Raw genomic sequence first — 54,899 nt, 5'->3', positions numbered from 1 at the left:
CGCACCGAACCGGCCGGGCGTGCGCACCGACAGCATGACGGTGGCCAGCGTCGACACCGCGACTGGCGCGGCGACGCTGTTCGGCCTGCCGCGCAATCTGGAGAACGTCCCGCTGCCGCCCGGCCCGGCCCGCGAACGTTTCCCGAGCGGCTTCTCCGGTGAGGGCGAGTACACGCCGAACCTGCTCAACGAGGTCTTCCAGTACGCCGAGGACTACCCGGAGATGGTGCCGGGCGTGGCCAAGGGCAAGCGCGGCCCGACCCTGCTGAAGTCGACCGTCAGCGGCATTCTCGGCATCCCGGTCGAGTACTACGCGATGGTCGACATGAAGGGCTTCGCCGAGATCATCGACGCGATGGGCGGCGTCAGGGTCACCATCAAGGAGCCGATCACCTACGGCAGGTACAACGAGGGCTACCTGGCCGCCGGCACCCGCAAGCTGTCGGGCCAGGAGGCCCTCTGGTACGGCAGGAGCCGCACGAACAGCGATGACTACGTGCGTATGGGCCGCCAGAAGTGCCTGCTCAACGCGGTGGCCAAGCAGGCCGACCCGATCACCGTGCTCAACAGCTTCGAGAAGCTCGCCGGCGCCGCCAAGCGTGCCATCGCGACGGACGTGCCGCAGAGCCTGCTGCCGGCGCTGATCGACCTGTCGATGAAGGTCAAGGGCACGCAGATCAAGAGCCTGCAGTTCGTGCCACCGCTGATCAGCACCGTCTACCCGGACTGGACGCTGATCAAGCAGAGGGTCAGGGTCGCTCTGGCGGACAAGCCCGCCACCAAGACGGCCACCACCCGGCAGACCTCCTCGATGCACGGCACCTCGCCCGACAAGCCGGTCTCCCTCGACAGCACCTGCGGCTAGCCCGGCCGGCGAGTCACACCGCGTGCCGACCACGCACATCGGCACGCGGACACCCCCTCTCGCTGATTCCTACTTGACGTAAAGGAAATATGGGACTTGGATGTCCACATAGCCGACTTATTAAGTAGGAATTAGGGAGTAGCCATGAAGATCCGCACCGTGGTCGCCGCGCTGGCACTGATGACCGCGGCCGCCTGCGGAAGCGCCACGGAGAGCCCTGGAGGCTCCGCAGGCAGCACCGCCAAGGAGGTGCGCCTCGGCTACTTCCCGAACATCACGCACTCCACCGCCCTGGTCGGCACCGAGAAGGGCCTGTACGCCAAGCACCTGGGCGTCCCCGTCAAGACCAGCACCTTCAACGCCGGTCCCGCCGCCATCGAGGCGATCTTCTCGGGCGCGATCGACGCGACGTACATCGGCCCGAACCCGGCCATCAACGCCTGGGCCAAGTCCAAGGGCGAGGCCATCAAGATCGTCGCAGGCTCGGCGTCGGGCGGCGTCTACCTGGTCACCAAGCCCGAGATCAACGGCGTCGCCGACCTCAAGGGCAAGAAGATCGCCACCCCCCAGCTCGGCAACACCCAGGACGTGGCGCTGCGCTACTGGCTCAAGCAGAACGGCCTGAACACCGACACCAAGGGCGGCGGCGACGTGCACATCGTCCCGCAGGAGAACGCCCAGACCCTGCAGACCTTCGCCACCGGCGACATCGACGGCGCCTGGGTGCCCGAGCCCTTCGCCAGCCGCCTGGTCCTGGAGAGCAAGGGCAAGATCCTGCTCGACGAGCGTGAACTGTGGCCCGGCAAGCAGTTCGTGATCACCCACCTGATCGTCCGCCAGGCCTGGGCCAAGGAGAACCCCGACCTGCTCAAGAAGCTCATCGAGGCCCACGTCGAGGCGACCAAGTTCATCAACGACGACCCGGCCGCCGCCGCGACCACGGTCAACGCCGCGATCGAGAAGCTCACCCAGAAGCCGCTGAAGCAGGAAGTGCTCGACAGCGCGTTCAAGAACATCACCTTCACCAACGACCCGATCGCCTCCTCCCTGACCGGCAGCGCCGAGCACGCCATCGAGGTCGGGCTGCTGGAGCCGGTCGACCTGAACGGCATCTACGACCTGAAGATCCTCAACGAGGTCCTGGCAGCCCAGGGCCAGCAGTCGATCAAGGACAAGTGACGATGACCGCTCCTCTCACGGAGCACGCCGACAGCCGGACCGACGCCTACGCGGTCCGGCTGGAGGCCGTCTCCAAGATGTACGGCAAGGACCTGCTCGCACTCGACCGCGTCTCGCTCGCCGTACGGCCCGGCGAGTTCGTCTGCCTGCTCGGCGCCTCTGGCTGCGGCAAGAGCACCCTGCTCAACCTGGTCGCCGGGCTCGACGACGTCTCGGGCGGCGAGATCAGCTCCGGGTCGAAGATCGCGATGATGTTCCAGGAACCCGCCCTGTTCCCCTGGCTCACCGTCAACGCCAACGTCGAGATGGCCATGCGCGCCGAGAAGGTCGGCAAGGACGAGCGCCGGGCGCGGGCCCAGGAGCTGCTCGACCTGGTCCACCTGGGGGCGTTCGGCAAGAAGCGCCCGCACGAGCTGTCGGGCGGCATGCGCCAGCGCGTCGCCCTGGCCAGGGCGCTGGCCCAGGAGGCGGACGTGCTGCTCATGGACGAGCCGTTCGGCGCGCTCGACGCCATGACGCGCGACATCCTCCACGACGAGCTGGAGCGCATCTGGCGCGAGCGCCGGCCGGCCGTGCTGTTCGTCACCCACAACGTCCGCGAGGCCGTACGGCTCGGCGACCGCGTCGTGCTGCTGAGCAGCCGCCCCGGCCGGGTGGTCGAGGACTTCCCGATCGAGCTGCCGCGCCCGCGCCGCACCGACTCCGCCGAGGTCGCCACCCTCGCCGCCACGATCACCGACCGGCTCCGTGAGGAGGTGGGCCGCCATGGCCGTTGACCGCCTGCCCCCCGCCGCCGACACCCACGAGCGGCAGCTCACCGGGCTCGACGCGCTGGAGCTGATCCCCGCCAAGCGCACCTCGTTCGGGCTGAGGGTCTGGCGGCACGCCTGGCCCATGCTCACCGCCGTCGTGATCGTCCTGGCGATCTGGCAGGCGGTGGTGCTCGCCGGCTTCTGGCCTGAGTACGTGTTCGCCGGGCCGATCACGACCTTCGGCGATCTGGCGAACAAGGTCACCGACCCCGAGTTCTACCAGGCGCTGGCCACCACGATGCGCAGGGCCGTCGTCGGCTTCGCGCTGGCGGTGCTCATCGGGCTGGTCATCGGCGCCGCGGTCTCCCGCGTCCGCATCCTGCGCGCCGCCTTCGGCTCGCTGATCACGGGCCTGCAGACCATGCCGTCGATCGCCTGGTTCCCCTTCGCGATCCTGCTGTTCGGCCTGACCGAGTCGGCCATCCAGTTCGTGGTCGTCCTGGGGGCCGCGCCCTCGATCGCCAACGGCCTGATCGCCGGCGTCGACTACACCCCGCCGCTGCTCCTTCGGGCGGGCAAGGTGCTGGGCTTCGGCAGGCTGCAGATGTACCGGCACGTGATCCTGCCCGCCTCGCTGCCGTCGTTCCTGGCCGGGCTCAAGCAGGGCTGGGCGTTCGCCTGGCGCTCACTGATGGCCGGTGAGCTGATGGTGATCATCGCCTACCAGGCCTCGCTGGGCGAGCAGCTGGCCATCTCGCGCGAGCTGTCGGATTCGCCTGGCCTGATCGGCACGATGATCGTCATCCTGGTCATCGGCATCGTGATCGACATGCTCTTCGAGGCGGCCAACACCGCCCTTCGCCGCCGCTGGGGTCTCCGCCAGGAACAATGAGGATCTCTGCGAGAACTCAGTACGCGTTGCGGGCGGTCACCGAGCTGGCCGCCGCACCGCCTGGTCCGGTGCCCGCCGAGAAGATCGCCGTGGCCCAGCAGATCCCGCGGCGATTTCTCGACAACATCCTCCTCCAGCTGCGCAAGGCCGGGATCGTGCACAGCCTGCGCGGCCCCGACGGCGGCTACTGGCTGGCCCGCCCGGCCTCGGAGATCACCCTGGCGGACGTCATCGACCTGGTCGAGGGACGCCCGGAGTATCAAGGTGACTATCCGGGCGTCGCCCAGCCGCTGGCCGACGTGTGGAGCGCGCTGCGCGAGCACGAGACCAAGCTGCTCACCGAGGTGACGTTCGCTCAGATCGTCTCGTCGAGGTTCTCCGCGTAGTAGGCGGCGGCCCGCTCGTAGCCACCGAGCTGCTCCTTGTCGACCAGCACCCGCAGCAGCTCCGCCACCGCCTCGCGCGACCGGTCGAGGTTGTACAGCGCCATCGCCCGGAAGGCCCGCATCGCGGGATCGCCGGGGAACTCCTCCAGCCCCTTGTCGAAGGCCTTCACCGCGTCCTCGAAACGGCCGATCACCCGCAACGTGCTGCCGTAGCCCGTCCACGTGCCCCGCCGGTCCGAGGCGCCCAGCTCCAGGGTCTTCTCGTAGTACGGCACGGCCTCGTGCTCCAGTCCGAGCCCGTCATGCGTGTAGGCGATCTGCCGGTACAGCTCGGGATCGTCAGGATTGTCGGCAAGCTGGCCAAGCAACTTTTCCAGTTTGATTCTCAGCTCTTCATCACTCATGGCAGGACCCTATGCCATCATCAATGGAAACGGTTTTCATTCCATAGAGGGAGCCTCAGGTGAGAGTCGCCTTTGTCGGCAAGGGCGGGAGCGGGAAGACCACGATCTCCGCCCTGTTCGCCCGTTACGCAGCAAGCCAGGGCGCGCCGGTCGTCGCGATCGACGCCGACATCAACCAGCACCTCGCCCTCGTCCTCGGCCTGGATGAGCAGCCCGAGCCGCTCGGCGCCCACCTGGAGGAGATCAAGGAGCTCCTGCGCGGCTCCAACCCGCTGATCTCCTCCGCCGCCGCGATGACCAAGACGACCCCTCCAGGACGCGGCTCCCGGCTGCTCTCGCTCGACGCTTTGCCCTACACCGTCGCCACCCCGCACGGCCTGCGCCTCATGGCGACCGGGCCGTTCGCCGAGGAGGACCTCGGGGTCTCCTGCTACCACTCCAAGGTCGGCGCCGCCGAGCTGCTGCTCAACCACCTCGTCGACGAGCAGGGCGAGTACGTCGTGATCGACATGACCGCCGGGGCCGATTCCTTCGCCTCAGGGCTGTTCACCCGCTTCGACCTGACCGTCCTGGTCGCCGAGCCCACCCGCCAGGGCGTGAGCGTCTACCAGCAGTACCGCGACTACGCCTCCGCCTACGATGTCAGCCTCGCCGTCGTCGGCAACAAGATCCACTCCCCGGACGACGTCGACTTCCTGCGCAGCCACGTCGGCGACTCCCTGCTGACCTGGTTCGAGCACTCCTCGGCCGTCCGCGCGCTGGAGCAGGGCCGCCCCTTCGACCTGATCGACCTCGAACCGGCCAACACCGAGGCGCTGTCCCGCGTGCTCAAGCAGGTCGACGCCCAGGAGAAGGACTGGGAGAGGTACGGCAGGCAGACCGCCGAGTTCCACGTACGCAACGCCGAGGCCTGGGGAAACTCCAGGGCCGGCACCGATCTTTCCCTGCAGATAGACCCCGGCTTCGTCTATGGACGGCTCGGCTAGCCCGATTTAGCGTCGAAAACGACCATCGAACAGAGGAGACAGCATGTCGCTGACCGTTCCCAACGATCTGCTCGACCAAGCGCGCGCCGGAGACGTGGACGACGCGGCCTTCGTGGCCTGCGTCCGCGACTCCCTGCCGTACGCCTGGTCGGTGATCAGCGGCCTGGTCCAGCAGCGCTCGGAGACCGGCGCCGAGTTCGCCGACAACCTCGTCCCCCCGCCCTCTGAGGAGGCTCGCGGCCAGTTGCTGCGGTGCCTGGCCAGCGACTCCATGCGCGGGGCGCTCGAACGGCACTTCGGTGTCCGGCTGGCGTTCCAGAACTGCCACCGGGTCGCGGTCTTCTCCCCTGGCGCGGCCGACGCGCTCCGGGAGTTCACCAGCCCGCGCGCCCAGATCCTCAACCAGAAGCCCGAGCTCGTCGACTGCTGACAACCGGCACGCGCCGGCGCCCTCTGCCGTCAGCAGAGGGTGCCGGCGTTCGCCGTCCTGCAGACCTTGTCGCGCTTCTTGAAGCCGAAGGAGACGTGCTTCCCGCGTTTGCCCGCCCCCGCCTGGACGTAGGCGCCGCGGCGCGGGTTGTACCTGTAGACGACGGCGCAGCCCTTGCCCTTGCCGTCGTCGCAGTTCAGCCGGGCGCCCTCGCTGATGACGACGTTGCGGATGACGCGGTTGCCCGAGCTCTGCCTGTGCACGCGGACCGAGAAGGTGACGCGGTGGGTGGCTCCGGGCTCGACGACGCCGTCCCAGCCCAGCTTGGCCGCGGCGTAGGTGACCTTGCCCGAGTCCGCCTTCGCGTCGCCGAGATAGGTCGCGTCGTCGATCACGTCGGTCAGGTCGTCGACGTACTCCGCGTCCTCCTCGGGAGCGGTGCCCTTGTTGGTGACCGTCACGGTATAGGTGATCACTCCACCCGGCGCGACGACCTTGGGGCTGGCCGACTTCTCGATCTGGATATCGGACCTGCCCTTGTCGACCCACTTCGAGGCGATCCAGAGCTGGGCGACCGGGATGCCCTGCTTGACGGAGAACGTCAGCGTGAGCTTGACGATCGGGACGGTCGGCATGAACCAGCCCGCCGCGCCCTGCGTGTCAGGGCCGTTGCCCTGGAGCGTGCTGATGGCGCCGTCCCAGGTGGGCTGGTCGGTGAAGGGTCCGGAGGTGCACGCCGACGGCCTGGGACCGACCGAGCAGTAGTTGAAGGCGCCCTTCCAGCCGAGCTGCGCGGCGGTCAGCTTGGTGCCGTCCTTGGCGAACGCCTCGACCATGACGCCGTCGGCGTCGACGTCGCCGAGCGTGAAGCCCCATCGTCCGGCGGGGGTCGGAGCGTCGAACTCGACCTCCGTCGTCGACGGCTGCGTGCTCTTCGCGCCGAAGTACAGGTAGTTCTCCCCCCTGGAACCGCCGAACTCCTTCCCGAACGGAGTGTTCTCGTTCAGGAAGGTCGAGGTCCCGGAAGGTGTCCTGACGGTGCTGGCGTCGCTGCTCCAGGTGCCCGCCGGGAAGCCGACGCCGGGCACCTCCTCAGTGCCGGACTTCCCGTCCAGCGTCCACTGCGCGTAGGCCGCGTCCCCGCCGGCCGCGATGACGGCCTGGGGCGGGATGAGACAGGCCAGAGCCACCACGCCGATGATCCGGATTCTCCACACAATGTGGATCTTGCTCAGCATGCGCGCAAATCGCCCTGACGCGCGCCGCCGCATGAACCAAAGATCAACCGACTTTGACCAGCGGAAGGACCTCTTCACCCAGACGCCTGACGGTGCCGACGGGGTCGCCCGTGCCCTCGACCATCAGCAGCAGGTGCCGCAGCCCCGTCACCTCGGCGGTGCGCCGCATCACCGCCGCGCAGTGCCCGGCCGATCCCACCGGGTGCACGCGAGTAAGGAAGTCGATGTACCCCTCCACGTCGCGCGGCGAGCGGGCACGCGCGTCGACGGGCACGTATCCGGCCAGCCCGGGGGCCAGCCAGGCGGGCATGCGCGCCTTCATCTCGGCCACCGCCTCGGCCGTGGTGTCGGCGACGTGGGCCGCCACCGCGGCGAGATGCCCGTCACCGCCGTGGGCGCGGATGAGCTCCAGCTTCCCCTCGTCGTCGATGTGCATCCCCAGCAGCATCGGCAGCCCGCGCGAGGCGGCCAGGCGCACGGTGTCGAGCGAGGTGCAGGCCACCACGGGACGCAGCCGGGCGTGAGGCACCAGGGAGACCTCGCGGAAGGAGAAGAACTCGCCGGACGCCGACACCTTCGGCTGGTCGAGGCAGGCGCGGAGCAGGTCGAGCGACTCCGCGAAGCCGTACTCGAAGCGGGGCAGGCCGGTGCCGAAGACCTCCAGGTCCACCCACGGTCCGCCGCGCCCGACCCCGAGCGTGAAGCGGCCGCCCGACAGGTGGTGGATCATGGCCGCCTGCTCGGCCAGGGCGACGGGATGCGCCGTCGAGAGCACCGAGACCGCGGTGCCCAGGCCGATGCGCCGGGTGCGGCCCGCGGCCACGGCGGCCATGGTCATGGGCGAGGGGCAGACGCCGTACGACATGAAGTGGTGCTCGGCGATCCAGACGTCGTCGAATCCGGCCTCCTCGGCCGCGACGATCGTGTCGAGCGTGGTCCGGAGCGTGTGCTCGGGCGGGACGCCGGGGAACCCCGCGGCTACGAGGAAGATCCCTAACCGAAGAGCGATAGCTGCCCCTCTCCCACCAGCGGGTCGCGGTGCTTCTTCAGGTGCTTCCACCGCGGCAGGTCGTCCATGTAGCTCCACGACAGCCGGTGGTGCGCCGTCGGCCCCGACTCGGCGAGCGCCGCCTGGTGCACCGGCGAGGGGTAGCCGGCATTCTCGTCGAAGCCGAATCCGGGGCAGTCGAGCGAGGCCATGTAGGTGTCGCGCCTGACCTTGGCCAGCACCGATGCGGCGGCCACCGACACGGAGGCGGAGTCGCCGCGCACCTCGAGCCGCACCGGCCAGGGCGAGCCGATGTAGTCGTGCGACCCGTCGAGGATCACGAAGTCGGGCCGGACGGGCAGCGCGGACAGGGCGCGATGAGCGGCACGCCGCAGCGCCTCCGTCATGCCCAGCGTGTCGATCTCCTCGTGGGAGGCCTCGCCGTAGCCGACTCCGGCGGCCCACGAGGTCACGGACTCGAAGAGCGCGTCGCGCCGCCCCGGGGACAGCTGCTTGGAGTCGGTCAGCCCGGCGGGCGGCTCCGAGAGGTCGGTGACGACGGCGCACACCAGCACAGGACCGGCCCAGGCGCCGCGCCCGACCTCGTCGACCCCCGCCACCAGGGCGCCGGGACGTGAGGAGATCAGCAGCTCTTCGATCGCGTAGGACGGCACGGCCCTCAGGCTAGCCGCACCGGCTCCAGATCCGTCGCGAGATAGCGGGCCGCCACGTGGATGGCCCGCAGGGTGACCGAGACCGAGGGCCGGTGGATGGACGAGCCGCGGGCCACGGCGTGCACGTCGCGCCCGACCGGGTTGCCGGGGAACTCGCGGACGGCGATGCCGCGCACCCCCGCCGCCAGTGCGAGGGCGGGCACGGCCGCGATGCCGATGCCCTTGGCGACCAGCGACAGGATCGTGCCAAGCCCCTCGAACTCCCACGGCGTGGGGCGGGTGCCGCCCACGTCGACGAAAAGCCGGTCGACGGCCAGGCGCGAGGGCTCGCCGTCGGGGGTGGCCATCCAGGGCTCGTCACGCAGCTCGCGCAGGTCGAGCGGGACCTCCGGGTCGGCCAGGCGGTGCTTGCGCGGGACCACCAGGACGAGCGGGTCGTGGAGCAGGGGGAAGACCCGCAGGCCCGCCGAGTCCTGCGCCCTGCCGTACCAGTCGTCGATGAGGGCGATGTCGACCTCGCCCGACTGCACCTCGCGCATTCCGCGTCCCGACCTGGACTGTCCCAGGCGCAAGGTCAGCTCGGTGTAGCGCCGGAGCGAACGGGCCAGAGCCGGGGCGAATGCGACGGCCGCTGTGGGGAATGCGGTCAGGACGACACGACCGGAAGGAGTGGCCGTATGTGCCGAGAGATCGGACTCGGCTTCCTCGACCATCGACAGGATGCGCTCGGCGTGCTCGACCAGCCTGCGTCCGGCATCGGTCAACTCGGCGCTTCGCGCCGTCCTGTCGAGCAGGACGGCGCCCGCCTCCCGCTCCAGGGCGGCCAGCTGTTGTGAGACGGCGGACGGGCTGTAACCCAAGCTCGCGGCCGTCGCGGCGATGCTGCCGCGACGGGCGAACTCTCGTATCAAGGCCAAACGGCGCAAATCAAGCATCGGACTTCCTTATGCCTACCCACCAAAAGCCTCGCTTGTGCTGATGCCTTCATCCAACCATCTTGGGAACGTGACAAACATGACCGTTACCCTCTCCGCCACGCTGGCGACGAACGAGGACATCGAACGAAGACGACGCGCCGGGGAACGAGTGCTGCACCTCGCCTTCGGCGAGGCTGGCCTGCCCGTCCACCCGGCGCTGCGCGACAGGCTCATCGACGCATCGGGACGCAACGGCTACGGCCCCGTCGCGGGCGCGGCCGGCTTGCGCGAAGCGGCGGCGGGCTACTGGACCCGGCGTGGTCTGGCCACCGATCCGGAGCAGGTCATCGCGGGCCCGGGCAGCAAGTCGCTGCTGTACGGCCTGCTGCTGGTGCTGGGTGGAGACATCGCGCTCCCCAAGCCGAGCTGGGTGAGCTACGCGGCGCAGGCCGACCTGGTCGGCTCCCGCGCGATCCTGGTGCCCGCCACGGAAGGCGGAGTGCCCGACCCCGACCTCCTGGCGCAGGTCGGTCCCAACGTCAAGGCCGTCCTGGTGACGCTCCCGGACAACCCCACCGGGCGTCTGGCGACTCCCGAGACCATCCTCAGGCTCGTCGAGGTCGCCCGCGCCAAGGACCTGCTCATCATCTCCGACGAGATCTACCGCGACCTGGTGCACGACCCCGCCCTGCCGTACCTCTCCCCCGCCGACCTCGCGCCCGAGCGCACGATCGTGACCACGGGCCTGAGCAAGAGCCTGGCGCTGGGCGGCTGGCGCATCGGCGTCGCGCGGCTGCCCGACGGCGCCCACGAGATGCGCAGGCAGCTGCTGGCCGTGGCCAGCGAGATCTGGTCCGCGCCCGCCGCCCCGGTGCAGGAGGCGGCGGCGTACGGCTTCGCGGAGCCTCCGGAGATCGTCGAGCACATCGAACTGAGCAGGCGGCTGCACGGCAAGGTTTCCAACGCCGTTTACGAAAGGTTCATCGCGGCCGGAGTGCCCGTGGCCAAGCCGCAGGGCGGTTTCTACCTCTATCCGGACTTCGGGGTCAGCAACATCACCAAGATCCTCCTGGAAGATCACGGAATCGGCGTCCTGCCTGGTCAGGCGTTCGGAGACGACCCTTCCTCGGGCCGCGTACGGGTGGCCACGAGCCTGCTGTACGGCGAGCACACCGACGAACGCTGGGCGGCACTGACCTCCGACGACCCGCTGAACCTGCCCTGGATCGCCGCCAACCTTGATCATCTTGATGCTGCCTTGAGTGCCTTGACCTGGGAAAACGGCTCGTTTGCATAAACCTGCAGATTCCGGTGGTACCGAGCACGGCGGGCAGGCCCCATCATGTGCTCATGCCCGCTCTTGTCACCTTGTCCGGGCGCCTCGTGCGCCTGGAACCTCTCAGCCTCGCGGTGGTCGATGACCTGGTCACCGCGGCGAGTGAAGACCGCAGCACGTATGCGTTCACTCGTGTCCCTCATGGGTGGGACGAGATGGCCTCCTACGTGGGGGCCGCCATGGCTGAGCAGGCGGAGGGCCACACGATGCCCTTCGCCATCCGGTGGCTGAACACCGACCGCATCGTCGGTGCCACCCGTCTCATGAACCTGGAGTACTGGCAGGGCCCGATGCCCTGGCCTCCGGGTTCGCGGAGCGCGGTGGGTGAGGTTCCGTCCGTGGCGGACATCGGTTACACCTGGCTGGCCGCATCGGCCCAGGGCACAGGGGTCAACCGGGAGAGCAAGTTCCTGATGCTCTCGCTCGCCTTCGACACGTGGAACGTGCACCGCATCACGCTCAAGGCAGACGTTCGAAATCACCGCTCTCGCAAGGCCATCGAGGGCCTGGGCGCCCACTTCGACGGGGTGAGGCGCCGGGAGAGCAGGGGCGCCGACAACACGGTCCGAGATACCGCGTTCTATTCGATCCTGCGCGAAGAATGGCCGGCGATCCGAGAACGCCTGGTCCACCGCCTCGGAATGGTCGAGGCAGCCTGAGTCACCCAGTCGGCTGAAGGCCCCGTCCCGGAACCCTCGGGACGGGGCCTTCCATGTACCACCGGTGTATCAACAAGGCATGATCGCCCCCGTGGGACCACGCCCGAGTGCCCCCAGCATGAACAGGCCGGCTCAATGCCGAATCAACGCTCGATCAACACTTCGGTTAACGAATCAATGCGTGCCTATGTGTTAGGCATGAGTCGTCATATCATTTGGTCAGAAATCAACCCATTGAGGCTGGAGATTGCGGCATGGCTGGAGGACTGCGGTTCGCCGTACTCGGTCCGGTCCGGGCGTGGCGTGACGACATCGAGCTCGACCTGGGGACCCCTTTGCAGCGTTCCATCCTCGGCGTCCTGCTGCTGAGGGAAGGCCGCGCGGTCACCCCCACCGAGATGATCGACGCCGTCTGGGGCGAGGAGGCTCCGCCGCGCGCGCTCGGCGCCCTGCGCACCTACGTCTCCCGCCTGCGCACCGTGCTGGAGCCCGAACGCCCCGCCCGCTCCCGCCCCGAGCTGCTGACCTCCGTCGGCCGCGGCTACGCGCTGCGACTGCCCGAGGGCGCGCTCGACCTGACGCGCTTCGAGAAACTCATCCACGAGGCCGAGGCCGCCCGCAAGTCCGGGCAGCCTAAGGACGCCGCCGAGAAGCTGGGCGTCGCCATCGACCTGTTCGAGGGCGAACCCCTGGCCGGGGCCGTCGGGCCGTACGCCGACCACCAGCGCGACCGCCTCATCGAGTGCCGGCTGACGACCATCGAGACGCTCATGGACATCGACCTGGAGCTGGGCAACCACACCGCGGTCGTCTCCGACCTCATCGCGCTGACCGCCGACCACCCGCTGCGCGAGCGGCTGCGCGCCCAGCTGATGCTGGCCTACTACCGTTGCGGCCGTCAGGGCGACGCGCTCAACGTCTTCACCGAGACCCGCGAGGCCCTCATCGACGAGCTCGGCGTCGAGCCGGGCTCGGAGCTGACGACACTGCACCAGCGCATACTCAACGCCGACCCCACGCTCGCCGCCGCCACCGAGGCGCCGCACGAGCCGGTCGCCCCGGCCTCCGACGACGACACCCTCGCCGACCTGCCCAAGCCCGCCCAGCTGCCCGCCGCGGTGAGCGACTTCACCGGCCGCCGCGAGATCGTCGGCAGGCTGCGCACCTACCTGTCCACCGGCCAGTCGGAAGGCGTGCCGATCGCCGCCATCTGCGGCATCGGCGGGGTGGGCAAGACAGCTCTGGCCGTTCACGTCGCGCACGCGTGCGACGAGACCTTCCCCGACGGCCAGCTCTACGCCGACCTGCGCGGCTACACCGACGAGGCCACCGCGCCGGAATCGGCGCTCGGCGCGTTCCTGCGCGCGCTGGGCATCCCGCCGGACGTCATCCCCGAGGGCCTGGCCGAGCGCTCCGCCCTGTTCCGCTCCCTGCTGGCCGACCGGCGCATCCTGGTCCTGCTCGACAACGCTCGCGACGCTGCCCAGGTCACGCCGCTGCTGCCCGGCTCGTCCGGCTGCGCGGCGATCGTCACCAGCCGTAGCAAGCTCGCCGACCTGCCCAGCGCCCGGCTGATCGACCTCGACGTGCTGGAGCCGGACGAGGCACTGTCGCTGTTCTCCACGGTGGCCGGACCCGAGCGCGTCGCCCCGGAACGCGCCGCCGCCATGGACGTCGTCGCCGCCTGCGGCTTCCTGCCGCTGGCCGTACGGATCGTCGCCGCCCGCCTGGCGGCGCGGCCCTCGTGGACCGTCGCCTCCCTGGTGCCGCGCCTGGCCGACGAGCAGCACCGCCTCGACGAGCTGCGGGTCGGCAACCTGGCCGTGGAGGCCACCTTCGCGCTCGGCTACGGCCAGCTCTCGCCCAACCAGGCCAGGGCCTTCCGGCTGCTGGCGCTGCCCAACGGCCCCGACATCTCCATCGGGGCCGCCGCAGCCGTGCTGTCGCTCAGCACCCTGGAAGCGGAGAACCTGCTGGAGTCGCTCGTCGACGTCAGCCTGCTGGAGGCTCCCGCACCCAGCCGCTACCGCTTCCACGACCTGCTGAAGCTGTTCGCCCGCCGCGTGCTCGACAAGGCGGAGCGCCCGCAGGCCCGCACGATGGCACTGCGCCGCCTGCTCGGCTTCTACCTGGCCTCGGCCCAGTCGGCGCACCGGCTGGCCTACGAGGGCAGCGGGATCGCCGACAACCTGATGGTGGTCGGCAGCGGGCTCTCCTTCAACTCGATCGAGGGCGCGCTGGCCTGGCTCATCGCCGAGGGCGACGCGCTGTTCGGCGCCATCAACCAGGCCGCCGACTCCTCCCGCGCCGCCGAGCAGCTCCTGCCCGCCGGCGACATGCTGGTCGGCATGGAGCCGCTGCTGGAGATGGGCACGCACACCCGCGAGTTCGACTCCGCCAGCCGCGCTGTCCTCGCGACCGCGCTGAGCATCGGCGACGCGGGCAGCGAGCTGCGTGCCCGCTACGTGCTCGGGCGCGTGATGTTCGCCTCCAACCGGCTCGTCGAGGCCGAGGAGCAGTTCAGGCTCGTGCACGAGCTGTCGTCCGCCCGCGGCGAGAAGGTCGTCACCGGCGAGGTGCTCAACGCCCTGGCCGTCGTCGTCGGCCGCCAGCGACGCCACCACGAGGCCCTGAGCTGGTTCGACGCCGCGATGACCTACTACCACGACAACGGCGTCCCCGGAGGCGAGGCCCTCGTGCTGAGCTACTCCGCACGCGAGCACCTCGGACTGGGCAGACCCGACGACGCCATCAGCGCCGCCGAGAAAGGCCTGGCGATCTTCACCGAGATCGGCAGCGGCGCCGGCATGGCCAGGGCGCGTTACCACCTGGGAATCGTGCTGTCGCGGGTCGGCCGGCTCAACGAGGCGGTCCACCACCACGCGGAGTGCCTGGCCTTCTTCCGCGCCGGCAAGCAGCGGGTCTGGGAGCAGCGCGTCTGCTCCCGCCTGGCCGAGACCTTCATCACCGCCGAACGCTACGCCGACGCCGTACGGCACGCGGAGCAGGCACTGGTGGTCAGCAGGGAGATCGGTCATCCGTACGGCGAGGCGCTTTCTCTGACGGTGCTGGGCAAGGCCCTGATGGGCATGGGCAACACGACGCGGAGCGCGGAGTGCCTACGCCAGGCCCACACCCTTTTCGTCAGGCTCGGTGCTCCCGAGGCCGCCGACCTGCGGGCGCTCCTCGACGAGCTGCCCATTGTCGTCGAGACCTGAGTAGAGCTCGTCGTCGAGCCGCGTCATCCAGACATGGTTGAACAAGAGCCTGTCCCTTTGGGTGAGAGGACTTTTAGCCCGGCCGGTCATCTACCGCCGCGTGTCGCTAGGGGGCCCGGTTATCCGGATGCTCCACGCGACGGCTAGCCGCCTCACATTCGACGACCGGCCGGGCCTGACACGTACCCCGAACCCCCCGGGTCCGTGTCCACTCCTAGAGAGTGCTCCCGGGGGCTCAACAGCCAATCAACGACCGATAAACAGGCTCCTCAGACAGTGAAGTACCCCTCGGCGATCAACGGCCTGAGTTGCTCGGCGTCGACCCGGTCGCCGCCCACGAGCTCGGCGATCACGTTGAGCAGCGGTCCGAGGGCGAGCTCGCCGTCGCAGACCCCGGCCAGCGCGGCCTCGACCGTGCCGACGTCGGTGCTGCGCATCAGCCCTCTGGTCTGCCGCAGCACGATGCGTGAGGGGTCCTCGGCGCCCGGCAGGCCGATGCGCTCGTCGAGCACGCCTTCGGCGACGCGCAGTCTGGCCGTGTCGAGGTCGTCGAGGCGGTGGGCCAGGGCGATGCCGTCGAGCACCTGGTCGACGTAGTCGCCGACGGGCAGCTGGACCTGATGGGTCATGCGCTCGACGCGGACGACCGGGTCGAGCGACTCGGCCTGGCGCATGCTGATCCAGCCGAAGCCGATCGCCTCGATCTTCTGCTCCTCGAACCAGCCCAGCCACCGGTCGTACAGCTCGGTGTAGGCCGGGGTGCCCTGCTCCGCGGCGTCCCTGAGCCACAGTTCCACGTATTCGGCGGGGTCCTGCACGTCGCGCTCGACCACCCAGCCGTCGCACCCGGTCTCGCCGAGCCAGCCGCCGACCCTGTCACGCCAGTCCTCGCCCTCGACGTGGGTCCAGTTGGCCAGGAAGTGCGCCTGGCCGCCGGGGTTGAGGTATCGGGGCGCCTGCCGTACGAGGTCGCGGCAGAAGGAGTCGCCGCCGGCCTCCCGGTAGGTGAAGCGTCTCGCGGGGGAGATCACGAACGGCGGGTTGGAGACGACCAGGTCGAACAGCTCCCCGTCGACCGGCTCGAACAGGGAGCCGACCCGGGTGTCGACGCCCGAGACGCCCGACAGCTCCCAGCTGAGTTTCGCCAGTTCGATCGCCCGCGGGTTGAGGTCGGTGGCGACGATGTCCGTGGCGCGCTCGGCCAGCGACAGCACCTGGACCCCGCATCCGGTGCCGAGGTCGAGGGCACGCTCGACGGGGCGGCGGCTGGCCAGCTGGGCCAGGTTGGCCGAGGCGCCTCCGGCGCCCACCACGTGGTCGGGGCGCAGGGGCGCGTCGCCCGGCCGTACCTTGCGGTCGGAGATGAGGTAGCCGTCGTCGCCCCACGGTTGCACGTGATAGCCCCTGAGCGGTGCCAGCTCAGCGGGCACGAGCTCGTCCGGCACCTCCACGCCCAGCCAGAAGTGCCTGATGAGCACGGCCAGCGGATCGAGCTCGCGGGTGGCCCGCAGGGCGGGTACGAGCTCCTCCCTGGACAGTGCGGTGGCGGCCACGTCGCCGAGGCGTTCGCGCACGCCGTCGATGGTGTAGCCGGACTTCAGGAGTAGATCCCGCATCATCAATCCCTCAACGCACAGTAATCAGACTGTTACCAAGTTACCCAAGCGTTCTGCAGGCAGTCGGCAAGTCGGCCACGATATCTGTTTATGCGTGCTGCTCCCCTGCTTCGCGTGTGAAGCCCGCTTCGGGCCGGATGAATACTTCCGGGCCTGTTCGGACTATCACCGCGGCCGCGACCTGGTGTCGTGGACCTGCCCGCGCTGCGGCAACCACGACGATGTTCGCGTGCTCCCGGGAGAGCTGGGGTTCGACGCCGACCGGCTGAGGGTGCCCGGGCTGCGGCGCAGGCGCCGCGACCTGAGGCTCGACATCTCGCTCGACTCCGGCTGCTGGCGTGTGCCTACGCGAGTTCGGCCGCCGGCATGGCCACCATCTCCATGATGTCCTCGACGATGCGCTCGGCACGCTCTTCCTCGCTGTCGTCGGTGGCCTCGCCCAGGCGGGGTGTGAGCACGACGTTCGGCAGCCGGGTGAGCGGGTGCCTGGGGTCGAGCCACTCGCCTTCGAAGTGGTCGAGCCCGGCGCCGCCGAGATGTCCCGAGCGCAGGGCGTCGACCAGCGCCGACAGGTCGTGCAGGGATCCGCGCGAGGTGTTGAGGTAGACCGCGCCCGGCTTCATCGCGGTGAGTTCGGTGTCGCCGATGAATCCCCAGGTCTCGCCGGTCACGGGCACGTGGAGCGAGACGACGTCCGCTTCGGCGAGGAGCTCGGGCAGCGTGTGGGTGGCCTCGGCGACGTAGGGGTCGCAGGCGATGACCCGCATGCCCAGCCCTTCGCAGCGCCACCGAACGGCCCTGCCGACCCGGCCGAGCCCGACGATCCCGAAGGTGCGCCCGGCCAGCCGGGTCCCCCGGTAGCGGCGGTTGGGCGGCACCTTGCCCCGGTAGAGCCTGCCCCGCCGTACCTCGCGGTCGGCGACGACGATGCGCCGGCTGACCGCGAACAGCAGGGCCAGGGTGAGTTCGGCGACGGCGTTGACGTCGTGGTCGGCGGCCAGCACCACGGGTACCCCTCGCTCGGCGGCGAGTTGCCGGTCGATGTTGACCGGAGCGCCAAGGCAGGCGACGACGTCGAGCGGGAGCGACAACACGCATCTGCCCACAACGTCGCCGTCGGTGATCAGGATCGTGGCGCCGGTCCCGATGACCAGGTCGGCGAGTTGCTCGTCGGTGAAGCCCAGGCTGGGCCGGTCGGCGGCCGGGACGACATCGGCATACTCACCGAGGCGTGCCAGAGCGCCCTGCGGTAGCGCGGTCAGAACCAGCGCACGAGGTCGTCCCACAAACGTGACAATAACACCACAGAGGGTGGCCGATCATCGCTGGCGCAGGCTCTGCCAGGCGGCCTCGCCGAGGCTCCTGATCTCCTCGTCGGTCGGCGTGTGCGCTCCGGCGAACCACAGGCGGCACATCTCCTGGGCGGGGCCGAGCCACAACACGTAGCACATGGTGGCGTGGATGGGCTGGAGCTCGCCGGTCTTCATGAACGGCTTCCACCAGTCGGAGACCTTGCGGAAGAACGCGCGGCGGGCCTCGGAGACCTCGGCGCCGCCAGGCTCGTGCTTGCGCGGCGGGCGCTCGCTGACCAGCAGCCGGGCCTGCTCGGGGTGCTCGCCCGCCCACTTCATGTGGAAGGCGGGGATGGCCTCGATGCCCGAGCGGGCGTTGTCGTGACTGACCAGCTCCGACAGGAACTCCTCCTGGTAGGAGGCGAGGATCTCGGAGTAGAGCACGCCGAAGACGTGTTCTTTGCTGGCGAAGTGGTGATAGAAGCTGCCGACGCTGACCCCGCTCTCCTCGCGCAGGCTGGCCAGCGTCGTGGCCGAGACCCCATCCTGGCTGAAGCGGCGCAGGGCGCCCTCGATGATCCGAGTGCGACCATCGCGTCCGTTCTTTGCAGTCTTCACAGCTCAATGGTGTACCAACAGAACCTTATTCTGCAAATAGAACGGCCGCATTGATCATAGCGACCACCTCCACCGATCCGGAAGAGACCTGCAACCGGGCCTCCGGCCAGGTCCTGCGGATCATACGGAGCACCCGGCGGTTCTCGCCGAGCACGTCCATGCCGACCGTCTGCGCCCCCCGCAGCCAGGCCCGCATCAGCACCGCGTCGATGAGCTTCGGGCCCAGGCCGAAGCCCTGCCACTGGTCGGCCACGACCACCCCGATCTCGATGTCCGCGCCGAGCGTGCCACCCGGGAAGGCCATCGCGTGGCCGACGATCTCCCCCTCCCTGACAGCGATCAACGCCTCCTTCATCAGGTGATGCACCAGGGTGGGCGACGGTCTGCCCAGTCCGGTAAAGAAGCGCATGACCTGGGTCTGCAGCGATAACCCCGTGAGGAACCGGGTGAACGCCGCCTCGTCCTCGGGGCGGATCGGGCGGATCTGGGTTCCGTTCATAGACCCAGACTCCTCCAGCAAGGCTGAGTCTGTCAACTGAACTCAGATATGATGTGGAGATGAACGTGGCCTTCCGCGTGGACAACTGCTCCATCGAGCGCACCCTGGAGATCGTCGGCGAGAAGTGGACCTTCCTGGTGCTGCGAGAGGCCTTCAGCGGCGTGCGCCGCTTCGCCGACATGCAGACCATGACCGGCGCGCCGCGCCAGGTGCTCAGCGCCAGACTGGCCCGCCTGGTCGACGAGGGCCTGCTGCGCAAGGTCCCCTACCGCGAGCCCGGCCAGCGCCAGCGCTATGAGTACCGCCTCACCGAGAAGGGCCGCGAGCTCTATCCCCTGCTGGTCGCGCTCATGCACTGGGGCGACAAGTACATGGCCGACCCGGAGGGACCGCCCGTCGTGCTCACCCACCGCGACTGCGGCGCCCCGATCCACCAGCACTTCCGGTGCTCACAAGGCCACGACCTGAGCGGCCCCCGCGAGGTCACGCCCGTGCCGGGGTCAGGGGCGAAGCTGCAGAGCGCGTAGCGCCCGGCGGAAGCCCAGCAACGACACCAGGCCCGCGCACGACAACAACACCGCCACCGCGCAGGTGCGCACGAGCAGGAAACCCTCCACCGGCTGGCTGAGCAGCAGCCAAAGGCTCAGCGAGGCATTGGCCAGCTGAACGCATCCCCACATCACCGAGTGGCGCCTGAAGAACCTGCGCATCGCCGGGTGCTCCTGCACCCCCTCGGGCATCGGCACCAGGTCGCACGCCACCCTCCTGGCCAGCGGACGACGGGTCGGCGCGGTGGCCAGGAAGACCAGGCTCACGCAGAACACCCCGGCCAGGGGCGGCAGGAAGTACAGGACCGCGCTGTCGGCCGCCAGCGAGAACGCCGTGCGCGCGGTGATCGCCACGACCGCCAGGATCACCATGCCGGGCAGCGCCGTACGCCTGGCCAGACGCCAGGCCGCGCACCCGTAGACCCACATCAACCCCGTGACCAGCCCACCGGCCAGACCCGCGAGGAAGAAGCCGGCCCAGAAGGCGATGACCGGCATGAACATCGACTCGATCGCCCGGGGAAGGGCATGCCGGAGCAGGGTGGGCAGCGAGGGCATGGTGAACGACGCCGCCACGGGCGGCGCTTCGAGCACTGACATGAGGGCTTGCTACTCCAGAGGGGGTCGGGAGGCTTTCGACCGTACGCGATCGCCGCAGCCCACGTCCCGCGTTCTGCCCGATGGTTCGACCGGTGCACCCGGTGCCTAACCTTGATGGCGTGTACCGGTTCCTGCTGACCCCCCGCTGGGTGATACTCCACATCGTGGTGCTGCTGGTCATCCCGGCCTTCGTCTTCCTCGGCAACTGGCAGTTCGGCCGGTTCGAGGAGCGATCTGCCAGCAGCGAGCTGATCACCGGCAACCTGGGGGCCGCGCCGGTGCCCTTCGAGCAGGTCGAGGTCGGCGAGGCGAACAAGTTCCGCACCGTCACGGCGACGGGCACCTTCGACGCCGCCCACGAGCTCGTCGTACGGCGGCGCTCCCAGAACGGCAGGCCGGGCTTCTACGTGGTGACACCCCTGGTCACGGCGGGCGGCCAGGCGGTGCTGGTCAACCGGGGCTGGGTCAAGGCCGCGGCGACCGCCGAGACCCCGCCCGACGTGCCCGTGCCGTCCGCTGGTCAGGTAACTGTCACCGGAAGGCTACGGCTCAGCGAGACCGAGGAGACCACCGGCATCAAGGACCGGGAGGGGCTGCCGCAGGGGCAGATCCTCCTGATCAACTCCGAGGCGCTGAGCAAGCGCCTGCCGTACGGGATCTCCGGCGGCTACGTCGAGCTGATCGCGCAGGACCCGCAGGCGCAGGCGGCGCCCGAGCCGGTGCCCGCGCCGGAGGTCGGCGCGGGTGGCGGGCTCAACTTCGCGTACGGCGTGCAGTGGTGGCTGTTCATCGGGGTCGCGATCGGCGGATGGCTGCTGCTGATCCGGCGCGAGGTCAACGATCGTAAGGCGGCTAGTGTGGCGTCGTGATCCGCCACCTTTCCTTCGCAAATCTTCGCAACTTTCGCGACGCCGGCGGATATGCCGCCTATGACGGTCGCACGATCAAGTGGCAGCGCCTCTACCGGGCCGACAACCTGGGCTTCCTGACGGGAGCCGACCTCGAGGCCTTCCACGCCTTGAAGATCCGCACCGTCATCGACCTGCGCCACGACTTCGAGGTCGACAAGAGCGGCAGGGCGCCGGAGACCGAGGGCCTGCGCTATCTCAACCTGCCGATCGAGGGGCGCCGCTGGAACGCCCACGAGAGATACGAGCCGGGTTCGAGCATCGCCCGCTTCTTCTCCGACCGCTACCTCGAATGCACCGAGGACCGCGCCGACAACATCCGCCTGGCGCTGGAGGCCATCGCCGACGACGGCCCCGTCGTGGTGCACTGCGCGGCGGGCAAGGACCGCACCGGCATCGTCACCGCTCTCGCGCTGAGTCTGGCCGGCGTCTCCGACGAGGACATCATCGCCGACTACGCGCTCACCGGCCTTGCCACCGAGCACTTCATCGCCGACCACCTGGCCCGCACGCCGTACGTGACCATGTGGCCGGGTTTCGGGCAGGCCCCCGCCGACGCGATGCGCTTCTTCCTGGCGGCGCTGGCGGAGCGGCACGGATCCGTTGCGGGCTATTGCACGGAAGTCGCCGGACTTTCCGCAGATGCTGTCGAAAAGCTGAGAATTTCCCTCACGGAGGGGTAGTTGGTCCGCCGACGGTCCGCCGCGAGCAGCATCCTCCTCATTCCGGCGGGCCTTCCGGACCGGGATCGCAGGCCCCTTTCCCCCTCCTGCGATCCCGGGTCCGCTTGTTCGACGCCTCAGGCACGTCGTACGGTTACCTGCGTGACTACGGCGCTCCTCCCCGACCCTGAGCAGAGGCGGCGCGACTATGTGATCATTTCTGCAGACGATCACCTGATCGAGCCCCCGGATCTGTTCGAGGGCAGGCTGCCCGCCAAGTACGCGGACGCCGCGCCGAAGGTCGTCGAGACCGAAGCCGGTCACCAGGTCTGGCGCTACGGCGGAGCCACCTATCCCGCGGCCGCGATCGACGTCGGCTCGGGGCTTCCACGCGAGCAGTGGAACCTCGAACCCATCCGCTTCGAGCACATGCGCCCCGGCTGCTACGACATCGAGGCCCGCGTCTCCGACATGGACCTGGCCGGCATCTGGGCGGCCCTGTGCTTTCCCGGCATGCTCGCCGGCCAGTCGGGCATGCCCTTCGCCAAGACCCGTGACCAGGAGCTGGGCCTGGCCCTGGTCAAGGCGTGGAACGACTGGCACATCGACGTCTGGGCCGGCACCTATCCCGAACGCATGATCGGCCTGCAGCTGCCGTGGCTGCCCGACCCCGAGATCGCCGCCAAGGAGATCAAGGACAACTCCGCCCGCGGCTTCAAGGCCGTGGTCTTCCCCGAGTTCCCCACCCGGCTGCGCCTGCCCTCGATCCACAGCGGCCACTGGGACCCGTTCTTCGCCGCCTGCGAAGAGACCGGCACCGTCGTCTGCCTGCACACCGGCGCCTCGTCGTGGTCACCCGTGCCCTCGCCCGACACCCCCATCGAGGCGATCACCACGCTCATGCCGGCCAGCGCGATGTTCGCCTGCGCCGACTGGTTGTGGTCCGGCATCCCGCTGCGCTTCCCCAACCTTCGCATCCTCATCGTCGAGGGCGGCGTCGGCTGGGTGCCGATGCTGGCCGAGCGCGCCGACTACGCCCTCGACCACCCGGTGGCCGGCGAGGCCTCCTGGGAGGGCGGGCTCAAGCCCAGCGAGGTGCTGCGGCGCAACTTCTTCTTCGGCACGCTCGACGACCACGCGCTGTCGGGCGTACGGCTGGCCGTCGGGCTCGACCACGTGCTCCAGGAGAGCGGTTACCCGCACTCCGACTCGACGTGGCCCGACACGCAGAAGGCAGTCGCCCGCAACCTCGGGCAACTGCCCCCTGTCGACCTGGCCAGAGTGGCCTACGGCAACGCCGCCCGCCTCTTCGGCCATCCTCTGCCCTCGCGCGCCTGGCTCAGGAACGAGACGATCTGAGCTGCTCTTTCTCCCATTCGACGAACTCGCCGCCCTGACCGAGCAGCGTGCTCATCATCCACATGAACATCCCGAAGTCGTCGACGACGCCGAAGGCCAGTAACGCCGCCTCCGGCACCAGGTCGATGGGCGAGACCAGGTAGACCACGCCGACCGCCAGCATGGCCAGCCTGCGCTTGCCCAGTCCGGGATAACGGCCGCTCGTGGCCGCTTTCAGCATGCGCGGAATCGCGCGTAACCGGGCACCCAATCCTGGTGTGCCCGGTCGTGTCACGTCGCGGTAGGCCTTGTACGCCCGTAATGCCTTCGCCATGTCGTGAGCACCTCCCTCACGACATAACGCAATGCCCCAGGAGCCGGGTTCCCTAACGCATCGCGGGATGCTCGAAGGGTTTGGCCTGCTCCACCTGGGAGGCGACGCGGACAAGAAGGTCCTCGCGGCCCATCGCGGCCACCAGTTGCACGCCCACGGGCAGGCCCGCACGCGTCGTGTGCAGCGGCAGCGAGATCGACGGCTGCCCGGTCGCGTTGAAGATCGAGGTGAAGCTCACCGCCATCGCCGTACGCCCGAAGGAGGTGCTCAGGTCGTCGCGCGGGATCCACCCCAGCTCGAAGGGGGCGATGCCGAGCGAAGGAGCAAGCAGCAGGTCGAAGTCGTCCCACCACACCGCCATGCGCCGGCGGAACCCGTCGATCCACTGGGTGGCCAGCACCTGGTCGACCGCGCTGTGACGGCGCCCCGCCTCGGCCATGGCGCGGTTGCGCGGCTCCAGCTCGGCCAGGTCGACAGGCTTACCGCGCCAGCGCCCGACGCTCTCCACCTCCGCCGCCACGTTGTTGGAGACGATGTCGCCGAAGATCAGCCGGAAGTCCTGATCGGCCAGCGCATCGGGATGCGCCTGCGCCACCTCGTGGCCCAGGCTCTCCAGCAGCGCCGCCGCGCCGGTCACGGCGGTGACCAGCTCCGGCTCCTCCGGCACGTCGCCGCGCGGGTGCACGGCCACGAACCCGATCCGCAGCCTGCCGGGATCGGCCCCGACCTCCTGCACCAGCGGGCGCGGCAACGCCGGCGCGGCGTACGGATCACCGGGCTCGTAACCGGAGACCAGGTCGAGCCCGGCAGCCGTGTCGCGCACGGTCCTGGTGACGAAGCCCGAGACGGAGAAGCCGCCCCAGCCCTCCCCGCCTCCGGGCCCGAAGCTGCAGCGCCCCCTCGTGGGCTTGAGCCCCACCAGGCCGCACATGCTCGCCGGGATGCGGATGGAGCCGCCGCCGTCGCTGGCCGTCGCGATCGCCACCATGCCCGCCGCCACCGCCGCGGCCGATCCCCCGCTGGAGCCGCCCGCGGAGTAGGCCGTGTCGTACGGGTTGCGCGTCGGGCCGAACGCGGACGGCTCGGTGGTGATCGTGGTGCCGAACTCGGGCGTGTTGGTGCGGCCCAGGATCACGAAACCCGCCTCACGGAGCCTGGTCACCCCGTAGCCGTCGGCCGGGATGCCGACGCCGTCGAGGGTGCGGGAGCCCGCGTTGTACGGCTCGCCCCGCTGCGGCCAGCCCAGGTCCTTCAGAAGGATGGGCACCCCGCGGAAGGGAGTGCCCTCGGGCGCCGCGTCGGCTTCCCGCAGCGCCCGCTCGAACCTCTGGTGGATGACGGCGTTGATCTCGCCGTCGTGCTGCTCGATCTTCGCGATCGCCGCCTCGGCCAACTCCCGCGGCGACACCTGGCCCTGCCGTACGGCCCTGGCCTGGGCCGTGGCGTCCTGGCGCAGCAACTCCTCCACACGTGCCTCCTTGCGCGTTAGGGAGCCAGGTCGCGTACGGCCTGGGCGATCGGGACCTCGCCGCCGGGGATCAGCGCGAGAACCGGGGTGTTCAATCCTTGATCCACATATTTCTGGATTCGAGCCTTGCACGTCTGGGCGTCTCCGTGCACCACCAGTTCGTCCACGACCTCGTCGGGCAGCGCCTTGAGCGCCCCCTGACGGTCTCCGGCCGCCCACGCGTCGAACATCGGCTTGAGGATCTCGCCGCGGCCCAGCCAGCGGTGGAACTCGGCGTAGACCGGCACGTTGAGGTAGGTCGTGAGCATCCAGCGCGCCATCTCGCGCACCTTCTCGGTGTCCTCGCTGACGCACACGAACAGGCGGGCGATCAGCTCGGTGTCGGGAGCGATCTCCTCCCTGACCTTGGGCACGTCCTCGGGCGAGAGCCAGTTGGTGATCGCCCCGTCGGCCTCCTCGGCCGCCAGGTGCAGCATGCGCGGGCGCAGCGCGGCCAGCACGATCTTCGGCGGGGTCTTCGGCGCGCGCTCCAGCTTGAAGCCCTTGACGGCGAAGGTCTCGTAGGTCTCGGAGACCTTCTCGCCCCGCAGTGCCTTCTTCAGGAAGCGCAGGGTGTCGCGGGTGCGGGCGTACGGCTTGACGAACTCGCCGGCGTTCCACTGCTCCACGATGGCCGGGCTGGAGGCGCCGATGCCCAGCACGAAGCGGCCGGGAGCCAGGTCGGCGAGCGTGGCGGCCGACATGGCCAGCAGACCGGGCCCCCGCGTCGAGACCGGCACGATGGCGCTGCCCAGTCGCAGCTCCGGCGCCCATTCCGCGGCCAGCGCCAGCGGGGTGAAGCCGTCGACGCCGTTGACCTCGGCCGACCAGGCGTCGGTGTAGCCGAGAGCGGGCAGCTCGGCGATCAACTCCTTGGACCCCGCCAGCGAGCGATCGTAGAAGGGAATCGTCATACCCCAGGCCATCGTTGCCCGACCTCCTTCGGTGGATGCCAGCACCATACCAATCGGTATGTAGGTTTGCGCCATGGCGGCCGCGGGATCGCCCGAGCCGTGCGTGTCCGTCGAGGAGGACTGCGCGTACTGCTCGCCGGTGGCTGTGCCCACCAGAGGCTCCGGAGGCCCTCAGGGCTCCGATCAGGGCGCTGGAGGCCCGAACGGCACCTTCGGAGGGTTCCTGGGATCTCCGGCGCCCACTCCGGCGACTCCGGCCACCACAGCGCCCCCCAGAGCGCCACCCAGGTGCGCAGGCCCCCGGCGAGTCTCCATGGCCACCGTCGCCGTCCTGGGCAGCGGCCGCACCTCGACGCCTCGGGCCGCACCGCCTCCACCCCCGAGTACGGGTGCTCCATCGCCTGGATGATCAGAATCACCGCCGCGTACGCGAGCCCGGTAAGCCACCGTGACCACCGAGGGAAATCGGCCTATTCGCGTAGCTCGTGAATCGCCGCGAGGAAGTCTCTGGTGATCCCCCTCAGTCCCGGCAGATGGGACAAGCCCACTAGCCGGTCGACCATCGCGACCGAGACGTCGATGAGCCGGTGGGTGCGCTCGCAACCGGGCGAGTTGTCGTGGACCCAGAACAGTACGATCCCCATCGACATCAGCCAGAGCAGTTCGGGCAGCTCCGCGCGCAGGTCGGGGTCCATGCGGCCCTTGGAGCCCTCCACCACCCGCCGGTAGATGGAGATCGCCGCCTCGCGCACGGGCGACGACTCCCTGCTGAACGGGCTGAGAGGGTTGTCGGGCTCGGCCGCGTGCTTGAAGAACTTCACCGCGAAGGCGTGGTAGGGCTCCGACACCTGCACCCAGGCCTTCAGCACCCCGCTCAGCCGGGCCGCGAAGGCCGTCTCGGTCGCCAGCAGCTCGCGGCAGGCCTCTTCGTGCGCCGCCTGGGCGCGGTCGTAGTACGCCTGGATGAGAGCTTCCTTGGAGGCGAAGTAGTAGTAGGCGTTGCCCACGGAGACTCCGGCCTCCGCGGCGATCGCCCGCATCGTGGTCGCCTCGTAACCACGCTCCCTGAACAGGCGCAACGCCGTCTCGACGATAACCTCACGGCTGTTCCCTCGGGGTTGGGACACGCCATTCAGCCTACCCAAGGTCATCAGATCGGCATCACCCGGCAAAGATCCACATCCGGGAGGGATGAGCGGGATTCATCAGTGGCATTGATCATTCTGGCGGAAGGGCTTGTCCGCGAGAAGGCATTAATATGTGGATACGACTCTTTGGAGTCGCGACGCTTGGCATTGTGATTTCCATCAATGCGATGGCCAGCGCCGCTTCGGCAACAACCACCTCATCGGTGAAGGATCCGGTACGGCATGCACCATCGCCCATTGTTCGCACCTACGAATTCGACGGCGTGCTGCAAACGGCACGCTGGTACACGGAGTCGGCGCCCAGGGCCGCGACGCCCACCGATCGCCTGCGCCCCGCCCGTCCGACGCGCGTGTCCCACCGCCGCGCCGTCGACGCCCTGACCACGGCCGGGCTGCGCTGGAAGTCCTCGGGACACTGCATCGACCGGCGGGTGCATGTGTGCACCTCGCTGGAGGACGTGCGGTCGGAGACCATTCACGACGTGATCGCGCTCAAGCGCGTCAGCGGGTGCCCCATCATGGTGACGGGGGGAACCGAGGCGGGACACGCGCCTGGCTTTTTCAGCCACGCCCGGGGATACAAGCTGGACATTCTCCACAACGCCTGCATTGATCGCTATATCACAAAGAACTATCCGAAGAGCGGAATGCGACCCGACGGGTCGACTCTCTATCGCGCCCCCGGCGGAACCGTTTTCGCGGATGAGTTTGACCATTGGGACATTCTCTTCAAATAACCGAAAACCCGGCGCCCCCATCGGGGTGCCGGGTTTCGTGGAGCTGGCCTCAGAGCTCCGAGGCCACCAGTTCGGCGATCTCGGCGGCGTTGAGCGCCGCGCCCTTGCGCAGGTTGTCACCGCACACGAACAAGTCGAGCGTGTTCGGGAAGTCGACCGCCTGGCGGATGCGACCGATGTAGGTCGGGTCGGTGCCCACCACGTCGATCGGCGTCGGCCAGACGCCGTTCTGCGGGTCGTCGACCAGCACCACGGTCGGCGCGGCCTCCAGGATGCGGTGGGCGTCGGCCACGGTGATCTCGCGCTCGAAGCGGGCGTGAACCGCCAGGGAGTGCGTGGTCACGACCGGCACCCGCACACAGGTCGCCGAGACCTTCAGATCGGGGATGCCCAGGATCTTGCGCGACTCGTTGCGCAGCTTGAGCTCCTCGGAGGCCCAGCCGCCCTCCTTGTAGGAGCCCGCCCACGGGATCACGTTGAACGCGATCGGCGCGGGGAACGGCGAGTCGTCGGAGAGCTTGTTCGCCAGCGCCTTGCGCACGTCGCCGACCGTGGAGCCCACGGTGCGGTCGCCCGCCAGCGCCTCGATCTCGTCGTAGAGCCGGGCGGGACCGGCCACCCCGGCGCCGGAGACGGCCTGGTAGGAGGCGACGACGAGCTCCTTGAGGGTGAACTCGGCGTGCAGCGCCCCGATGCCGGCCATCATCGACAGGGTGGTGCAGTTGGGTGTGGAGATGATGTTGCGCGGGCGGTTGAACGCGTCGCGCGGGTTCACCTCGGGCACGACCAGCGGCACGTCGGGGTCCATGCGGAAGGTGCCCGACTTGTCGATGACGATCGGGCCGCGGGAGGCGGCGATCGGCACCCACTCGGCCGACACCTCGTCGGGGACGTCGAAGATGGCGATGTCGACGCCGTCGAAGACCTCGGGGGTCAGGGCCTGGACGACCACGTCCTCGCCGCGCACCTGGAGCAGCTTGCCGGCGCTACGGGCCGAGGCGACGAGACGGATCTCGCCCCAGATGTCGTCGCGCGTCGAGACGAGCTCGCGCATCACGGTGCCGACGGCACCGGTCGCACCTACGAGAGCGAGGGTGGGCTTGCGGCTCATCTTCCAGTACCTCCGTACACCACTGCTTCAACCTGGTCCGCGTCGAGGTCGAAGGCCTTGTGGGCCGCCTGCACGGCGGTGTCCACGTCGCCCTGACCCACGATGACCGAGATGCGGATCTCCGAGGTGGAGATCATCTCGATGTTGACCCCCGCGTTGGCGAGAGCCGCGAAGAACGTCGCCGTGACGCCCGGGTGCGAGCGCATGCCCGCGCCGATCAGCGAGATCTTGCCGATCTGGTCGTCGTACTGCAGCGACTCGAAGCCGACCTGCTGCTGAATCTTCTTCAGCACGGACAGCGCGGTCTGGCTGTCCGTGGCGGGAAGCGTGAAGGAGATGTCGGTGCGGCCCGTGGCTGCGGCCGAGACGTTCTGCACGATCATGTCGATGTTGACTTCGGCGTCAGCCAGCGTTTTGAAGATCGTGGCAGCCTCGCCGACCTTGTCGGGCACGCCGACAACGGTGATTTTGGCCTCGCTCCTGTCGTGCGCGACGCCGGAGATGATCGGCTGCTCCATCTCGGTTCCTTCGCTGTAAGGGTTGGACACGACCCAGGTGCCCTCCTTCGCGGAGAAGGAGGAGCGGACATGAATCGGCAGGTTGAAACGACGGGCGTACTCGACGCACCGCAGGTGGAGGATCTTGGAACCGCTCGCCGCGAGCTCGAGCATCTCCTCGTAGGAGATCTTGTCGACCTTCTGGGCCAGCGGCACGACGCGGGGGTCGGCGGTGAAGATGCCGTCGACGTCGGTGTAGATCTCGCAGACGTCGGCGCTGAGCGCGGCGGCGAGAGCCACGGCCGTGGTGTCGGAGCCACCGCGGCCGAGGGTGGTGATGTCCTTGGTGTCCTGCGAGACACCCTGGAAGCCGGCCACGATCGCGATCTGGCCCTCGGCCAGGGCCTCCTGGATACGGCTCGGCGTCACATCGATGATGCGCGCCTTGCCGTGCGTGGACGTGGTGATGACACCGGCCTGCGAGCCGGTGAAGGAGCGCGCCTCACTGCCCAGGTTGGCGATGGCCATCGCCAGCAGCGCCATGGAGATGCGCTCGCCGGCGGTCAGCAGCATGTCGAGCTCGCGGCCCGGGGGCAGCGGCGAGACCTGCTCGGCCAGGTCGAGGAGTTCGTCCGTCGTGTCGCCCATCGCGGAGACGATCACGACGACGTCGTTGCCGGCTTTTTTCGTCGCGACGATCCGCTGCGCGACCCGCTTGATGCAGGACGCGTCGGCGACGGACGAACCACCGTACTTTTGCACAACGAGCGCCACGAGAGTCTCCCGGTTTGGACTGTGAGGGGCCAGTCTACCGGGGACGTCTGATGAGCCCGCTGGTCGCGACCACTATGTGGACAAGGCCTCTTCCGCCACGTCAAGCCGGGTGTGGGCGGCCAGCGCCTGCAGCGCTCGCATGGCCGCGCCCGCGTGGTTGCCCCACGTGTTGAAGTAGGAGTACTGCCACCACCACAGGGCCTCGTGCGGCCGTCCGGCGCGGAAGTGGCGCAGCCCGTGGATCAGGTCGGCGGCCACCGCCGTCAGGTCGTCGGACAGGCGGTACGGCGTGACGCTCGTGTCCTTGTACGGGTCGAACACCTCGGCGTAGTCGTCGACCGCGCCCAGGCGCTCGGTCAGGGCGGTGCGCACCCCGTCGAGGTCGGGGTCCTCGCCGATCGCCGGCTCGTGGTTGCCCGACAGGATGACGTCCTTGCTGGCGCCCAGTTTCGCACCGGCCAGGCTGACCTGCGCGACCTCGACCAGCAGCAGCGACCAGATGGCGTCGCCGCCCTCGCCGCAGGCCACCCGGGTCAGGCCGTCGACGAAGTCCTGTGCGTGTCCCGCGGTCTCCTCTGCGAGAGCGCTCCAATGGTCAGACATCCAGCAGCCTCCGTCCTTCGAACGCTCGACCCAGCGTGACCTCGTCAGCGTATTCGAGGTCGCCGCCCACCGGCAGTCCACTGGCCAACCGTGTCACTTTGATGCCCATAGGTTTGATGAGACGGGCCAGGTAGGTGGCCGTCGCTTCGCCTTCCAGGTTGGGGTCCGTCGCAATGATCAGCTCGGTTACCCTTCCGTCGGCCAGACGAACCATGAGCTCGCGAATGCGCAGGTCATCGGGGCCGACGCCGTCGATCGGGCTGATCGCGCCGCCCAGCACGTGGTAGGTGCCGCGGAACTCGCGCGTCTTCTCGATCGCGACGACGTCCTTGGGCTCCTCCACGACGCAGATCACGTGCGTGTCGCGCCGCTGGTCGCGGCAGATGCGGCACTCCTCCTCGGAGGCGACGTTGCCGCAGATCCGGCAGAAGCGGACCTTCTCCTTGACCTCCAGCAGCGCGTGCGCCAGCCGCTTGACGTCAGCGGGATCGGCCGCCAGCAGGTGGAACGCGATGCGTTGCGCGCTCTTGGGACCGACGCCCGGCAGCATGCCGAGCTCGTCGATCAGGTTCTGGACGACCCCCTCGTACATCGTCTAGAACCCCGGCAGCTGTCCGCCGAGGCCGCCGCCCAGACCTTGGGCGAGCGGACCGAGCTTCTCCTGCTGCAGGTCGGCGGCGGCGCGAACGGCGTCGCGGATGGCGGCGATGACGAGATCGGAGATCGTGTCGGCGGTCTCCTGAGGGTCCGAGGCGTCGACGACACTCGGATCGATCTTCAGCTCGAGCAGCTCGCCGGAGCCGTTGACCACGGCCTTCACCAGCCCGCCACCCGAAGAGCCCTCGATCTGCGCGTCGTTGAGCTCCTGCTGGGCGTTCACGAGCTGCTGCTGCATGACCGCGGCCTGTTCCAGCAGCTGCTGCAGGTTGACATCCCCTGGGTTCACCGGTGTGCGCTCCTCGTGGCTGGTGATAGCTCCAACTGCCACGAGCCTACGGTGTTTGGACGCCGCCATGCACTGCGGCATCGATGTGTCTGAAAGCGGGCTTGTTGTTTGGCCGGGTCCCGGCCCCCCTCCAGCGTCCGGAACCCGGCCAAAGCGTCGGCCGGAGCGGCCGCACCATGCCGACGCGCCCACAGCAGAACGTAGCCAGGTCAACGTTGCGCACACGTTGCACTCAATCAATCACCCCCCGCAATCCCCGAATCGGTTGCGCGCGCGTGCCGTACGAGTGATGCTCGTCTTGCGGTGGTGACTACTTGGAGTGGCCGATGGGTAACGCCGAGCTGGACAGGTACTCACGTCGGCTGCGCGAGGCACGCGAAGCCGGGCAGTGGTCCTCCGGCGCACGCAAGGAGATCTGCGAGTCATGGGGCCGCTCCTTCAGCGCCGGCATCGACGTCGACATCACCGCCGCACCTCTCGTCTACGACCACGGAGCGATCCGCGACATCCGCCGCGAGCACCCGCTCGACCCGTTGACGCCTATGATCATCAACACGCTCAAGCGCATGGCCGACGAGAGCGCCCACATCCTCATCGTCACCGACGCCGACGGCCGGATCCTGTGGCGCGAGGGCCACTCGGCCACCAAACGCGCCGCCGACCGCGTCGGCCTCAGCGACGGCCACATCTGGGCCGAGGGCTCCGTCGGCACCAACGGCATCGGCACCGCGCTCGCCACCCGCAGACCGGTCCACGTCTACTCGGAAGAGCACATCATGCGCGCCCTGCACGTCTGGTCGTGCAGCGGGGCGCCCATCATCGACCCCGACACCGACGAGGTGCTCGGCTGCATCGACGTCAGCGGCACCAGCGAAACGCTCCACCCGGCCACCGTCGCCCTCGTCGAAACCGTCGGCAGGCTCGCCGAGAGCCAGCTCGCCGTACGCATGCACGAGCGCGACCACCGCCTGCGCGCCCACCACGACGCCCTGCGGCACCGCACAGGAATCCTGATCACCGCGACCGGCCGCGTCATCGCCGGCGACTCCACCGGCAGCCTCGGCCCGCGCATCCCCGTCACCGACCCGTCCGGCTTCACCACGCTCCCCGACGGCCGCATCGGCATGCTGGAGCCCTTCCACGGCGGCTTCCTCCTGCACACCTCCGCCGCCGAGGGCGAACGCCAGCCCGTGCGCCTCAACCTCCTCGGCGACGGCACGCCCAGCGTCTACCTCGGCGACCGCAACCTGGCCCTCTCGCTGCGACACGCCGAGATCCTCGCCCTGCTCGCACTCCACCCCCACGGGCTGACCGCCGAGCAGCTGTCGTTCCACCTGTACGGCGACGACGGCAACCCCGTCACCATCCGCGCCGAGATCCACCGGCTGCGCGCCCAGCTCGGCAGCACCATCGCCGCCAAGCCGTACCGCCTGACCACCAGCGTGCAGGCCGACTTCCTCACCGTCAGGCAACTGCTCGCCGAGAGCGACCACGCCGGCGCCGCCAAGGTGTACGGCGGGCCGCTGCTGCCGCGCTCGGAGTCACCGACGCTGCGGCGGGAGCGGGACGAGCTGGAGGTGCAGGTGCGGACGTGCATGCTTCGGTACGGCACGCCAGACGATTTGTGGGCCTACGCGCAGACGGCGAACGGGCGGGGCGACTACGAGGTGCTGGAGCAGCTCGTCACGGTGCTTCCGCCGGGAGACCCCCGCGCCCTGGCGGCCCACCTACGGCTCAGCGTGGGCGACTGAACCGCTGGGCGGCTGGAACCCCAGGGCCCTCACGCCTGCTCAGGTGTGGTCGATCTCCCCGATCACCTGAGCTCCGAGCTCGCGCTGCAGCAGCGCCATGCCCCCCGTCGCGTCGACATCGGCGTCGGCGTCGTTGAGCGGATCCACGTCATCGGACTCCGGCCCCTTGCCGGGAACCGCGTCGGGCCAGCCCGCGCTGCCACCGTGCCTGGGCGCCGGAGCTCGCGGTCCCGCCTGCGCGGCCGCCTGAGCCGCCGCCTTGGCCGCCGACCGCGCGGCGGACAGGCCCGTGGGCGAAGGGGACGGGGGCGCGGGGATCGGGTCGTCGGGCGCGTCGGGCCAGGACTCGTCCGTCGTCTGAACCGCCCGCCCGGCACCACCGCCCGCTACCTGCCCGCCACCACCGGCCGCCCCCTGGCCGCCACTGGCCGGTTGGCTCCCGCCGGGCGCCTGAGCTGCGCCGGGTGCCTGACCTGGGCCACCGGCCTGACGTGCACCGGGTGTCTGACCCGGGCCACCGATCTGTCCTCCACCGGCTGCCTGACCTGGGCCATCGAACTGGCCTCCACCGAGAGTCTGACCGTCGCCGACCGCGTGGCCAGCACTGAGCACCTGGCCCGCACCGGCCGCGTGGCCCGCACTGAGCGCCTGGCCTGCACCGGGGGTCTGGCCCGCACCGGGGGTCTGGCCTGCACCGGGGGTCTGGCCTGCACCGCCACCTGCTCCATGCGCCCCCGCGCCGCCCGCCTGGCCGGCTGCTCCCCCAGCGCTTCCCATCGCCTGCGACGAGGAGCCACCGTGCCCGCCGCCTGCCGTACCGGAGTCACCAGAGCTCGCGGCACCCCCCTGAGCGCCGCTCCCACCGAGAGCACCGGCCGCGTCCTGACTAGGACCTGCAGCACCCGGACCATCCTGGCCAGGACCCGCATGCCCGCCGTGCGAGCCGCCGCCGCCCTGTCCCGTGCCTCCGGACTCGCCCCCGCCAGGCCCCTGACCACCGCCGGGCGCCCGACCACCGCCACGTCCAGGCGAAGGCGACCCGCCCACAACCGCCTCGACCCGCCAGTCACCACCCACGACCTTGCCGATCGCGTCGGCCACGGCGGCATCACGCTTGCCGGTCAGGAAGCCCTTCATGTCGCCTGGCTTGTCGAAGCCAAGGGTGACGAGGTTGCCCTCGACGCCCATGAGCGTGGCCTGGTTGCTCACGATCATCCACGCGACGCGCTGCTCGACCTTCATCCGGTCGAGGATGGCCGGCCACTGCTGGTAGACGACCGAACTCCCGCCTCCACCCGTGGACGGCGCGGGAGCCGGAGCCGCGGCATGCGCGACAGGAGCACCGGGCTTGGCCGCCTCCGGCCAATCGCCCCCGCCCTGGGCAGCCGCCGAACTCGTCCCGCCTGCCGTACCGCCACCGACCGCCGGAGCGGCGGCTTGCGAAGTAGAGGCCTGCACAGGCGCAGCGGCGGCCTGCGGACCACCCTGCGGAGCACCGGCCACCTGCGGAGCACCGCCCGCCTGCGGAGCACCGGCACCCTGCGGAGCGGCCGCAGCCGGCGAGGCCGCGACGGCAGACGGGGCGGCGGACGGTGCAGCGGCGACAGGAGCAGGCGTGGCAGTCTGCGGTGCGGCGGCGGCCTGCGGCGCGCGCGCGGCCATCTGCGCGACGACCCCGCCCCGCTCCAGCCGCTCCAACCGCGCCAGCAGCGAGGCCTCCCCCTGCCCGGCCCCCGGCAGCAGCACCCGGGCGCACATCAGCTCGAGCAACAACCGCGGCGAGGTGGCCCCCCGCATCTCGGTCAGGCCCGCGTTGAACAACTCCGCCGCCCGGGTGAGCTCGGCTGGCCCCATCGCGGCGGCCTGCTGCACCAGCCTCTCCAGCTCGTCCCCTGGCCGATCGAGCAGACCGCTGCCGGCCGCCTCGGGCACGTTCGCCAAGATCACCAGGTCGCGGAAGCGCTCCAGCAGGTCGGTGGCGAACCGGCGCGGATCGTGCCCGCCGTCGATGACCCGGTTGACCGCCTGGAAAACCGCCGACCCGTCACGCGCGGCGAACGCGTTGACGATCTCATCGAGCAGATCCCCATCGGTGTACCCCAGCAACGAGACCGCGCGAGCGTAGGTGATGCCCGCGTCGTCGGCCCCGGCCAGCAGCTGGTCCAGGATCGACAGCGAGTCACGCGCCGACCCGGCACCGGCCCGCACGACCAGCGGCAGCGCGGTCGGCTCGAAGGGCACGTTCTCGGAGAGGAGGATCTCCTCCAGGAGCGCCCGCAGCGTCGCGGGCGGCATCAACCGGAAGGGATAGTGGTGGGTGCGCGACTTGATCGTGCCGATGACCTTTTCCGGCTCGGTCGTCGCGAAGATGAACTTCAGGTGCGGCGGCGGTTCTTCGACGAGCTTGAGCAGCGCGTTGAAACCCTCGCGGGTCACCATGTGCGCCTCGTCGATGATGTAGATCTTGAAGCGCGCCGACACCGGCGCGAAGAAGGCCCGCTCCCTCAGGTCACGGGCGTCGTCGACACCACCGTGCGAGGCGGCGTCGATCTCGATGACGTCGAGGTGTCCCGGCCCCGTGGCGGCCAGCGCGACACAGGACTCGCACTCACCGCAGGGCTCCGGAGTCGGCCCCTTCTCGCAGTTGAGACTTCTCGCCAGAATTCGGGCACTCGAGGTCTTGCCGCACCCCCGCGGGCCGGAGAACAGGTAAGCGTGGTTGATACGTCCCGTCCGCAGTGCCTGCCGCAGCGGATCTGTGACGTGCTCCTGTCCCTTGACCTCGGCGAACGTCCCGGGCCGGTATTTGCGGTAAAGCGCAAGGCTCATGCGACCATCCCGCCTGCGAGGGGCTCAACGAAGAGACCCCCCGCACACCCGCCAGAGCCCGCTTATCCTTGCTGCCTTCCGGCCCTGGGGAGGTTCACAGGATGACGCCGCGCGAGGGGTCCTTGGACAGTCTAGCCCCGTACGGCAGTGCTCGCTCCCGCGAAATCGTGGTCTCTTCAACGTTCCGAGTCCGGTAAGCTCGTCGACGGAGGATTCGCCTAGTGGCCGAGGGCGCACGCTTGGAAAGCGTGTATAGGGCAACCTATCAGGGGTTCAAATCCCCTATCCTCCGCCAGCTCAGAGGGCTCATGCCAGATCAACGGCATGAGCCCTCTCGCTTTTGCGCCCTCGAAGCGGCGGGTGCGCGGGCTCGAAGCTGTGATCCACTGATCCCCATGGAAGCCATCATCGCTGGAGTGATCGCGATCGTGGGGACCCTCTTAGGGTCCCTCGTGACGTACATCTTTCAGAGGCGGTCCACTGCACGCGCCGAGGAGTTCACGATCTCCGCGCGGCTCAGGGAAGAACGTATGGGCGTCTACAGCGGATTCGCCGGCACCATCCTTGAGCTCAGATCCGCCCAGTACAACCGGGCGATACGTGGCTTCGACGGCAAGGACAGCGCGGAATACGCCGAAGCCAGGTCCACGTCCCAGAGAATCCGCGTGGTCGCCTGGCAGGCGCTCTACCGGGTCCGCCTCGTCGCCGACGCTCCTGAAGTCACGGAACTCGCCGAGAGCGCCATGGCTCGCGTAGCGGACATGCACGACAGTAAGGACATGCGAACGCTGGTTGCGTGCGGGGACGATGTCCGTACGGCTGTCGAGGCATTCGTCGCCGCGGCCAAGTCCGAGGTCGCCTGGGAGAACCGGCTGACCAAGCCGAGAACCGCCGAGCTGCCAGAGCGCGGTGGGCAGTCGTAGGGAGCTCCTAGCGAGCCGACTCGATGGCGGACACGAACTGCTCCGCCCGCTCCGCGTCCATTCCCTTCTCGACGCGCACCAGGAAGACCGCCGCTTTCCGGCGCCCTTCGTCGAGGAATCGCCCCACAGGCTCCGCGAGGTCCTCCGGCCAGCGGGCAGGGAAGTCCGACCCCACGAAGCCGTCTCGCAAAGCGCTGGCGGTCTGCCACGCCTCGAACCGGCTGACCTGGCCGGCCTTGCGAATCAGGATGACCGCTTGGTCGAACTCTCCCGCCTCGATGAGATCGTGCGCTTCCGCCTGGATCTCGACCGGCATGAACAGCGGGATCTCCACGCGGACCGTCACCCGGTTACGCCGCCGCCACATCATGACGGCCAACACGCTGGCGAGGAGCAGAATCGCCACCAGGATCACGGCTTGTCCAGACATGGCGGCATGGTAGGTGACTTAAGGCGTTCTGTCTGTCTCTTGATCGGCTCCTAGGCTTCGGGGATGGCACAGGTAAGCGAGGTCATGGCGGACTTCAAGGGGCCAGGCGACTACGGGGACGCGGTGAGCGAGCGCTGGAACGCCTACCCCCGCGTTCACGCCGTCACTCGAAAACCGTCACCGGCTCGCCGTCGCGGAAGAGCCGCACCGCCACCAGCTCCCCGCGCGCGTATCCCTCGACCCTGACCACGCGGGCCTGGGACAGCCCCGGCACCGTCACCTCGACCGCGTCGCCGTCCAGGTCCACCGAGGCGCGTGGCCGGCCGTCGGTGACGAAGTCGGCCCTGTCGATGTTGACGCCGCGCACCCGCACCGGGTCGAGCGACACCTCGAACTCCCGCCGCTCTCCCTCGCGCAGCAGCGCGAAGGCCGCCGCGAGCAGGTCCTTGTCGCCGTGCATGATGTCGTCACGCGTGACCGGGTGGATGGTCTCCGAGCGCACGCCGAAGTCCTCGACGCTCACCCCGGCGTTGGGCCCGACGCGCAGCAGCCGTCTGATCGCCACGCGCAGGCCGACGCCTTCGGGGAGCGGGCGGTAGGGGAAGTCGCCGTCGCCGCTGGCGAGCTGCATGAGCAGCGGGAACTCCCACACGTTGGCGCCTCCGGCCCCGGTGGTGTCGTCGACGCCGAGCACGTCGCCGATCCTGTGGTCCTGGTACCCGGCGGCGAACACGTCGCCCGAGGAGTAGCAGCGCGCGTCGGTCACCAGCACGCTCGGCCCGAAGTGGCTCTGCGGCACCCGGGCGAGCCGGCCGGCGGGCGTGAACGGGATGCCCGCGGAGAAGGGCGCCCCTGTCTCCATGGCCTGCTCCATGGAGCGCAGCCAGGGCTCCATGGAGCGCTGGTTGCGGCAGATGCGCAGGTTCAGCGGCGTGCTGAGGAACTGCGCCGGCATGGGCTCGATGCGCCGCGCGGTCAGCGCCTGGAGGCTCAGCTCGGCCATGAGGATGTTGCCGCCGCGGTTGCCCCGCACGTCGATCACGACGCCGCCGGGCGGCATCTGGCGGAGCAGCTTGATGAACTCGTTGACGAAGGTCTCGACGGAGCGGTCGGCCGAAAGGAACTCCCTGATCCTGATGTAGCCGAACTCGCCCATGACTCTCGCCTCGAAGGCCGTGGCCACCTCGGGTCTGACGGGGAGGTTGCCGGGCGCGGCCCTGACCGGCTCGCCTGCCGCCTGCTGGTCCAGTACGTGCGGCGCGAACAGCAGGGTCCTGGCCCGCGACTCCAGCATCGCCTCCTGGTCGATGGCCAGGCTGGTGTCGTTGCTGAGGCTCTGCAGCAGCAGGATCAGGTCGGTGGGCACGGACCACGTCGTGCGTGCCGTACCCGCCTGCCCGTCGGGGGAGACGAAGTCGATGAGGATCTGCTCCTCGTCGGGCGGCCCGGTGAAGGCCAGCGCCCTGGTGGTCATCTTCTCGACGGCCCGCGCGTGCCGGGCGGCCGGATTGGCGCCGGGCAGCCGGTCGGCCAGCTGCTGTACGGCACGCGCCATGGGCACCCCGTTCCACCGGATGATCTCGGCGCCCGGGCGGAAGGCTCCGGTGAGCACAGGCGGCGCGCCCTCCTTCTCGGGCGCGACCAGGTAGCGGCGCCGCTCGCCGTCGGCGAAGGCCTTGACGGTGAAGGGCAGCACGGCCACGTCGCCCTCGAACACGCCGGGCAGCGCGTAGCGGGTGTGCAGGTCGCGGACGGAGTTGAAGATCTCGATGAGCTCGGAGTGCAGCTCCCATTCCGAGATGTCCTCCGAGCGTTCCAGCCGGGTGAGCAGCAGGCGCAGGCGCTGCACCGGGTTGATCCCGTAGCGCGCCACCTTGAGCGGGAGGTTGACGTAGTGCTGCTCCAGCACGAGGAGCGCCTGCCGTACGATCAGGCGTTTCTGGTCGGCGCTGAGCAGGGCCACCCTGGCCAGCGCGTCCGTCAGGGCGACCGATTTCGCCACGGGCGTGGGGATGGTTTCCGCAGTCATGCTCCCGAGTGTCGGCCCGGGGGCGCGGACGCGCCTGAGTAAGCCCTACTCAAGCCATGACGGCCTTGGAGCGGTCGGTGGCCATGCGGATCGCCATCATGCCGAGGATGGTGCCCATGGCGTAGCGCTGGATGCGCAGCCAGGCGGGGCGGGCGGCGAAGAAGGCGGCCAGGGTGCTCGCCGACAGGGCGATCAGGCCGTTGACCGTGGTGGCGACGACGATCTGCACGGATCCGAGCGCCAGGCTCTGCCCGAGCACGTTGCCCGCGGGGTCGATGAACTGCGGCAGCAGTGACAGGTAGAGGATGGCGATCTTGGGGTTGAGCAGGCAGGTCACCAGGCCCATGGAGAACAGCCTGGTGTTGGAGGCGGGCTCCAGGTCGCGGGGCTGGAAGACCGAGCCGCCGCCGGGCTTGAGCGCCTGCCAGGCCATCCAGCCCAGGTAGCAGGCTCCGGCGATCTTCAGCGCGGTGTAGGCCGCGGGGACCAGCGCGAAGATCGCCGTGATGCCGAGGCAGGTGGCCGCCAGGTAGAGGGTGAAGCCGAGCACCACGCCGGTCAGCGAGATCAGACCTGCCCGGCGGCCCTGGGTGATCGAGCGGGAGATCAGATAGATCATGTTCGGTCCGGGCGTCAGCACCATGCCCAGAGAAACCAGTGCAATACCCGCCATGCCGCTCAACATAGGAAAAGCGTAACGAATTACAGAGAGTAGCCAATCTTCACGGCGGGCAGACGCACCACATGCAGTTCGACGACGACGCCAAACTCGATCCGTCGCAGGTCGAGGATGTGAGGGCCAGCGGCGGCCGGCCCGGCCCGCGTGGCGGCGGCGGCATGCCCGGCGGCTGCGCGATCCCCATCGGCGGCAAGGGAGGCTGCCTGCTGCTCGTACTGGCCGTCGCAGCCCTCTTCCTGTTCAAGCTGGTGCCGACCCCCTTCACCGACAGCCCGGAGCAGCCGCCGCAGCCCAGCGCGCAAGGCGGCCAGGCGGGCGGGAACCTGGCCGACCGCTGCCGTACGGGAGCCGACGCCGACCAGTCGGAGGACTGCCGCATCGTCGGCACCGTCAACAGCATCCAGAGCTACTGGAAGCAGGCGATCGACGCCCGGGGCCGCACGACGTACACCCCGGCCAAGACCGTGCTGTTCTCCAACGCCGTCCGCACCGCCTGCGGCGCCGCCGACTCCAACGTCGGACCGTTCTACTGTCCCGGCGACCAGAAGGTCTACCTCGACCTGTCGTTCTTCAACACGCTGCAGAGCCAGTTCGGCGCGAAGAACGGCCCGTTCGCCCAGGCGTACGTCATCGCCCATGAGTACGGTCACCACGTGCAGAACCTGCTCGGCACCATGAACAGGGTGGGCAACGACCGCCGGGGCGCCAACAGCGCCGCGGTGCGCCTGGAACTGCAGGCCGACTGCTACGCCGGCGTGTGGGCCAACAACGCCGTCAGGACGGGCTTCTACTCCGAGCCCTTCACCCAGGCCGACATCGACGAGGCGCTCCAGGCGGCCGCCGCGGTCGGCGACGACAGCATCCAGCGCCGCACTCAGGGCATGGTCGTCCCCGACAGCTTCAGCCACGGCACCTCCGCGCAGCGCGAGAAGTGGTTCAGCGTCGGCTACCAGTCAGGTGATCCAAGCCGTTGCGACACGTTCACGGGCGCTATCTAGGGCAGTTGTCCATGCATGGACTTCAGGGACGACGCGCAACTTGACAGCTCGCAGGTCCAGGATGCCGGCCGTGGCGGCGGCGGCTTCCGGGGCGGACCCATAGCCATCGGCGGCGGCATCACCGGCCTGATCGCCCTGGTCGTCGCACTTGTTCTCGGCAACCTCGGAGGAGGCGGCGGGCAGGAGGCCCCAGGGCTGCAGCCCACCTCCAACCTGGCCGACCGCTGCAAGACCGGCGCCGACGCCGAGCAGGACCCCAAGTGCGAGGTCGTCGGCGTGGTCAACAGCATCCAGGCCTACTGGGGCGAGACTCTCCAGGGGTACGAGCAGGCCGACACCGTGCTCTTCGAGGGCGGCGTGCAGACCGGCTGCGGCGACGCCACCTCGGCCGTCGGCCCGTTCTACTGCCCCAACGACCGCCAGATCTATCTGGACCTCAGCTTCTTCGAGCAGCTGCAGAGCCAGTTCGGCGCGAAGGGCGGCCCGTTCGCGCAGGCCTACGTCATCGCCCATGAGTACGGGCACCACGTGCAGAACCTCTCCGGCCAGCTGCAGGGCGGCAGTTCGGTCGGCACGGAGCTGCAGGCCGACTGCTACGGCGGCGTGTGGACCAAGCAGGCCGTCAAGACGGGCTTCTACGAGAAGGAGTTCACCCCCACGCAGATCGCCGAGGCGATGGACGCCGCGGCGGCGGTCGGCGACGACCGCATCCAGCAGCGCACCCAGGGCAGGGTCGATCCCGAGTCGTTCACCCACGGCAGCTCCAAGCAACGGGTCGCGGCCTTCCAGACCGGCTACGACAGCGGCGACCCGAACGCGTGCGATCCCGGCAAGCTGCAGTGAGGGCGGATCTCTCCTAGACTCGATGGGGTGATTTTCAAGTTGGTCGGCGACGGACGCCCCTATCCCGAACACGGGCTCACCCATCGGGAGTGGGCGCAGATACCGCCACGGCAGGTGCGACTCGATTCGCTGGTCACCACAAAGGCGATGCTCGACCTGCATTCCCTACTCGCCGCCGACTCCACCTTCTACGGCGACCTGTTCCCGCATGTCGTGCAGTGGAAGGGCGAGCTGTACCTGGAGGACGGCCTGCACCGGGCGCTGCGTGCCGCCCTGCACCAGCGCTCGATCCTGCACGCCAGGGTCCTGGAGATCCCGTAAAGGAACGACGAAGGGCCCCTGACCGAGGTCAGGGGCCCTTTTCGTATGGCGGTGGTGGAGAGATTTGAACTCTCGAAGGAGTTGCCCCCTTACGCGCTTTCGAGGCGCGCGCCATCGGCCACTAGGCGACACCACCGCAGAGAAGCTTACCGGATCCTGCGCAGTGCGAAGAACTCCTTGAGGATCACAGAACACTCCTCTTCCAGAATCCCGGCGATCACCTCGGGCCGATGGTTGAGCCTGCGGTCCCTGACCACGTCCCACAACGAGCCCACGGCGCCGCCCTTGAGGTCCTGCGCGCCGTACACGATCCTGTCGACCCGCGACTGCACCGCGGCCCCCGCGCACATGGTGCACGGCTCCAGCGTGACGATCAGCGTGCAGCCGGTCAGGCGCCAGCTTCGCCGGGCCAGGGCGGCCTGGCGCAGGGCGAGGATCTCGGCGTGGCCGGTGGGGTCGTGGGAGGCCTCGCGGTCGTTGCCCGCGGCCCCGATGACGCCCTCGCCGGAGACGACCACGGCGCCGATGGGGATCTCGCCGCGGCCGGCGGCGAGACGCGCCTGGGCCAGGGCCTGGCGCATCGGCTCCTCGAAACGGTCGAGCGAGGTCACCGCAGCCTGTCGAGCTCGTCGGCGAAGCCGAGCTTCTCGGCGATGACCGACAGGATGTCGGCGGGCAGCGTGCCCTCCTCCATGGCCAGCTCCAGCAGCTCCTCGGGGCTCATGCCGAGGTCGCCGAGCAGGTCGATGTCGCCGGAGGGGCGCACGCCGAGCTCGGTCGATTCCTTGTCGGGCACCACCCCGGCGAACTCGGCGAACAGCTCGCCCAGCGGGTCGGGGCCGACCGCGTTGCCGTCGGACAGGAAGACCCTGGCTTCGTCCGCGCCGGTGTAGCGGGCGATGGCGAACCATTCGTCCTCGACCTCGACGCACAGCAGGGCCAGTTCGTCGCCTGACAGTCTCAGGGCCTCGCTCACGGCGTCGCCGAGATCATCGACGATCTCGGCGCCGCCGAGGTCCACCTCCGCGCCCGACCAGCCGTCGGAGGTGCGGACGAACGCGGCGGCGAAGACAGCGCTGGAGGGCATGGCCGAGCTCCCGGTTCAGCCGAAGACGGAGTCGATCGCCCGCTCGAAGGGCTCGGAGAAACCCAGCCGAGCGGCGATGCTGGACAGCACGTCCTCGGGATGAAGGTCAATGTCACCGGAGAGGATGCCCAGCTCCATCTCGTCCAACCCGAGGTCGACGAAGATCGAGAGGTCTCCCGCCGGGAGCACGGTGTCCTCGTCGAGGATCTCGTCGAGCTCGTCCTCGTCGGGGATCGGAACGTCGAGATATTCCAGCACCTGCTGGGCCAGCGGGAAGTCGAGCGCGGCGGCGATGTCAGACAGGAACACGTCGACCCGGTCACCCAGCACGCGCAGCGCCACGAAGAACTCGTCGCCCACGGCGATCAGCCCGATCGTGCCGCTCTCGCTGGGCTGCTGTCTCAGGGCGTGGACGAGCCCGTGGAGATCGGAGGTGAGCGCCACCGGAAGTAGTTCGGCATCCCAGCACTCGTCCTCGCGGTAAATCACGATGGCGAAGTCGAGCGCATCCTCGTCGGTCATTGCCCACCCCCTGTGCGAATGGTTTCAGAATCGACCACCCGACGTGGGCCGCTCCTGCCAAATTGTGATCAAAACCAGGTACCGGACGTGCCGGTCCCTCCCCCAGACGATAGCGTTGTCCCTTATGGAGACCCTTGTCGTCGATCACCCGCTCGTGGCCCACAAGCTGACCACCCTGCGCGACGTCAACACCGACTCGCCCACCTTCCGCCGCCTGGCGGATGAGCTGGTGACCCTGCTGGCCTACGAGGCCACACGCGACGTCAGGGTGACCGAGGTGACCGTCCAGTCTCCGGTGGCCGAGGCGCACGGCGTACGGCTGGCGACGCCCAAGCCGCTCGTGGTGCCGATCCTTCGCGCGGGCCTGGGCATGCTCGACGGCATGACCCGGCTGCTGCCCACCGCCGAGGTGGGCTTCCTGGGCATGATCCGCAACGAGGAGACCCTCCAGGCCGAGACCTACGCCACGCGCCTGCCCGACGACCTGTCCGGCCGGCAGTGCTACGTGCTCGACCCGATGCTCGCCACGGGCGGCACCCTCGCGGCGGCCATCCACTTCCTGTTCGACCGGGGTGCGGTCGACGTGACGGCGCTCTGCCTGCTCGCCGCCCCCGAGGGCCTGGCGTTCATGGACAAGGAGTTCGCCAACTCCGGCAAGCCGATCAGGGTCGTCACCGCCGCGCTCGACGAGAGGCTGAACGAGAACGGTTACATCGTTCCCGGTCTTGGGGACGCCGGAGACCGTCTCTATGGCGTTGTCTAAGTAGTCCTTTTCCTTCAACTGGCTCGCTTGCTCGTTACATGCTGTGGTTGTGTGGGTACTTAGAGTAACGAAGGCATCTCTTCCGCGTCACCGACGCGGATCTAAGGAATCACGATGAGCGAGCGAATCGAAGCGGATACGAGTCCGTATGTGGAGGTCGAGTCAGCGCTGCGCGACGAGTTCGCAGGCGTTCACTCCGCCTCCACGGTCACCCGGTGTGTCGAGGCGGCGCACTACGGCGCGCTTGAGGTCACCGGCTATGCCCATCCCGGCCTCGTGGAACGCATCGCGCGCAAGCACCTTCACGTCCTCGCGCTGGTCGCGAGCGAACGCGGTTAAAGAAGATCGAGACTTACCGGCGAAGTTACGCTTTACCCCGCCACCTGCGTGGGTAATGTATTCGGCGGGTGTAGTGGGTAAGTGGGCACGGAGGCGACAGTGCAGGTCAAAAAGTGGCTCATCTGGGGAGGCGTGGCGTTTGTCGCCTACTTCCTCTTCGCGAGGCCCGCTGATGCGGCAGATGCCGTCAGGGGCGCTCTCGACACAGTGTTCAACGCGGCCGACTCTCTCGCGCAATTTGTGACCAGCATCGCATGAGACTTGTGACCCACGGGGACGCTGCCCCGTCGTCGGTCAACCGCTACCTACTCCCCCACGAAACACAGCACATCATGGTACGGCGCCACCCAGCCGTGCTGTTGCGTCCGGTCGCCGAGGTCTTCGGCGGCCTGATCATCGCCGGGCTCCTCAGCAGGTTCTTCGGCGGTGGTGACAACGGCACGGCTCTGGTGGTCGTCTGGTGGCTCTGGCTGCTGCTCTTGATCCGGTTTGTCTGGAAGGTCGCCGAATGGTCGGTTGACTACTTCGTCGTGACCTCAAAGCGCATCTTGCTCACTACGGGGCTCATCACCCGTAAAGTCGCGATGATGCCGCTGACCAAGGTCACCGACATGAGCTTCCAGCGCTCCCTCATGGGCCGCATGCTGGGCTACGGCGAGTTCATCCTCGAGTCGGCGGGCCAGGATCAGGCCCTGTCGACCGTGGAGTACATCCCGTACCCCGAAACCCTCTATCTCGAGGTCTGCGCGATGCTATTCCCGAGTGACGACAAGGGTGACGATTAATCGGCTTTTCTCAGCTGGGGATACCCCATTCGGCCACTTCATGCAATCATTGCGTGTTGTTGACCCTTCCCCGCCCTGAGAGATGAGATGCCGAGTCAGGGAACCATCGGTGACCGCGTCCGCGGACTGCGGCTGAACAGGCGGATGTCTCAGGCCCAGCTGGCCGGACCCGACCTGTCGGACAGTTATGTCTCACTCATCGAGTCGGGCAAGCGCACCCCGACCCCGGTCGTCGCGCGGCTGCTGGCCGAACGCCTCGGCTGCACGACCGAGTTCTTGCTGCACGGGATCGAGCCGCGCCAGCGCATCGACACCGAACTGGGTCTGCGACATGCGGAGCTCGAGCTCCGTCACGGCGACCCGGTGTCCGCCGCCGAACGGTTCTCCGAGATCGTCAAGGCGGTCGGCGAAGAGAACGCCATGCTCGCCTCCCAGGCCCGCCTGGGCCGCGCTCGCGCGCTCGAGGAGCAGGGCCGGCTCGGCCAGGCCGTCGAGGCCATGGAGCGACTGCGCACCGAAGCCGCCGCACACCCCGAACGACTGGCCGACCTGCCGCTGACCGTCGCGCTGAGCCGCTGCTACCAGCGTGCGGGCGACCGGCTGCGCGCCCGCGACCTCGGACTGGCCGCGCTGGAGCAGATGGCCAGGCTCTCCATCGACCAGGGCGAGCTCGCCGTCGACCTGGCGGCGACGCTGATCGAGCTGCCCTCCGGCGGCGAGAGCGAGCTCGCGTTCGTCAGACGGGTGCTCACGGTCAGTGGCGTCCCTGAGGTTGTGGACCGTTCCGCTGAGATTCGCACCCTCTGGGAGGCCAGCAAGTCGGCCGCCTCGGGCGAGGACTCGGCGCTTGCCGTACGGCTGGCCGACGACGCCATCGCCGCGGGCCGCCCGGCCCGTCTGGCGCTGCAGCTGGCCCGCGCCGCGATGCACTTCGCGCAGCTGGAGACCTGCCCGGTCGAGGAGGCCGAGCAGCACGTCACCGCCGCCGCGAAGGTGTTCTCCGTCTTCACCGCCACCCGCGTCGAGCTCGGCCAGACCAAGGTCGTCCACGCGCGCGTGCGGATGCGGGCCGGCGACTCGGTCAAGGCGGGCGAGCTCGCCACGGCCGGGCTGGCACTCCTCGACGGCGCTCCCGGCACGTTGCCCGCCCAGGCGCAGCTCGTGCTCGCCCAGGTGGCTCTCGACCTCGGCGCCGACGCCTCGGCTCCGCTGCGTGCGGCTCGCGACCTGCTCGCCGCGCTCGACGGACCGGTCTTCGGCTCCGACAGGCAGGCGGCTCGCGCGTGGCGGGAGCTGGGTGACCTGTTCGGCAAGGCGGGTGCTCGAGCAGACCAGACGGCGGCGTATCGTAGAGCGCTCGAGGCTGCCGGGGTGCGCTCCGCCATGGCGGGAGTGACGATCGAGGCTTCTATCAGCCGCTGACCTCCGGATTTGTCTTTTGGGCCCTGGAATAATTAGGGTCTACCAGTCATTGACTCATAGGATGACTGGTTTCCCCGGAGGAGGCGGACTGTGAGTCTGCGTACGGCGCAGCGGGCTTCGCTCGTCGACCAGGTGATCGACCAGCTCAAAGAGCAGATCACCTCTGGTTCGTGGGCGATGAACCGCAAGATCCCCACCGAGACTGTCCTGGCTGAACAGCTCGGTGTCGGACGCAACACCGTGCGCGAGGCCGTCCGCGCGTTGACGCACGCGGGGCTGCTCGAGTGCAGGCAGGGCGACGGCACCTACGTCCGGGCGACCAGCGAGCTGTCCGGAGCCATGCTCCGGCGGCTCCGCCAGGCCGAGCAGCTCGAGATCCTCGAGGTGCGCCGCGCGCTGGAGGTCGAGTCCGCGCGTCTGGCGGCCACCCGTCGCAACGACGACGACATCGTGCGCATCGAGGCCGCGCTGTCGGCCCGTGACCGCGCCTGGGAGTCAGGGACGGCCGAGGAGTTCGTCGAGGCCGACCTCGCCTTCCACATGGCGGTCGTGCACGCGACGCACAACCTCGTCCTCATCGACCTGTACGAAGACTTCTCCGCGGCCCTGCGCGCCAGCATCACGGCCGCGGGAACGTCGCTGAACAAGAGCTACATCCCGCACGACGCCATCGCCCGCGCCATCGCCGCCGGCGACGCGACCGCCGCGGAGCGCGCCGGCCACGCGTGCATGGAACACATCCTGATCGCGCTGACCGACCAGGAATGAGCTTCTCGTACGGCGGGCGGGCCGGCCCCGCCCGCCGTTTACGAGAGCAGATCCACCAGTTCCCTCGGCAGTCCGTGGGTCTGGTGGAGATAGTCGTAGTCCTCCTCCGTCAGCCGCTCCCCGAAGCGTGAGCGCACCTTCCTGCCGCGTTCCAGCAGGCCGACGAACCGTTGCTCCTCCTCCAGGAGCACGTCCCTGCGCAGGGGCGTGGGCAGGTCCGACAGGGTGCGCGTGGAGTCGTCACGCCACAACGTCGTCAGCACCCTGCGGACGAGGCGGCGCAACACGTACCCCCGCCCTGTGGACGAGGGCGTCACCCCGTCGTCCACGATCATCGTGCTCGATCGCAGGTGGTCGACGACGACCCGGTGCGAGTCCCGGTCGAGCTCCCACAACTGCGAGACGCCGCGCGTCCACGGCTCGAACACGTCGATGCCGAAGACGGAGTCCTTGCCCTGCAGGACCGTGAGGATCCTCTCCAGCCCCATACCGGTGTCGATGTTGCGCTGGGGCAGCGGCTCCAGGCTGCCGTCCTCGTGGCGGCGGTAGCTCATCAGCACGTGGTTCCACACCTCCACCCACCGCTCGTCGCCGGTGGGCGTGCCCTGAGGCGGCCCTTCCCCGGTCCACACGAAGATCTCCGAGTCGGGGCCGCACGGGCCCGTCGGGCCGTTGGACCACCAGTTGTCGTCGCCGGTCAGCTCCACCGGCACGCCCAGCTCGCTCCACGTCTCCAGCGAGGGCGTGTCCTGGCCGACCTGACCGTCGCCGCCGAAGACCGTGACGTGCAGCCGGTCGCGCGGAATGCCGAAGCCGTCGCGGAGCAGCTCGTACCCCCATCGCAGGCTCTGCTGGTGGTCGTAGTCGCCCAGCGACCAGGAGCCCAGCATCTCGAAGACGGTCAGATGGGTGGGATCGCCCACCTCCTCGAGGTCGGTGGTGCGCAGGCAGCGCTGCAGGTTGACCAGGCGGCTGCCGAGCGGGTGCGGGCGGCCCTCCAGGTAGGGGATGAGCGGGTGCATGCCCGAGGTCGTGAAAAGCACCGGGTCGCCGGGTGGCGGGATGAGAGAGCTGCCGGTGATGCGGCGATGGCCTCGCTCGACGAAGAAGTCGATGAAGGTGGAGACGGTCTGGTCGACGTTCATGGGTGGGGCCCTTCCGTTCATGGAGGGACCGGAAAGGACCTGCGCAGGAAAGCAGAAACCGGCGGCCGTTTCCGGTCGCCGGTGTTGGTGGGGAGGTCAGGCGGCGGCAACCGACGAGCGGGTAGCTCGTGCGGCTGCGGCCAGAGTGCGCTGGTGGACCTCCATGGGCTCGACGGTAGCAAAGACCCCTTGCGGACTTCGCCCGGTTTTCTCAGGGGCGCAGCTGGGCGGCATGGTCGTCGGCGAAGTCGGAGAAGGTGCGTGCCCTCCTGCCGACCACCTCGGTGAAGTCACCCGTCGTGTAGTCGCCCCAGTTACGCGCGTACGCCCTGCCGTACTCCACCGAGACCTTGGCGTCCCACTCGGGGAAGCCGGCGTCGAGCATCGCCTGGAGCACCGCCTCCTCGGGGACCTGCTGGTAGCGCGCCCCTGCCGCGGCCGCGGCCTCGTGCAGGGAGATGCTCTCGGGTCCCGTCAGGGTGTAGACCTTCCCGGCGTGGGGTGCGGGGTCGGTCAGGATGCGGGCGCCGAACTCGGCGATGTCGCGGATGTCGATGAAGCCGACCCGGCCTTCGCCGAGCCCGCCGTACAGGGTGCCGCCGTTGACGGAGCCGAAGAGGTTCTGCATGAAGAACGCGGGCCTGATGATGGTCCACGGGATGCCGGAGGCCTGGAGTTCGAGGTCCGACAGGGCGTGCAGGCGGCCGTTGCGGGTGGGGGCGTCGTGCGAGGCGCCGATGGCGGACAACCGGACGATGTGCTTCACCCCTGCCTGGCGGGCGGCCCACACGGCATTGCCGGAAGCATGGGGCGCCTGCGGTCCCATCGCGGTCAGCAGCCACAGGGTGTCGACCCCGGCGAAGGCCTCCGTCAGCGTCTCGGGGTGGTCCAGATCGCCCACGAACACCTCGACGCCCTGCGGCGCCTTTGCGGGATCACGCACCAGGACTCGTACATTCTCTGTGGAAGGCAGGGCGCGCAGCAGGGCGGAAGAGACGTTTCCGGTGGCTCCGGTGATCAGAATGGTCATGACAGTTCTCCAGTCTCAGATGACACAAGCGAGTCGATGGCGTCGAAAAAGGTCTTGATCCCGGGCAGGTTGGCGCCCTTGGAGCGCGAGGCGGCGAAGTCCGCCTCGTTGCGCCACTCCACGATGTCCAGCCACTCGCCGCCGGGCAGGCGTACCAGGCGGGCGCCGATGAAGCCCGCGCGATCGGCCAGGAAGTCGGCCACCATCGCCGGCCGGGCGGCCAGCAGGGCATCCGCGTCGGCGGCGCGGAACCGGGTGAGTTCAACCGTGCTCATGCATGAGAAGATATAGTCAGCATTAGTGACTGTCAAGATTGGTGACTAATTTTGAAGCGCAGCGAACGCAAGCAGACCGACCCCGATCTGGGCATCCTCGTGGCCAGGGCGTTGTTCAGGGTGCAGCGCGCCATGATGCGGGACCTGGGCCTGGGCAAGACGGGGCCGCAGCCCAAGCACGGAGCGGTGCTGGCCTACCTCGACGAGGAGGGCAGCAGGGCGACCGACCTGGCGAGCCTCTCGGGGCAGCACAAGCAGGTCATCGGCACCCTGGTCGACGAGCTCGTGGAGATGGGCTTCGTCGAGCGGCAGCCGGATCCCAGCGACCGGCGCGCCAAGCTGGTGGTGCCGACGGACCGGGGCCTGGAAAGAATGCACCGCTCCGACGAGGTGATGGCCGCGATCGAGCGGCGCTACGCCGAAGCGGTGGGCGAGGAGGAGTTCGCCGCCTTCAAGGCGACGCTGAAGAAGATCTCGGAGATCAGCCCCGGCGCGCCCGGGTGACCTTCCGGCATCACCCCAGGCGCAGCGACATGACCAGGTAGCGGAAGGCGGGCTCGGCGTCGCCGGGCACGTCGGTGATCAGCGCGGGGCGGGTCGGCGAGTCCATGTTGAGCCGGGCGTACTCCGAGTCGACACCGGCCAGTCCGTCGAGCAGGAAGTGCGACTGGAACCCGATCTGCAGCGGCTCGCCGCGCAGCTCGCAGTCGAGCACCTCGACTCCGCGGCCCAGCTCTCCTCCCCCGGCCTGGATCTTGACCTGACCCTCGGTGAAGGTCAGCCGGATCGCGGTGTTGCGCTCGGCCACCAGCGCCACCCGCTTGATGGCGTCGATGAACGGCTGCACCCGCATGTCGGCCTTGATCGACCAGTCGTTGGTGAGCCGCGCGCGGTAGTCGATGAACTGCTCGTCGAGCAGGCGCACGGTGGTGCTGCGCCCCACGCTCTCGAAGCCGGCCACGCCGCCGCCCATCGCGATGGCCACCTCGCCGCCGCGCAACGACTTGGCCACCTCGACGAGCACCCGCGCCGGAATCATCGCCGACACGTTGGTGTCGAGCTGGGCCGGACGCCAGGTGAAGTCGCGCGCGGCGATGCGGTAACGGTCGGTCGCGGCCATCGCGACCTGCTCGCCCTCGATGTCGACGCGGATGCCGGTCAACATGGGCAGGGTGTCGTCGCGGCTGGCGGCAGGGGCCACCTGACCGACCGCGGAGGCGAACACGCCGCCGCCGATGGCGCCGATGACCGGGGGCATCTTGGGCATGGTCGGGAAGTCTTCGACCGGCATCGTGACCAGGGCGAACTCCGCGCTGCCGCAGGTCAGGATCGCTTCGGCGCCCTCGGTGACGAGCTCGACCTGCTCGCCGGGGAGCGCCCTGGTGATCTCGGCCAGCAGCCGGCCGGGGATCAGCACGCTGCCCGGCTCCGACACGTCGGCCTCGATCGTGGCCTGGGCGGAGACGTCGTAGTCGAAGGCGGACAGGGTGAGGTCTTCGCCGGCCTCCAGGAGGAGCCCGGACAGGACAGGAGCGGCCGGCCTGCTGGGCAACACCCGTGCTGCCCAAGCCACGGCCTCGGCCAGCACATCGCGGTTCACCCGAAATTTCACCCTAAACACCCCTTCGTCCCGCGGGTCTATGGGGTAAAAGTATCTGCCCCCACCGACAGAACGGGCCATCAGCCCCGGATCAGGGTGCGCCCTCAGCCGCCCTTGGCCGCGTTGAGGTAGGCCAGAACGGCCAGAACCCGCCGGTTGTCGTCATCGGAAGGCGACAGGTCGAGCTTGGCGAAAATCGAGGCCGTGTGCTTGGCCACCGCGCTCTCGCTCAGGAACAACCGCTGCGAGATCGCCGCGTTCGAGCGCCCCTCCGCCATCGCCTCCAGCACCTCGCGCTCCCGCGGCGTCAGCCGCCCGAGCGGCTCGTGCCGCACGTTGCTCGCGAGCAGCTTGGCGATCACCTCGGGGTCCATCGCCGTGCCGCCGGCCGCCACCCGCCTGACCGCGTCGACGAACTGGTCGGAGTTGAAGACCCGGTCCTTGAGCAGGTAGCCGATGGCGCCGGTGCCGTCGGCCAGGAGCTCCTGGGCGTACAGCTGCTCGACGTGCTGGGAGAGGATGAGGATCGGCAGCCCGGGGATCTGCCTGCGGGCCTCCAGCGAGGCCTGGAGCCCCTCGTCGGTGAAGGTCGGCGGGAGCCGTACGTCGACGATCGAGACGTCGGGCTTGAGCTCGATCAGCGCCTTCAACAACTCGGGACCGCTCTCGACGGCGGCGACCACGGTGAAGCCGTGCGCCTGGAGCAGGTGCACCAGGCCGTCGCGCAGCAGGTAGAGGTCCTCGGCGATCAGAACCCTGTTCAGCATCCGCCCAGCCCCAGCCCTCGCGGGGTCATCCCGGCCAGCCGGGCCTCCTTGGAGTGCTGGAGCGGCAGCAGGATGGCCAAGACGTACATGAGCGTGCCCAGCATGATCAGGAAGATACACGTCGGCCACTGCCAGCCCGGCGGGAGGTAGGTGACCAGAAACCAGGAGAAGTCCTGCTTGCCCAGGATGAGCATGATGGCGGCGACGATTCCCTGCGGGAACAGCGGGCACCAGGCGGTGCCCCAGAGCAGGATCACGGCGGCCGTCTTCCATCGCGGCATCTTGGAGTCGCCGGCCCAGTGCTCCGGCAGCACCTTGGGAACGTGCAGGGTGACGGTCGTGGGGCCGCCGGGCGGGCTGTGCAGGGCGACCACGCCGTCGAAGACCGACAGGCGCCGCTCGATGCCGTACAGCCCGCTGCCCTTCGACGGGTCGGCCCCGCCCAGGCCGTTGTCGGCGACGGTCACCCGCAGGTCGCGGCCCACGTGGCTGATGTCGATCAGCGCCTCGGTCGCGCCGCCGTGCCGCGCGGCGTTCGAGAGCAGCTCGCTGATGGCGAAGTAGACGGCCGCCTCGACCGGCGACTCCGCCCGGTGCGGCAGGTCGGCGTCGACCTTGACCCGCAGCGGGCTGTCCATGGCCATCGCCCTGACGGCGTCCTCGAGCCCGCGCTCGGCCAGCACCGGCGGGTGGATGCCCCGCACCACCTGGCGCAGCTCGGTCAGCGCGTCGGAGGAGACCTCGCGCGCCTTGCGCAGCAGCGCCTTGGCCGCGCCCGGGTCCTTCTCGACGAGCTCCTCGACCGCCCCCAGCGTCATGCCGAGCGCGACCAGCCGGGCCTGGGCGCCGTCGTGCAGGTCCCGCTCGATCCGGCGCATCTCGGCCGCCTGGTTGTCGACGGCCATGCTGCGGATCTGGGTCAGGTGCTCCACCTGGCCCTCCAGCTGCCTGGCGGCCGTCGAGGCGAGCAGCATGGCCGCCCAGGCGGTGTAGACCCGCAGCCCGCGCCGCGGCATCAGCAGGAACACCGGCAGGAGCAGCACCTTGACCAGCGGGTCCAGCAGCAGCCAGATCGCGTCACGCCAGGTCGCCGGGTCGCTGAACAGCCACTTCCAGCGGTCGTTCCACGCGGGGATGCGCGGGGTCTTGTACAGGGTCCTGTCCGACCGGTACATCCCGTCGGGCCCCGGCCTGGGCGGCGGGGGCGGCGGGAGGTACGGCGAGGCGATCCCCACGGACCTCCTGGTCGTGTCGGCCAGCCTCCTGATCAGGCGCATGTGCGGAGGGAAGAGCGGCACCAGTCCGAGCCCGAACGACAGCACCAGGACAGGGATCGTCAGCAGGAAGACCGCCACCTGCACGACCGTCATCCCGAGCAACATCGCGATCCTTCGCACCATGGTCCCAGTGTCGGCGATCGTGTGACCTCCTGACCATTGCACCTAGGTACACCCCTGCTGTGCACCCAAGCGGATTCTGCGCGGCCGCCGGGATTTCTAGCGTCTACAGCATGAAAGTCATCGAGGTCACGAACCTTCACAAGCGGTACGGCACGCACGTAGCCGTCGACGACGTCAGCTTCTCCGTGGCCGAAGGCGAGATCTTCGGCATCCTCGGCCCCAACGGCGCCGGCAAGACCACCACGGTCGAGTGCCTGTCGGGGCTGCGCGAGCCCGACCGCGGCACGATCAAGATCGCCGGAGCCGACGACCGCGACTCGCTCAAGCGCATCATGGGAGTCCAGCTCCAGAGCGCGGAGCTGCCGGAGAAGCTGAAGGTGTGGGAGGCACTCGACCTCTACGCCTCCTTCTACGGCCGCACCTCGGGCGACCTGCTGGAGCGCGTCGGCCTGACCGAGAAGCGCGACACCTACTTCGGCAAGTTGTCCGGCGGCCAGAAGCAGCGGCTGTCGATCGCCCTGGCGCTGGTCGGCGGCCCGCGCATCGCCGTGCTCGACGAGCTGACCACCGGACTCGACCCGCAGGCGCGCCGCGACACCTGGGAGCTGATCGAGCAG

General features: G+C 69.2%; 58 protein-coding genes, 2 tRNA genes, 1 other RNA gene and 1 pseudogene (2 of these 62 cut by a window edge). 28 read left to right on the top strand and 34 right to left on the bottom strand.

Annotated elements, in window-relative coordinates; genetic code table 11:
• From HNR30_RS16275 to HNR30_RS16255, 5 genes are all read left to right on the top strand, one after another.
• Positions 1-865: the 3' portion of an LCP family protein gene (locus HNR30_RS16275; RefSeq protein WP_246378609.1), read on the top strand. Its footprint begins 503 nt before the window's first position; only the last 865 of its 1,368 coding nucleotides appear in the window; its start codon lies off the left edge, out of view; it ends in the stop codon at positions 863-865.
• A 144-nt stretch (positions 866-1,009) separates the two neighbouring features.
• Complete coding sequence (locus HNR30_RS16270) at positions 1,010-2,044, top strand: ABC transporter substrate-binding protein (protein ID WP_181610682.1); 1,035 nt, start codon at positions 1,010-1,012, stop codon at positions 2,042-2,044.
• Positions 2,045-2,046: 2 nt separating this feature from the next.
• Entirely contained in the window at positions 2,047-2,820 is a 774-nt protein-coding gene (locus HNR30_RS16265) for an ABC transporter ATP-binding protein (RefSeq protein ID WP_181610681.1), read from the top strand.
• Entirely contained in the window at positions 2,810-3,688 is an 879-nt protein-coding gene (locus HNR30_RS16260; RefSeq protein ID WP_181610680.1) for an ABC transporter permease, read from the top strand. Before HNR30_RS16265 ends, HNR30_RS16260 begins: the two co-directional genes overlap by 11 nt.
• The gene (locus tag HNR30_RS16255; protein ID WP_181610679.1) at positions 3,685-4,074 is read left to right on the top strand and encodes an RrF2 family transcriptional regulator; all 390 of its coding nucleotides are present in this window, start codon (positions 3,685-3,687) and stop codon (positions 4,072-4,074) included. Before HNR30_RS16260 ends, HNR30_RS16255 begins: the two co-directional genes overlap by 4 nt.
• Here HNR30_RS16255 and HNR30_RS16250 read toward each other — a convergent pair.
• Entirely contained in the window at positions 4,044-4,478 is a 435-nt protein-coding gene (locus tag HNR30_RS16250; RefSeq protein ID WP_181610678.1) for a tetratricopeptide repeat protein, read from the bottom strand. The two genes, HNR30_RS16255 and HNR30_RS16250, sit on opposite strands and share 31 nt — an antisense overlap.
• 59 nt (positions 4,479-4,537) lie before the next feature.
• Here HNR30_RS16250 and HNR30_RS16245 point away from each other — a divergent pair, with 59 nt between their 5' ends.
• Together HNR30_RS16245 and HNR30_RS16240 are read left to right on the top strand one after the other, a co-directional pair.
• Entirely contained in the window at positions 4,538-5,464 is a 927-nt protein-coding gene (locus tag HNR30_RS16245; RefSeq protein WP_181610677.1) for an ATP-binding protein, read from the top strand.
• A gap of 43 nt (positions 5,465-5,507) precedes the next feature.
• Positions 5,508-5,894 carry an SCO5389 family protein gene (locus tag HNR30_RS16240; protein WP_181610676.1) on the top strand — a complete coding sequence of 129 codons (387 nt, stop codon included), beginning with the start codon at positions 5,508-5,510 and terminating at the stop codon, positions 5,892-5,894.
• 29 nt (positions 5,895-5,923) lie between these two features.
• Here the strand turns inward: HNR30_RS16240 and HNR30_RS50135 are convergent, their stop codons facing one another.
• The 4 genes from HNR30_RS50135 to HNR30_RS16220 all read right to left on the bottom strand — a co-directional run bounded on the left by HNR30_RS50135 (position 5,924) and on the right by HNR30_RS16220 (position 9,729).
• Entirely contained in the window at positions 5,924-7,111 is a 1,188-nt protein-coding gene (locus HNR30_RS50135) for a DUF7927 domain-containing protein (protein ID WP_181610675.1), read from the bottom strand.
• Positions 7,112-7,175: 64 nt separating this feature from the next.
• Positions 7,176-8,192 (bottom strand): LLM class flavin-dependent oxidoreductase, encoded by a 1,017-nt coding sequence (locus HNR30_RS16230; RefSeq protein ID WP_312894443.1) that lies wholly within the window; start codon positions 8,190-8,192, stop codon positions 7,176-7,178.
• Positions 8,126-8,803: a ribonuclease HII gene (rnhB, locus tag HNR30_RS16225; RefSeq protein WP_220133720.1), complete on the bottom strand. Its 678-nt coding sequence runs from the start codon at positions 8,801-8,803 to the stop codon at positions 8,126-8,128. Before rnhB ends, HNR30_RS16230 begins: the two co-directional genes overlap by 67 nt.
• The gene (locus tag HNR30_RS16220) at positions 8,800-9,729 is read right to left on the bottom strand and encodes a LysR family transcriptional regulator (protein WP_181610673.1); all 930 of its coding nucleotides are present in this window, start codon (positions 9,727-9,729) and stop codon (positions 8,800-8,802) included. Before HNR30_RS16220 ends, rnhB begins: the two co-directional genes overlap by 4 nt.
• A gap of 79 nt (positions 9,730-9,808) precedes the next feature.
• Between HNR30_RS16220 and HNR30_RS16215 the strand changes: the two genes are divergently transcribed.
• The 3 genes from HNR30_RS16215 to HNR30_RS16205 all read left to right on the top strand — a co-directional run bounded on the left by HNR30_RS16215 (position 9,809) and on the right by HNR30_RS16205 (position 14,924).
• On the top strand, positions 9,809-11,008 hold the full coding sequence (locus tag HNR30_RS16215) for a pyridoxal phosphate-dependent aminotransferase (protein ID WP_181610672.1): 1,200 nt from the start codon (positions 9,809-9,811) through the stop codon (positions 11,006-11,008).
• Positions 11,009-11,061: 53 nt separating this feature from the next.
• Positions 11,062-11,706 carry a GNAT family N-acetyltransferase gene (locus HNR30_RS16210; RefSeq protein ID WP_181610671.1) on the top strand — a complete coding sequence of 215 codons (645 nt, stop codon included), beginning with the start codon at positions 11,062-11,064 and terminating at the stop codon, positions 11,704-11,706.
• A gap of 254 nt (positions 11,707-11,960) precedes the next feature.
• Positions 11,961-14,924: an AfsR/SARP family transcriptional regulator gene (locus HNR30_RS16205; RefSeq protein WP_181610670.1), complete on the top strand. Its 2,964-nt coding sequence runs from the start codon at positions 11,961-11,963 to the stop codon at positions 14,922-14,924.
• A 269-nt stretch (positions 14,925-15,193) separates the two neighbouring features.
• Here HNR30_RS16205 and HNR30_RS16200 read toward each other — a convergent pair whose 3' ends face one another.
• The 4 genes from HNR30_RS16200 to HNR30_RS16185 form a co-directional block, all read right to left on the bottom strand.
• Positions 15,194-16,540 (bottom strand): DUF7059 domain-containing protein, encoded by a 1,347-nt coding sequence (locus HNR30_RS16200; protein ID WP_246378606.1) that lies wholly within the window; start codon positions 16,538-16,540, stop codon positions 15,194-15,196.
• 344 nt (positions 16,541-16,884) lie between these two features.
• Positions 16,885-17,826, bottom strand: coding sequence for an NAD(P)-dependent oxidoreductase (locus HNR30_RS16195; RefSeq protein ID WP_181610668.1), 942 nt, complete (start codon positions 17,824-17,826; stop codon positions 16,885-16,887).
• Between the two features lie 33 nt (positions 17,827-17,859).
• Positions 17,860-18,450: a TetR/AcrR family transcriptional regulator gene (locus HNR30_RS16190; protein ID WP_181610667.1), complete on the bottom strand. Its 591-nt coding sequence runs from the start codon at positions 18,448-18,450 to the stop codon at positions 17,860-17,862.
• A gap of 25 nt (positions 18,451-18,475) precedes the next feature.
• On the bottom strand, positions 18,476-18,949 hold the full coding sequence (locus tag HNR30_RS16185) for a GNAT family N-acetyltransferase (RefSeq protein ID WP_181610666.1): 474 nt from the start codon (positions 18,947-18,949) through the stop codon (positions 18,476-18,478).
• A 59-nt stretch (positions 18,950-19,008) separates the two neighbouring features.
• Here HNR30_RS16185 and HNR30_RS16180 point away from each other — a divergent pair, with 59 nt between their 5' ends.
• Complete coding sequence (locus HNR30_RS16180; protein ID WP_181610665.1) at positions 19,009-19,476, top strand: winged helix-turn-helix transcriptional regulator; 468 nt, start codon at positions 19,009-19,011, stop codon at positions 19,474-19,476.
• On the opposite strand, the gene HNR30_RS16175 is transcribed toward HNR30_RS16180, so the two are convergent.
• Positions 19,450-20,097, bottom strand: a complete 648-nt coding sequence (locus tag HNR30_RS16175; RefSeq protein ID WP_181610664.1) for a VC0807 family protein — start codon at positions 20,095-20,097, stop codon at positions 19,450-19,452. The two genes, HNR30_RS16180 and HNR30_RS16175, sit on opposite strands and share 27 nt — an antisense overlap.
• 119 nt (positions 20,098-20,216) lie before the next feature.
• Between HNR30_RS16175 and HNR30_RS16170 the strand changes: the two genes are divergently transcribed.
• From HNR30_RS16170 to HNR30_RS16160, 3 genes are all read left to right on the top strand, one after another.
• On the top strand, positions 20,217-20,966 hold the full coding sequence (locus HNR30_RS16170) for an SURF1 family cytochrome oxidase biogenesis protein (RefSeq protein ID WP_181610663.1): 750 nt from the start codon (positions 20,217-20,219) through the stop codon (positions 20,964-20,966).
• Entirely contained in the window at positions 20,963-21,688 is a 726-nt protein-coding gene (locus HNR30_RS16165) for a tyrosine-protein phosphatase (protein ID WP_181610662.1), read from the top strand. The genes HNR30_RS16170 and HNR30_RS16165 overlap by 4 nt, the downstream gene beginning before the upstream one ends.
• Positions 21,689-21,829: 141 nt before the next feature.
• The gene (locus HNR30_RS16160; RefSeq protein WP_181610661.1) at positions 21,830-23,026 is read left to right on the top strand and encodes an amidohydrolase family protein; all 1,197 of its coding nucleotides are present in this window, start codon (positions 21,830-21,832) and stop codon (positions 23,024-23,026) included.
• Here the strand turns inward: HNR30_RS16160 and HNR30_RS16155 are convergent.
• The 4 genes from HNR30_RS16155 to HNR30_RS16140 form a co-directional block, all read right to left on the bottom strand.
• A complete protein-coding gene (locus HNR30_RS16155; RefSeq protein WP_181610660.1) occupies positions 23,007-23,339 on the bottom strand; it encodes a YkvA family protein in 333 nt (110 codons plus the stop codon). The genes HNR30_RS16160 and HNR30_RS16155 overlap by 20 nt on opposite strands.
• Positions 23,340-23,391: 52 nt before the next feature.
• Positions 23,392-24,807, bottom strand: coding sequence for an amidase (locus HNR30_RS16150; RefSeq protein ID WP_181610659.1), 1,416 nt, complete (start codon positions 24,805-24,807; stop codon positions 23,392-23,394).
• A 17-nt stretch (positions 24,808-24,824) separates the two neighbouring features.
• Positions 24,825-25,760: an LLM class F420-dependent oxidoreductase gene (locus tag HNR30_RS16145; protein ID WP_246378604.1), complete on the bottom strand. Its 936-nt coding sequence runs from the start codon at positions 25,758-25,760 to the stop codon at positions 24,825-24,827.
• A gap of 470 nt (positions 25,761-26,230) precedes the next feature.
• On the bottom strand, positions 26,231-26,887 hold the full coding sequence (locus tag HNR30_RS16140) for a TetR family transcriptional regulator (RefSeq protein WP_312894441.1): 657 nt from the start codon (positions 26,885-26,887) through the stop codon (positions 26,231-26,233).
• A gap of 170 nt (positions 26,888-27,057) precedes the next feature.
• Between HNR30_RS16140 and HNR30_RS16135 the strand changes: the two genes are divergently transcribed.
• A complete protein-coding gene (locus HNR30_RS16135; RefSeq protein ID WP_181610656.1) occupies positions 27,058-27,645 on the top strand; it encodes a hypothetical protein in 588 nt (195 codons plus the stop codon).
• Positions 27,646-27,694: 49 nt separating this feature from the next.
• On the opposite strand, the gene HNR30_RS16130 is transcribed toward HNR30_RS16135, so the two are convergent.
• The 5 genes from HNR30_RS16130 to HNR30_RS16110 form a co-directional block, all read right to left on the bottom strand.
• Positions 27,695-28,756 (bottom strand): aspartate-semialdehyde dehydrogenase, encoded by a 1,062-nt coding sequence (locus tag HNR30_RS16130; RefSeq protein WP_181610655.1) that lies wholly within the window; start codon positions 28,754-28,756, stop codon positions 27,695-27,697.
• Positions 28,753-30,027: an aspartate kinase gene (locus HNR30_RS16125; RefSeq protein WP_181610654.1), complete on the bottom strand. Its 1,275-nt coding sequence runs from the start codon at positions 30,025-30,027 to the stop codon at positions 28,753-28,755. Before HNR30_RS16125 ends, HNR30_RS16130 begins: the two co-directional genes overlap by 4 nt.
• A 72-nt stretch (positions 30,028-30,099) precedes the next feature.
• On the bottom strand, positions 30,100-30,630 hold the full coding sequence (locus tag HNR30_RS16120; RefSeq protein ID WP_181610653.1) for a DUF5063 domain-containing protein: 531 nt from the start codon (positions 30,628-30,630) through the stop codon (positions 30,100-30,102).
• On the bottom strand, positions 30,623-31,222 hold the full coding sequence (recR, locus tag HNR30_RS16115; protein WP_181610652.1) for a recombination mediator RecR: 600 nt from the start codon (positions 31,220-31,222) through the stop codon (positions 30,623-30,625). Before recR ends, HNR30_RS16120 begins: the two co-directional genes overlap by 8 nt.
• Before the next feature lie 3 nt (positions 31,223-31,225).
• On the bottom strand, positions 31,226-31,576 hold the full coding sequence (locus HNR30_RS16110; RefSeq protein ID WP_181611120.1) for a YbaB/EbfC family nucleoid-associated protein: 351 nt from the start codon (positions 31,574-31,576) through the stop codon (positions 31,226-31,228).
• A 326-nt stretch (positions 31,577-31,902) separates the two neighbouring features.
• Here HNR30_RS16110 and HNR30_RS16105 point away from each other — a divergent pair, with 326 nt between their 5' ends.
• A complete protein-coding gene (locus HNR30_RS16105) occupies positions 31,903-33,327 on the top strand; it encodes a GAF domain-containing protein (protein WP_181610651.1) in 1,425 nt (474 codons plus the stop codon).
• A gap of 1,020 nt (positions 33,328-34,347) precedes the next feature.
• On the opposite strand, the pseudogene HNR30_RS16100 reads toward HNR30_RS16105, so the two are convergent.
• Both HNR30_RS16100 and ffs read right to left on the bottom strand, forming a co-directional pair.
• A pseudogene (locus HNR30_RS16100) lies at positions 34,348-36,156 on the bottom strand (DNA polymerase III subunit gamma and tau); the annotation flags it as partial.
• Between the two features lie 28 nt (positions 36,157-36,184).
• An RNA gene (gene ffs / locus HNR30_RS16095) (signal recognition particle sRNA small type) lies at positions 36,185-36,280 on the bottom strand.
• A gap of 83 nt (positions 36,281-36,363) precedes the next feature.
• Between ffs and HNR30_RS16090 the strand changes: the two genes are divergently transcribed.
• Positions 36,364-36,451 (top strand) — tRNA-Ser (locus tag HNR30_RS16090).
• 100 nt (positions 36,452-36,551) lie between these two features.
• Positions 36,552-37,079, top strand: a complete 528-nt coding sequence (gene kilB, locus HNR30_RS16085; protein WP_181610650.1) for a plasmid transfer protein KilB — start codon at positions 36,552-36,554, stop codon at positions 37,077-37,079.
• A gap of 7 nt (positions 37,080-37,086) precedes the next feature.
• Here the strand turns inward: kilB and HNR30_RS16080 are convergent, their stop codons facing one another.
• The 3 genes from HNR30_RS16080 to HNR30_RS16070 all read right to left on the bottom strand — a co-directional run bounded on the left by HNR30_RS16080 (position 37,087) and on the right by HNR30_RS16070 (position 40,211).
• Positions 37,087-37,494, bottom strand: coding sequence for a hypothetical protein (locus tag HNR30_RS16080; protein ID WP_181610649.1), 408 nt, complete (start codon positions 37,492-37,494; stop codon positions 37,087-37,089).
• Positions 37,495-37,672: 178 nt separating this feature from the next.
• Positions 37,673-39,538, bottom strand: a complete 1,866-nt coding sequence (locus HNR30_RS16075; protein ID WP_181610648.1) for a S41 family peptidase — start codon at positions 39,536-39,538, stop codon at positions 37,673-37,675.
• A 49-nt stretch (positions 39,539-39,587) separates the two neighbouring features.
• Positions 39,588-40,211 (bottom strand): LysE family translocator, encoded by a 624-nt coding sequence (locus HNR30_RS16070; protein ID WP_246378602.1) that lies wholly within the window; start codon positions 40,209-40,211, stop codon positions 39,588-39,590.
• 71 nt (positions 40,212-40,282) lie between these two features.
• Here HNR30_RS16070 and ypfJ (HNR30_RS16065) point away from each other — a divergent pair, with 71 nt between their 5' ends.
• From ypfJ (HNR30_RS16065) to HNR30_RS16055, 3 genes are read left to right on the top strand one after another with little or no spacing between them, the layout of a single operon-like run.
• Positions 40,283-41,215 carry a KPN_02809 family neutral zinc metallopeptidase gene (gene ypfJ, locus HNR30_RS16065; RefSeq protein ID WP_181610646.1) on the top strand — a complete coding sequence of 311 codons (933 nt, stop codon included), beginning with the start codon at positions 40,283-40,285 and terminating at the stop codon, positions 41,213-41,215.
• Positions 41,216-41,230: 15 nt separating this feature from the next.
• Positions 41,231-42,058, top strand: a complete 828-nt coding sequence (gene ypfJ / locus HNR30_RS16060; protein WP_181610645.1) for a KPN_02809 family neutral zinc metallopeptidase — start codon at positions 41,231-41,233, stop codon at positions 42,056-42,058.
• 27 nt (positions 42,059-42,085) lie between these two features.
• Positions 42,086-42,379: a type II toxin-antitoxin system VapB family antitoxin gene (locus tag HNR30_RS16055; RefSeq protein WP_181610644.1), complete on the top strand. Its 294-nt coding sequence runs from the start codon at positions 42,086-42,088 to the stop codon at positions 42,377-42,379.
• Between the two features lie 46 nt (positions 42,380-42,425).
• On the opposite strand, the gene HNR30_RS16050 is transcribed toward HNR30_RS16055, so the two are convergent.
• The 4 genes from HNR30_RS16050 to HNR30_RS16035 form a co-directional block, all read right to left on the bottom strand.
• Positions 42,426-42,515: transfer RNA gene (locus HNR30_RS16050), tRNA-Ser, on the bottom strand.
• Between the two features lie 10 nt (positions 42,516-42,525).
• Positions 42,526-42,960, bottom strand: coding sequence for a tRNA adenosine(34) deaminase TadA (gene tadA / locus HNR30_RS16045; protein ID WP_181611119.1), 435 nt, complete (start codon positions 42,958-42,960; stop codon positions 42,526-42,528).
• 26 nt (positions 42,961-42,986) lie between these two features.
• Positions 42,987-43,466, bottom strand: coding sequence for a tRNA adenosine deaminase-associated protein (locus HNR30_RS16040; RefSeq protein WP_181610643.1), 480 nt, complete (start codon positions 43,464-43,466; stop codon positions 42,987-42,989).
• A 15-nt stretch (positions 43,467-43,481) separates the two neighbouring features.
• A complete protein-coding gene (locus HNR30_RS16035) occupies positions 43,482-43,988 on the bottom strand; it encodes a tRNA adenosine deaminase-associated protein (protein WP_181610642.1) in 507 nt (168 codons plus the stop codon).
• Positions 43,989-44,112: 124 nt separating this feature from the next.
• Here HNR30_RS16035 and upp point away from each other — a divergent pair, with 124 nt between their 5' ends.
• From upp to HNR30_RS16010, 5 genes are all read left to right on the top strand, one after another.
• Positions 44,113-44,751, top strand: a complete 639-nt coding sequence (gene upp, locus HNR30_RS16030) for a uracil phosphoribosyltransferase (RefSeq protein ID WP_181610641.1) — start codon at positions 44,113-44,115, stop codon at positions 44,749-44,751.
• A 114-nt stretch (positions 44,752-44,865) separates the two neighbouring features.
• Positions 44,866-45,090 (top strand): hypothetical protein, encoded by a 225-nt coding sequence (locus HNR30_RS16025; RefSeq protein ID WP_181610640.1) that lies wholly within the window; start codon positions 44,866-44,868, stop codon positions 45,088-45,090.
• Between the two features lie 254 nt (positions 45,091-45,344).
• Positions 45,345-45,875, top strand: a complete 531-nt coding sequence (locus HNR30_RS16020; RefSeq protein ID WP_181610639.1) for a PH domain-containing protein — start codon at positions 45,345-45,347, stop codon at positions 45,873-45,875.
• A gap of 87 nt (positions 45,876-45,962) precedes the next feature.
• A complete protein-coding gene (locus HNR30_RS16015) occupies positions 45,963-47,297 on the top strand; it encodes a helix-turn-helix domain-containing protein (RefSeq protein WP_181610638.1) in 1,335 nt (444 codons plus the stop codon).
• A gap of 90 nt (positions 47,298-47,387) precedes the next feature.
• Complete coding sequence (locus HNR30_RS16010) at positions 47,388-48,065, top strand: FadR/GntR family transcriptional regulator (protein ID WP_181610637.1); 678 nt, start codon at positions 47,388-47,390, stop codon at positions 48,063-48,065.
• A 38-nt stretch (positions 48,066-48,103) separates the two neighbouring features.
• Here the strand turns inward: HNR30_RS16010 and HNR30_RS16005 are convergent, their stop codons facing one another.
• The 3 genes from HNR30_RS16005 to HNR30_RS15995 form a co-directional block, all read right to left on the bottom strand.
• The gene (locus HNR30_RS16005) at positions 48,104-49,210 is read right to left on the bottom strand and encodes an alanine--tRNA ligase-related protein (protein WP_181610636.1); all 1,107 of its coding nucleotides are present in this window, start codon (positions 49,208-49,210) and stop codon (positions 48,104-48,106) included.
• 211 nt (positions 49,211-49,421) lie between these two features.
• Complete coding sequence (locus tag HNR30_RS16000; protein WP_181610635.1) at positions 49,422-50,240, bottom strand: SDR family oxidoreductase; 819 nt, start codon at positions 50,238-50,240, stop codon at positions 49,422-49,424.
• Positions 50,237-50,515, bottom strand: a complete 279-nt coding sequence (locus tag HNR30_RS15995; RefSeq protein ID WP_181610634.1) for an ABM domain-containing protein — start codon at positions 50,513-50,515, stop codon at positions 50,237-50,239. Before HNR30_RS15995 ends, HNR30_RS16000 begins: the two co-directional genes overlap by 4 nt.
• A 51-nt stretch (positions 50,516-50,566) precedes the next feature.
• Here HNR30_RS15995 and HNR30_RS15990 point away from each other — a divergent pair, with 51 nt between their 5' ends.
• Positions 50,567-51,019, top strand: coding sequence for a MarR family winged helix-turn-helix transcriptional regulator (locus HNR30_RS15990; protein ID WP_220133597.1), 453 nt, complete (start codon positions 50,567-50,569; stop codon positions 51,017-51,019).
• A gap of 10 nt (positions 51,020-51,029) precedes the next feature.
• Here HNR30_RS15990 and dnaN read toward each other — a convergent pair whose 3' ends face one another.
• The 3 genes from dnaN to HNR30_RS15975 form a co-directional block, all read right to left on the bottom strand.
• Positions 51,030-52,127 (bottom strand): DNA polymerase III subunit beta, encoded by a 1,098-nt coding sequence (gene dnaN, locus HNR30_RS15985; protein ID WP_181610633.1) that lies wholly within the window; start codon positions 52,125-52,127, stop codon positions 51,030-51,032.
• Between the two features lie 92 nt (positions 52,128-52,219).
• Positions 52,220-52,882, bottom strand: a complete 663-nt coding sequence (locus tag HNR30_RS15980; protein ID WP_181610632.1) for a response regulator — start codon at positions 52,880-52,882, stop codon at positions 52,220-52,222.
• On the bottom strand, positions 52,876-54,282 hold the full coding sequence (locus HNR30_RS15975) for a sensor histidine kinase (RefSeq protein ID WP_181610631.1): 1,407 nt from the start codon (positions 54,280-54,282) through the stop codon (positions 52,876-52,878). The genes HNR30_RS15980 and HNR30_RS15975 overlap by 7 nt, the downstream gene beginning before the upstream one ends.
• Before the next feature lie 110 nt (positions 54,283-54,392).
• On the opposite strand from HNR30_RS15975, the gene HNR30_RS15970 reads away from it, so the two are divergent.
• Positions 54,393-54,899: the 5' portion of an ABC transporter ATP-binding protein gene (locus HNR30_RS15970; RefSeq protein WP_181610630.1), read on the top strand. Its footprint extends 384 nt past the window's final position; the window shows 507 of its 891 coding nt (coding positions 1-507); the start codon lies at positions 54,393-54,395; its stop codon lies beyond the right edge, outside the window.

Source organism: Nonomuraea soli (assembly GCF_013761175.1).
In the GTDB taxonomy this organism is placed as follows: Bacteria; Actinomycetota; Actinomycetes; order Streptosporangiales; family Streptosporangiaceae; genus Nonomuraea; species Nonomuraea soli.
Note: the sequence above shows the minus strand (reverse complement) of the source record. Positions and strands in the feature narration are given on the sequence as shown.

Bases quoted from the DNA above. Each gene is read 5' to 3' on its own strand.
- HNR30_RS16270 (WP_181610682.1), top strand. From the start codon at position 1,010: ATGAAGATCCGCACCGTGGTCGCCGCGCTGGCACTGATGACCGCGGCC.
- HNR30_RS16265 (WP_181610681.1), top strand. From the start codon at position 2,047: ATGACCGCTCCTCTCACGGAGCACGCCGACAGCCGGACCGACGCCTAC.
- HNR30_RS16260 (WP_181610680.1), top strand. From the start codon at position 2,810: ATGGCCGTTGACCGCCTGCCCCCCGCCGCCGACACCCACGAGCGGCAG.
- HNR30_RS16255 (WP_181610679.1), top strand. From the start codon at position 3,685: ATGAGGATCTCTGCGAGAACTCAGTACGCGTTGCGGGCGGTCACCGAG.
- HNR30_RS16250 (WP_181610678.1), bottom strand. From the start codon at position 4,478: ATGAGTGATGAAGAGCTGAGAATCAAACTGGAAAAGTTGCTTGGCCAG.
- HNR30_RS16240 (WP_181610676.1), top strand. From the start codon at position 5,508: ATGTCGCTGACCGTTCCCAACGATCTGCTCGACCAAGCGCGCGCCGGA.
- HNR30_RS16220 (WP_181610673.1), bottom strand. From the start codon at position 9,729: ATGCTTGATTTGCGCCGTTTGGCCTTGATACGAGAGTTCGCCCGTCGC.
- HNR30_RS16215 (WP_181610672.1), top strand. From the start codon at position 9,809: ATGACCGTTACCCTCTCCGCCACGCTGGCGACGAACGAGGACATCGAA.
- HNR30_RS16210 (WP_181610671.1), top strand. From the start codon at position 11,062: ATGCCCGCTCTTGTCACCTTGTCCGGGCGCCTCGTGCGCCTGGAACCT.
- HNR30_RS16205 (WP_181610670.1), top strand. From the start codon at position 11,961: ATGGCTGGAGGACTGCGGTTCGCCGTACTCGGTCCGGTCCGGGCGTGG.
- HNR30_RS16200 (WP_246378606.1), bottom strand. From the start codon at position 16,540: ATGCGGGATCTACTCCTGAAGTCCGGCTACACCATCGACGGCGTGCGC.
- HNR30_RS16185 (WP_181610666.1), bottom strand. From the start codon at position 18,949: ATGAACGGAACCCAGATCCGCCCGATCCGCCCCGAGGACGAGGCGGCG.
- HNR30_RS16180 (WP_181610665.1), top strand. From the start codon at position 19,009: ATGAACGTGGCCTTCCGCGTGGACAACTGCTCCATCGAGCGCACCCTG.
- HNR30_RS16175 (WP_181610664.1), bottom strand. From the start codon at position 20,097: ATGTCAGTGCTCGAAGCGCCGCCCGTGGCGGCGTCGTTCACCATGCCC.
- HNR30_RS16155 (WP_181610660.1), bottom strand. From the start codon at position 23,339: ATGGCGAAGGCATTACGGGCGTACAAGGCCTACCGCGACGTGACACGA.
- HNR30_RS16145 (WP_246378604.1), bottom strand. From the start codon at position 25,760: ATGACGATTCCCTTCTACGATCGCTCGCTGGCGGGGTCCAAGGAGTTG.
- HNR30_RS16130 (WP_181610655.1), bottom strand. From the start codon at position 28,756: ATGAGCCGCAAGCCCACCCTCGCTCTCGTAGGTGCGACCGGTGCCGTC.
- HNR30_RS16120 (WP_181610653.1), bottom strand. From the start codon at position 30,630: ATGTCTGACCATTGGAGCGCTCTCGCAGAGGAGACCGCGGGACACGCA.
- recR (WP_181610652.1), bottom strand. From the start codon at position 31,222: ATGTACGAGGGGGTCGTCCAGAACCTGATCGACGAGCTCGGCATGCTG.
- HNR30_RS16105 (WP_181610651.1), top strand. From the start codon at position 31,903: ATGGGTAACGCCGAGCTGGACAGGTACTCACGTCGGCTGCGCGAGGCA.
- kilB (WP_181610650.1), top strand. From the start codon at position 36,552: ATGGAAGCCATCATCGCTGGAGTGATCGCGATCGTGGGGACCCTCTTA.
- HNR30_RS16075 (WP_181610648.1), bottom strand. From the start codon at position 39,538: ATGACTGCGGAAACCATCCCCACGCCCGTGGCGAAATCGGTCGCCCTG.
- HNR30_RS16070 (WP_246378602.1), bottom strand. From the start codon at position 40,211: ATGGCGGGTATTGCACTGGTTTCTCTGGGCATGGTGCTGACGCCCGGA.
- ypfJ (WP_181610646.1), top strand. From the start codon at position 40,283: ATGCAGTTCGACGACGACGCCAAACTCGATCCGTCGCAGGTCGAGGAT.
- ypfJ (WP_181610645.1), top strand. From the start codon at position 41,231: ATGGACTTCAGGGACGACGCGCAACTTGACAGCTCGCAGGTCCAGGAT.
- tadA (WP_181611119.1), bottom strand. From the start codon at position 42,960: ATGCGCCAGGCCCTGGCCCAGGCGCGTCTCGCCGCCGGCCGCGGCGAG.
- HNR30_RS16040 (WP_181610643.1), bottom strand. From the start codon at position 43,466: ATGCCCTCCAGCGCTGTCTTCGCCGCCGCGTTCGTCCGCACCTCCGAC.
- HNR30_RS16035 (WP_181610642.1), bottom strand. From the start codon at position 43,988: ATGACCGACGAGGATGCGCTCGACTTCGCCATCGTGATTTACCGCGAG.
- upp (WP_181610641.1), top strand. From the start codon at position 44,113: ATGGAGACCCTTGTCGTCGATCACCCGCTCGTGGCCCACAAGCTGACC.
- HNR30_RS16025 (WP_181610640.1), top strand. From the start codon at position 44,866: ATGAGCGAGCGAATCGAAGCGGATACGAGTCCGTATGTGGAGGTCGAG.
- HNR30_RS16020 (WP_181610639.1), top strand. From the start codon at position 45,345: ATGAGACTTGTGACCCACGGGGACGCTGCCCCGTCGTCGGTCAACCGC.
- HNR30_RS16015 (WP_181610638.1), top strand. From the start codon at position 45,963: ATGCCGAGTCAGGGAACCATCGGTGACCGCGTCCGCGGACTGCGGCTG.
- HNR30_RS16005 (WP_181610636.1), bottom strand. From the start codon at position 49,210: ATGAACGTCGACCAGACCGTCTCCACCTTCATCGACTTCTTCGTCGAG.
- HNR30_RS16000 (WP_181610635.1), bottom strand. From the start codon at position 50,240: ATGACCATTCTGATCACCGGAGCCACCGGAAACGTCTCTTCCGCCCTG.
- HNR30_RS15995 (WP_181610634.1), bottom strand. From the start codon at position 50,515: ATGAGCACGGTTGAACTCACCCGGTTCCGCGCCGCCGACGCGGATGCC.
- HNR30_RS15980 (WP_181610632.1), bottom strand. From the start codon at position 52,882: ATGCTGAACAGGGTTCTGATCGCCGAGGACCTCTACCTGCTGCGCGAC.
- HNR30_RS15975 (WP_181610631.1), bottom strand. From the start codon at position 54,282: ATGGTGCGAAGGATCGCGATGTTGCTCGGGATGACGGTCGTGCAGGTG.